This window comes from Streptomyces luteolus (assembly GCF_029968015.1).
Classification (GTDB): Bacteria; Actinomycetota; Actinomycetes; order Streptomycetales; family Streptomycetaceae; genus Streptomyces; species Streptomyces luteolus.
In genome coordinates this window covers 115,343-163,921 of sequence record NZ_JASCIS010000019.1, presented here as the reverse complement: position 1 = coordinate 163,921, position 48,579 = coordinate 115,343, and the positions used below count along the sequence as shown (strand labels likewise).

47 protein-coding genes, 1 pseudogene and 1 riboswitch (1 of these 49 running past the window's edge) are annotated in these 48,579 nt (G+C 71.3%); of the genes and pseudogenes, 34 read left to right on the top strand and 14 right to left on the bottom strand.

Translation table 11 applies throughout. From position 1 onward, the window contains the following. Positions 1–46 precede the first annotated feature (46 nt). A complete protein-coding gene (locus QIT00_RS20290; protein WP_282536733.1) occupies positions 47–718 on the bottom strand; it encodes a bifunctional DNA primase/polymerase in 672 nt (223 codons plus the stop codon). Positions 719–1,191: 473 nt separating this feature from the next. Between QIT00_RS20290 and nsdA the strand changes: the two genes are divergently transcribed. The 5 genes from nsdA to ffh all read left to right on the top strand — a co-directional run bounded on the left by nsdA (position 1,192) and on the right by ffh (position 9,048). Further along, positions 1,192–2,667 (top strand): transcriptional repressor NsdA, encoded by a 1,476-nt coding sequence (gene nsdA, locus QIT00_RS20285; protein WP_282536732.1) that lies wholly within the window; start codon positions 1,192–1,194, stop codon positions 2,665–2,667. 327 nt (positions 2,668–2,994) lie between these two features. After that, positions 2,995–4,350: an ammonium transporter gene (locus QIT00_RS20280; protein WP_282536731.1), complete on the top strand. Its 1,356-nt coding sequence runs from the start codon at positions 2,995–2,997 to the stop codon at positions 4,348–4,350. Beyond that, positions 4,347–4,685, top strand: coding sequence for a P-II family nitrogen regulator (locus QIT00_RS20275; protein WP_282514857.1), 339 nt, complete (start codon positions 4,347–4,349; stop codon positions 4,683–4,685). Before QIT00_RS20280 ends, QIT00_RS20275 begins: the two co-directional genes overlap by 4 nt. Positions 4,686–4,711: 26 nt before the next feature. Further along, positions 4,712–7,195, top strand: coding sequence for a [protein-PII] uridylyltransferase (locus tag QIT00_RS20270; RefSeq protein ID WP_282536730.1), 2,484 nt, complete (start codon positions 4,712–4,714; stop codon positions 7,193–7,195). 299 nt (positions 7,196–7,494) lie between these two features. Beyond that, on the top strand, positions 7,495–9,048 hold the full coding sequence (ffh, locus tag QIT00_RS20265) for a signal recognition particle protein (protein ID WP_282536729.1): 1,554 nt from the start codon (positions 7,495–7,497) through the stop codon (positions 9,046–9,048). A gap of 20 nt (positions 9,049–9,068) precedes the next feature. Here ffh and QIT00_RS20260 read toward each other — a convergent pair whose 3' ends face one another. The 6 genes from QIT00_RS20260 to QIT00_RS20235 all read right to left on the bottom strand — a co-directional run bounded on the left by QIT00_RS20260 (position 9,069) and on the right by QIT00_RS20235 (position 14,774). Continuing rightward, a complete protein-coding gene (locus QIT00_RS20260; protein WP_282536728.1) occupies positions 9,069–10,280 on the bottom strand; it encodes an alanine racemase in 1,212 nt (403 codons plus the stop codon). 271 nt (positions 10,281–10,551) lie between these two features. Next, entirely contained in the window at positions 10,552–11,685 is a 1,134-nt protein-coding gene (locus QIT00_RS20255; protein ID WP_282536727.1) for an aminotransferase class V-fold PLP-dependent enzyme, read from the bottom strand. Further along, on the bottom strand, positions 11,682–12,704 hold the full coding sequence (locus QIT00_RS20250) for a phosphotriesterase family protein (protein ID WP_282536726.1): 1,023 nt from the start codon (positions 12,702–12,704) through the stop codon (positions 11,682–11,684). The genes QIT00_RS20255 and QIT00_RS20250 overlap by 4 nt, the downstream gene beginning before the upstream one ends. Then, entirely contained in the window at positions 12,701–14,026 is a 1,326-nt protein-coding gene (locus QIT00_RS20245; RefSeq protein WP_282536725.1) for a YhfT family protein, read from the bottom strand. The genes QIT00_RS20250 and QIT00_RS20245 overlap by 4 nt, the downstream gene beginning before the upstream one ends. Then, positions 14,023–14,382, bottom strand: a complete 360-nt coding sequence (locus QIT00_RS20240; protein WP_282536724.1) for a DUF2620 domain-containing protein — start codon at positions 14,380–14,382, stop codon at positions 14,023–14,025. The genes QIT00_RS20245 and QIT00_RS20240 overlap by 4 nt, the downstream gene beginning before the upstream one ends. Positions 14,383–14,393: 11 nt before the next feature. Then, positions 14,394–14,774 (bottom strand): PRD domain-containing protein, encoded by a 381-nt coding sequence (locus tag QIT00_RS20235; RefSeq protein WP_282536723.1) that lies wholly within the window; start codon positions 14,772–14,774, stop codon positions 14,394–14,396. A gap of 116 nt (positions 14,775–14,890) precedes the next feature. On the opposite strand from QIT00_RS20235, the gene ftsH reads away from it, so the two are divergent. From ftsH to QIT00_RS20145, 18 genes are all read left to right on the top strand, one after another. Then, entirely contained in the window at positions 14,891–16,816 is a 1,926-nt protein-coding gene (gene ftsH / locus QIT00_RS20230) for an ATP-dependent zinc metalloprotease FtsH (RefSeq protein WP_282536722.1), read from the top strand. A gap of 232 nt (positions 16,817–17,048) precedes the next feature. Continuing rightward, positions 17,049–17,639, top strand: coding sequence for a hypothetical protein (locus QIT00_RS20225; RefSeq protein WP_282536721.1), 591 nt, complete (start codon positions 17,049–17,051; stop codon positions 17,637–17,639). A 297-nt stretch (positions 17,640–17,936) separates the two neighbouring features. Then, positions 17,937–18,362, top strand: a complete 426-nt coding sequence (rpsP, locus tag QIT00_RS20220; protein WP_282536720.1) for a 30S ribosomal protein S16 — start codon at positions 17,937–17,939, stop codon at positions 18,360–18,362. A 2-nt stretch (positions 18,363–18,364) separates the two neighbouring features. Further along, positions 18,365–18,604, top strand: a complete 240-nt coding sequence (locus QIT00_RS20215) for an RNA-binding protein (RefSeq protein WP_014176063.1) — start codon at positions 18,365–18,367, stop codon at positions 18,602–18,604. Between the two features lie 79 nt (positions 18,605–18,683). After that, positions 18,684–19,271, top strand: coding sequence for a ribosome maturation factor RimM (gene rimM, locus QIT00_RS20210; protein ID WP_282536719.1), 588 nt, complete (start codon positions 18,684–18,686; stop codon positions 19,269–19,271). Beyond that, positions 19,271–20,092 carry a tRNA (guanosine(37)-N1)-methyltransferase TrmD gene (gene trmD / locus QIT00_RS20205; RefSeq protein WP_282536718.1) on the top strand — a complete coding sequence of 274 codons (822 nt, stop codon included), beginning with the start codon at positions 19,271–19,273 and terminating at the stop codon, positions 20,090–20,092. The genes rimM and trmD overlap by 1 nt, the downstream gene beginning before the upstream one ends. Positions 20,093–20,256: 164 nt before the next feature. Then, positions 20,257–20,607: a 50S ribosomal protein L19 gene (rplS, locus tag QIT00_RS20200; protein WP_282536717.1), complete on the top strand. Its 351-nt coding sequence runs from the start codon at positions 20,257–20,259 to the stop codon at positions 20,605–20,607. 65 nt (positions 20,608–20,672) lie between these two features. Next, positions 20,673–21,395 carry a signal peptidase I gene (gene lepB / locus QIT00_RS20195; protein ID WP_282536716.1) on the top strand — a complete coding sequence of 241 codons (723 nt, stop codon included), beginning with the start codon at positions 20,673–20,675 and terminating at the stop codon, positions 21,393–21,395. Then, positions 21,388–22,575: a signal peptidase I gene (lepB, locus tag QIT00_RS20190; RefSeq protein ID WP_282536737.1), complete on the top strand. Its 1,188-nt coding sequence runs from the start codon at positions 21,388–21,390 to the stop codon at positions 22,573–22,575. Before lepB (QIT00_RS20195) ends, lepB (QIT00_RS20190) begins: the two co-directional genes overlap by 8 nt. Next, a complete protein-coding gene (gene lepB / locus QIT00_RS20185) occupies positions 22,523–23,554 on the top strand; it encodes a signal peptidase I (protein WP_282536715.1) in 1,032 nt (343 codons plus the stop codon). Before lepB (QIT00_RS20190) ends, lepB (QIT00_RS20185) begins: the two co-directional genes overlap by 53 nt. Positions 23,555–23,650: 96 nt before the next feature. Beyond that, the gene (gene lepB, locus QIT00_RS20180; protein WP_282536714.1) at positions 23,651–24,403 is read left to right on the top strand and encodes a signal peptidase I; all 753 of its coding nucleotides are present in this window, start codon (positions 23,651–23,653) and stop codon (positions 24,401–24,403) included. Next, entirely contained in the window at positions 24,393–24,929 is a 537-nt protein-coding gene (locus QIT00_RS20175; RefSeq protein ID WP_282536713.1) for an NUDIX hydrolase, read from the top strand. Before lepB (QIT00_RS20180) ends, QIT00_RS20175 begins: the two co-directional genes overlap by 11 nt. Positions 24,930–24,984: 55 nt before the next feature. Next, complete coding sequence (locus tag QIT00_RS20170) at positions 24,985–25,293, top strand: DUF2469 domain-containing protein (RefSeq protein WP_005311352.1); 309 nt, start codon at positions 24,985–24,987, stop codon at positions 25,291–25,293. Between the two features lie 129 nt (positions 25,294–25,422). Further along, entirely contained in the window at positions 25,423–25,809 is a 387-nt protein-coding gene (locus QIT00_RS20165; protein ID WP_282536712.1) for a YraN family protein, read from the top strand. Continuing rightward, positions 25,809–27,416, top strand: a complete 1,608-nt coding sequence (locus QIT00_RS20160) for a YifB family Mg chelatase-like AAA ATPase (protein ID WP_282536711.1) — start codon at positions 25,809–25,811, stop codon at positions 27,414–27,416. The genes QIT00_RS20165 and QIT00_RS20160 overlap by 1 nt, the downstream gene beginning before the upstream one ends. 64 nt (positions 27,417–27,480) lie before the next feature. Further along, the gene (gene dprA / locus QIT00_RS20155; RefSeq protein WP_282536710.1) at positions 27,481–28,686 is read left to right on the top strand and encodes a DNA-processing protein DprA; all 1,206 of its coding nucleotides are present in this window, start codon (positions 27,481–27,483) and stop codon (positions 28,684–28,686) included. Between the two features lie 242 nt (positions 28,687–28,928). Continuing rightward, positions 28,929–29,768: an RNA polymerase sigma factor WhiG gene (gene whiG / locus QIT00_RS20150; protein WP_282536709.1), complete on the top strand. Its 840-nt coding sequence runs from the start codon at positions 28,929–28,931 to the stop codon at positions 29,766–29,768. 206 nt (positions 29,769–29,974) lie between these two features. Beyond that, on the top strand, positions 29,975–30,532 hold the full coding sequence (locus QIT00_RS20145) for a TetR/AcrR family transcriptional regulator (protein ID WP_282536736.1): 558 nt from the start codon (positions 29,975–29,977) through the stop codon (positions 30,530–30,532). Positions 30,533–30,607: 75 nt separating this feature from the next. On the opposite strand, the gene QIT00_RS20140 is transcribed toward QIT00_RS20145, so the two are convergent. Beyond that, positions 30,608–31,063, bottom strand: a complete 456-nt coding sequence (locus QIT00_RS20140) for a murein hydrolase activator EnvC family protein (RefSeq protein ID WP_349017194.1) — start codon at positions 31,061–31,063, stop codon at positions 30,608–30,610. A 564-nt stretch (positions 31,064–31,627) separates the two neighbouring features. Here QIT00_RS20140 and rpsB point away from each other — a divergent pair. The 11 genes and pseudogenes from rpsB to QIT00_RS20085 all read left to right on the top strand — a co-directional run bounded on the left by rpsB (position 31,628) and on the right by QIT00_RS20085 (position 42,609). Beyond that, positions 31,628–32,548, top strand: coding sequence for a 30S ribosomal protein S2 (rpsB, locus tag QIT00_RS20135; RefSeq protein WP_282536708.1), 921 nt, complete (start codon positions 31,628–31,630; stop codon positions 32,546–32,548). Positions 32,549–32,709: 161 nt separating this feature from the next. Continuing rightward, the gene (gene tsf / locus QIT00_RS20130; protein WP_282536707.1) at positions 32,710–33,546 is read left to right on the top strand and encodes a translation elongation factor Ts; all 837 of its coding nucleotides are present in this window, start codon (positions 32,710–32,712) and stop codon (positions 33,544–33,546) included. A 191-nt stretch (positions 33,547–33,737) separates the two neighbouring features. Beyond that, a complete protein-coding gene (gene pyrH / locus QIT00_RS20125) occupies positions 33,738–34,493 on the top strand; it encodes a UMP kinase (RefSeq protein WP_282536706.1) in 756 nt (251 codons plus the stop codon). 154 nt (positions 34,494–34,647) lie between these two features. After that, positions 34,648–35,205 (top strand): ribosome recycling factor, encoded by a 558-nt coding sequence (frr, locus tag QIT00_RS20120; RefSeq protein WP_282536705.1) that lies wholly within the window; start codon positions 34,648–34,650, stop codon positions 35,203–35,205. Continuing rightward, positions 35,205–36,311: a phosphatidate cytidylyltransferase gene (locus tag QIT00_RS20115; protein WP_282536704.1), complete on the top strand. Its 1,107-nt coding sequence runs from the start codon at positions 35,205–35,207 to the stop codon at positions 36,309–36,311. Before frr ends, QIT00_RS20115 begins: the two co-directional genes overlap by 1 nt. Before the next feature lie 104 nt (positions 36,312–36,415). Then, positions 36,416–36,604 (top strand): annotated as a pseudogene (locus tag QIT00_RS20110) (dihydrofolate reductase family protein); the annotation flags it as partial. A 56-nt stretch (positions 36,605–36,660) separates the two neighbouring features. After that, complete coding sequence (rlmN, locus tag QIT00_RS20105) at positions 36,661–37,767, top strand: 23S rRNA (adenine(2503)-C(2))-methyltransferase RlmN (RefSeq protein ID WP_282536703.1); 1,107 nt, start codon at positions 36,661–36,663, stop codon at positions 37,765–37,767. Positions 37,768–37,823: 56 nt separating this feature from the next. After that, a riboswitch (TPP riboswitch) is annotated at positions 37,824–37,930 on the top strand. Beyond that, positions 37,927–39,018 carry a thiamine ABC transporter substrate-binding protein gene (locus QIT00_RS20100; protein WP_282536702.1) on the top strand — a complete coding sequence of 364 codons (1,092 nt, stop codon included), beginning with the start codon at positions 37,927–37,929 and terminating at the stop codon, positions 39,016–39,018. It overlaps the preceding riboswitch by 4 nt. Then, a complete protein-coding gene (locus QIT00_RS20095; RefSeq protein ID WP_282536701.1) occupies positions 38,994–40,700 on the top strand; it encodes an ABC transporter permease in 1,707 nt (568 codons plus the stop codon). The genes QIT00_RS20100 and QIT00_RS20095 overlap by 25 nt, the downstream gene beginning before the upstream one ends. Then, positions 40,700–41,731 carry an ABC transporter ATP-binding protein gene (locus tag QIT00_RS20090; RefSeq protein ID WP_408909806.1) on the top strand — a complete coding sequence of 344 codons (1,032 nt, stop codon included), beginning with the start codon at positions 40,700–40,702 and terminating at the stop codon, positions 41,729–41,731. The genes QIT00_RS20095 and QIT00_RS20090 overlap by 1 nt, the downstream gene beginning before the upstream one ends. Before the next feature lie 152 nt (positions 41,732–41,883). Beyond that, complete coding sequence (locus QIT00_RS20085) at positions 41,884–42,609, top strand: hypothetical protein (protein WP_282536700.1); 726 nt, start codon at positions 41,884–41,886, stop codon at positions 42,607–42,609. Between the two features lie 66 nt (positions 42,610–42,675). Here the strand turns inward: QIT00_RS20085 and QIT00_RS20080 are convergent, their stop codons facing one another. The 6 genes from QIT00_RS20080 to QIT00_RS20055 all read right to left on the bottom strand — a co-directional run. Then, complete coding sequence (locus QIT00_RS20080) at positions 42,676–43,782, bottom strand: LOG family protein (RefSeq protein WP_282536699.1); 1,107 nt, start codon at positions 43,780–43,782, stop codon at positions 42,676–42,678. A 150-nt stretch (positions 43,783–43,932) separates the two neighbouring features. Beyond that, entirely contained in the window at positions 43,933–44,352 is a 420-nt protein-coding gene (locus tag QIT00_RS20075) for a VOC family protein (protein WP_282536698.1), read from the bottom strand. A gap of 185 nt (positions 44,353–44,537) precedes the next feature. Further along, on the bottom strand, positions 44,538–45,761 hold the full coding sequence (locus QIT00_RS20070; RefSeq protein WP_282536697.1) for a hypothetical protein: 1,224 nt from the start codon (positions 45,759–45,761) through the stop codon (positions 44,538–44,540). Continuing rightward, positions 45,743–46,477 carry an ABC transporter ATP-binding protein gene (locus QIT00_RS20065; RefSeq protein WP_282536696.1) on the bottom strand — a complete coding sequence of 245 codons (735 nt, stop codon included), beginning with the start codon at positions 46,475–46,477 and terminating at the stop codon, positions 45,743–45,745. Before QIT00_RS20065 ends, QIT00_RS20070 begins: the two co-directional genes overlap by 19 nt. Positions 46,478–46,727: 250 nt before the next feature. Next, positions 46,728–48,107 (bottom strand): aspartate aminotransferase family protein, encoded by a 1,380-nt coding sequence (locus tag QIT00_RS20060; protein ID WP_282536695.1) that lies wholly within the window; start codon positions 48,105–48,107, stop codon positions 46,728–46,730. Further along, a protein-coding gene (locus QIT00_RS20055; protein ID WP_282536694.1) for an Lrp/AsnC family transcriptional regulator crosses the window boundary here: on the bottom strand, positions 48,092–48,579 show its 3' portion. Its footprint extends 4 nt past the window's final position; only the last 488 of its 492 coding nucleotides appear in the window; its start codon lies off the right edge, out of view — the gene reads right to left on this strand; it ends in the stop codon at positions 48,092–48,094. Before QIT00_RS20055 ends, QIT00_RS20060 begins: the two co-directional genes overlap by 16 nt.

The following is a 48,579-nucleotide window of genomic DNA, read 5'->3' as shown; positions in this document are numbered from 1 at the left end:
CCCGAAGCTCCGCAGGATTTCGGGAAGGGGCGGGGAGGGGAGAAGCTCAGAGGCCCGAGCGGTGGCTCACGTAAGCCAGCGTGCCCAGCAACAGCCGCGCCGCAGGCGGGTTCGTGGCTGAGTCAAAAGCCGGGGCGCGGAGCCAGTGGGCCGGGCCGAGGCCCGCGTGGTCGGACGGCGGGGCCGTGATGTGCTCGCCGGGCCCGAGCCCGCGCAGGTCCAGGTCGGCGTCGTCCCAGCCCATGCGGTAGAGCAACGCGGGGAGTTCGGCGGCCGCACCGGGGGCGACGAGGAACTGGGCGCGGCCGTCGGGCGTCGCGCTGACCGGGCCGAGCGGGATGCCCATGCGCTCCATGCGGACCAGGGCGCGGCGGCCGGCGGACTCCGCCACGTCCAGGACGTCGAAGGTGCGGCCGGTGGGCAGCAGCACCGCGGCGCCGGGGAACTCGCCCCAGGCGCGGGTGACCTGGCCGAGGGTCGCGCCGGCCGGGATGTGCGCGGCGAAGTCCAGGGGGTGAGCTCCGGGGGCCGGGCAGTCGGCCTTGCCGCAGGAGCACTGCCCGTCGGCGGCGCGGGCGCCGGGCGCCACGTCCCAGCCCCACAGGCCGGTGAACTCCGCCACCGCCGTGCAGTCGGAACTCTGCCCGCGGCGCCGTGAACCGGTGCGCACAGGCCGGATCTCGCGGATGCCCCGGCTGCTGCCGATCGTGAAGCCCATGCCCCCTCCAACGGGTCCGACGCGTCGCTGGTTACGAAGCGCAGTAGAACTGTGACTCTGTGTCGCCGCCGTGCTGTACGCCCCCTGAACTCGCGGGCTCCGCCTGGTCGTCCGGCGGTGGCGCGAGAGGTGGTACGGGGGTGGTGCGGGCGGAACGGCGCGCCCCGGCGCGCTCCGTTCCGCCCGCTCCCGGCTGTTCGATGTCAAGTCAATCGTGTGGAGCGGTCCCTGAGTTCATTCAAAGGGGTGGCGAATGGTGGCGTTTCTGAGAACGCCCTCGCCGGGAGGGTGATCGTAGGACTACTTTCAGTACACGAAACCCGGGGACGCTCGCGTTCATGGGTATGCCGGAGGCAACTCGGTTTCTTGTTCGATGGGTGAGGGTCCGCGGACCGGCAGCCCGAACTCGCGGCACTCTGTTAGGGCTTGGCGCAATGAGGCGCACAACTTGCTTGAGGGATGGGGGCGCTCCAGTGGGCGGCAACGGCGGCAGCGGCGCGAACGCTGACAAGCGCCCCAACGAACAGCTGACTTCGTGGTTCGTGCGCAGTGGTTGGTCCAAGGGCGAGCTCGCCCGCCAGGTGAACCGCAGAGCCCGGCAGCTCGGCGCCAACCACATCTCGACCGACACCTCCCGCGTCCGGCGCTGGCTCGACGGCGAACAGCCGCGGGAGCCGATCCCGCGGATCCTCTCCGAGCTGTTCTCCGAACGCTTCGGCGCCGTCGTCGCCATCGAGGACCTCGGCCTCCGCTCCGCCCACCAGTCGGCCTCGCTCTCCGGGGTCGACCTGCCGTGGACGGGCACCCAGACCGTCGAGATGATCAGCGAGTTCTCGCGCAGCGACCTGATGCTCGCCCGCCGCGGCTTCCTCGGCGCCTCGCTCGCCCTCGCCGCCGGGCCCTCCCTGATCGAGCCCATGCAGCGCTGGCTGGTGCCCAGCCCGGGCGCCGCCCCCGGGGCCGCCGAAGCGGCCGTCCCGATCCGCCGCGCCACCCGCCTCTCCAAGCCGGAGCTCGACCTCCTGGAGTCGACCACCGCGATGTTCCGGCAGTGGGACGCCCAGTGCGGCGGCGGGCTCCGCCGCAAGGCCGTCGTCGGCCAGCTCCACGAGGTCACCGACCTGCTCCAGGAGCCCCAGCCCCCCGCCACCGAGCGCCGCCTCTTCAAGATCGCCGCCGAGCTGGCCGAACTGGCCGGCTGGATGAGCTACGACGTCGGACTCCAGCCCACCGCCCAGAAGTACTTCGTGCTCGCCCTGCACGCCGCCAAGGAAGCGGGCGACAAAGCCCTCGGCTCGTACATCCTGTCCGGGATGAGCCGCCAGATGATCCACCTCGGGCGGCCCGACGACGCCCTGGAGCTCGTCCACCTCGCGCAGTACGGCAGTCGGGACTGCGCCACCCCCCGCACCCAGGCCATGCTGTATGCGATGGAGGCCCGCGCGTACGCCAACATGGGCCAGCCCAGCAAGACCAAGCGGGCCGTCCGCATGGCCGAGGACACCTTCGCCGACGTGGACGACATCGAGGAGCGCGAGCCCGACTGGATCCGCTTCTTCTCCGAGGCCGAGCTCAACGGCGAGAACGCCCACTCGTACCGCGACCTCGCCTACGTCGCAGGCCGCAGCCCCACCTACGCCTCGCTCTCCCACCCCGTGATGGAACGCGCCGTCGAACTCTTCGGCAAGGACCCCGAGCACCAGCGGTCGTACGCACTGAACCTCATCGGCATGGCCACCGTGCACCTGCTGCAGAAGGAGCCCGAGCAGAGCTGCGTGCTCGCCGGGCAGGCCCTCGGCATCGCCAAGAAGGTGCGCTCCGAGCGCGTCAACAACCGGCTCCGCAAGACCGTCGACACCGCGATGCGGTCCTTCGGCGAGGTCAGCGAGGTCGAGCGGCTCACCGACGAGCTCGCCGCGCAACTGCCCGAATCCGCGGAGGCGGTCTGACCAGAGCCGACCGCACCCCACCAGCCCCGGCCGCGGCCGGACCATCCACGACTGCCCGACTCGGCTCCCCCATGCCAGGTCAGCCGGATGGCCCGCCGCGGCCGGCTCCCGTACGGGGGTTCCTCCGCGCACAGGGGAGAAACCCCCACCCGTACGGTCCGGCAGTTCATGCACGCGTAACACGCACGACCTCTTCGTCACTGCGGTGAAACACCGAGGGGCATCGACGGAAACCGCGCTGCGCCAATCTCGTGGCGCATAACCGGCCCACCCCTCATGACCGCTCAGGCTCCGCCCGCACGGGCCGCACACGACGAGGAGACGCCGATGCCTCCAGGCATCACGATCGCCGCAGAAGCCCCGCAGCTCTCTGCCGCCAACACCGGATTCATGCTCATCTGCTCCGCCCTGGTGATGCTGATGACTCCGGCACTGGCCTTCTTCTACGGAGGCATGGTCCGAGTCAAGTCCACCCTGAACATGCTGATGATGAGCTTCATCAGCCTCGGGATCGTCACGATCCTCTGGGTGCTCTACGGCTTCAGCGTCGCCTTCGGCACCGACAAGGGCTCGCTCATCGGCTGGGAGCCCGACTTCCTCGGCCTCAGCGGCATCGGACTGACCGAACTGTGGGGCACGTACGACATCCCCGTCTATGTCTTCGCGGTCTTCCAGCTGATGTTCGCCGTCCTCACGCCCGCCCTCATCAGCGGTGCCCTCGCCGACCGGGTGAAGTTCACCGCCTGGGCGCTGTTCGTCGCGCTGTGGGCGACCCTCGTGTACTTCCCCGTCGCGCACTGGGTGTGGGGCGAGGGCGGCTGGGCCTTCGAGCTCGGCGTCATCGACTTCGCCGGCGGTACCGCCGTGCACATCAACGCGGGTGCCGCGGCACTCGGTGTGATCCTCGTGATCGGCAAGCGCGTCGGCTTCAAGAAGGACCCGATGCGGCCGCACTCGCTGCCGCTCGTCATGCTCGGCGCCGGCCTCCTGTGGTTCGGGTGGTTCGGCTTCAACGCCGGCTCCTGGCTCGGCAACAACGACGGCGTCGGCGCCGTGATGTTCGTCAACACCCAGGTCGCCACCGCCGCCGCGATGCTCGCCTGGCTCGCCTACGAGAAGATCCGGCACGGCGCGTTCACCACCCTCGGCGCGGCCTCCGGCGCCGTCGCGGGACTCGTCGCCATCACCCCGGCCGGCGGCTCCGTCTCCCCGCTCGGCGCGATCGCCGTCGGCGCCGTCGCCGGTGTCCTGTGCGCCATGGCCGTCGGCCTGAAGTTCAAGTTCGGCTACGACGACTCCCTGGACGTGATCGGCGTCCACCTCGTCGGCGGCGTCATCGGCTCGCTGCTCGTCGGCTTCTTCGCCACCGGCGGCGTCCAGTCCGACGCCAAGGGCCTCTTCTACGGCGGCGGCCTCGACCAGCTCGGCAAGCAGGCCCTCGGAGTCCTCGTGACCTTCGCGTACTCCCTGATCGTCTCTGCCATCCTCGCCTGGGTCATCCACAAGACCATCGGCATGCGCGTCAGTGAGGACGACGAGGTCTCCGGCATCGACCAGGTCGAACACGCCGAGACGGCCTACGACTTCAGCGGCGCGGGCGGCGGCACCGCCCCCCGTACCGCCCAGGGCGCACCCCTCGTCAGGACCGCAGAGGCGGCGCAGAACAAGAAGGTGGACGCATGAAGCTCATCACCGCGGTCGTCAAGCCGCACCGGCTCGACGAGATCAAGGAGGCCCTCCAGGCCTTCGGGGTGCACGGACTCACCGTGACCGAGGCCAGCGGATACGGCCGGCAGCGCGGGCACACCGAGGTGTACCGGGGCGCCGAGTACACCGTCGACCTCGTCCCCAAGATCCGGATCGAGGTCCTGGTCGAGGACGACGACGCCGAACAGCTCGTCGAGGTCGTCGTGAAGGCCGCCCGCACCGGAAAGATCGGCGACGGCAAGGTCTGGAGCATCCCGGTCGACACGGCCGTACGGGTGCGCACCGGTGAGCGCGGACCCGACGCGCTCTGAACTGCCTTTGAACGAGGAGCTGTTGGGTGACCAGTGTGGATGTTGCGGCAGAAGCGGAAGACTCCGGACCCAGCAGCTATGCGGCGGCCCGGCTGCGCCTCCTCCAGGACGGGGAGGCGCGGTCCGGGCCGCCGCGCCGTGCGGCCCTCGCCGAGCTGACCGACCGGTGGCTGGCCGGACTCTTCGGGGACGCGGGCGCCCAGCGCGGCGTCTCGCTCGTCGCCGTCGGCGGGTACGGGCGCGGCGAGCTCTCCCCGCGCAGCGACCTCGACCTGCTCCTGCTGCACGACGGCAGCGCAGAGCCGGGCGCCGTCGCCGCCCTCGCCGACCGCCTCTGGTACCCGGTCTGGGACCTCGGTCTCGACCTCGACCACTCGGTACGCACCCCCGCCGAGGCCCGCAAGACCGCCGCCGAGGACCTCAAGGTCCAGCTCGGCCTCCTCGACGCCCGGCACGTCGCCGGGGACCTCGGCCTCACCGCGTCCCTGCGCACCACCGTCCTCGCCGACTGGCGCAACCAGGCGCCGCGGCGCCTCCCGCAGCTCCGCGAACTCTGCGAGGAACGGGCCGTCCGCCAGGGCGAGTTGCAGTTCCTCCTCGAACCCGACCTCAAGGAGGCCCGCGGCGGCCTCCGCGACGCCACCGCGCTGCGCGCCGTCGCCGCCTCCTGGCTCGCCGACGCCCCGCGCGCCGGACTCGCCGAGGCCCGCCGCCGGCTCCTCGACGTACGCGACGCCCTGCACCTCACCACCGGCCGCGCCACCGACCGGCTCGCCCTCCAGGAACAGTCCCAAGTCGCCGGAGAACTCGGCCTCCTTGACTCCGACGCACTGCTCCGGCAGGTGTACGAGGCGGCCCGCACCCTCTCGTACGCGAGCGACGTGACCTGGCGCGAGGTCGGGCGGGTGCTGCGTGCCCGCTCCGCCCGGCCCCGGCTCCGCTCCCTCCTCGGCGGACGAGGCGGACGAGGCGGGCGCGGCTCGGGGAGGCCTGAACCCGAGCGCACGCCGCTCGCCGAGGGCGTCGTCGAGCAGGACGGCGAGGTCGTCCTCGCCCGCGCCGCACGGCCCGACCGCGACCCCGTGCTGCCGCTGCGCGCCGCCGCTGCCGCCGCCCAGGCCGGACTCCCGCTCTCCCCGCACGCCGTCCGACGCCTCGCCACCGCCGGGAAACCCCTGCCCACGCCCTGGCCCGCCGAGGCGCGCGAACAGCTCGTCACATTGCTCGGCGCGGGCCCCGCGACCGTCGACGTGTGGGCGGCCCTGGAAGCCGAAGGCCTGGTCAGCCGGCTCCTGCCCGACTGGGAACGCGTCCGCTGCCGGCCGCAGCGCAACCCCGTGCACACCTGGACCGTCGACCGCCACCTGGTCGAGACCGCCGTACGGGCCGCCGCCCTCACCCGCCGCGTCGGCCGCCCCGACCTGCTGCTCGTCGCCGCGCTCCTGCACGACATCGGCAAGGGCTGGCCCGGCGACCACTCCGTGGCGGGCGAGGTGATCGCCAAGGACGTGGCCGCCCGGATCGGCTTCGACGCGGACGACGTGGCGGTACTGGCCCGGCTCGTACGGCACCATCTGCTGCTTGTCGAGACGGCGACCCGGCGCGATCTCGACGACCCGGCGACCGTCGAGTCCGTCGCGGAGTCCGTCGGCTCGGCCTCGGCCCTCGAACTGCTGCACGCCCTGACCGAGGCCGACGCGCTCGCCACCGGGCCCGCCGCCTGGTCCGCGTGGCGGGCCTCGCTCGTCGCCGACCTCGTCGCCCGCGTCGGCGCCGTCCTCGCGGGCGATCCGCCGCCGCAGCCCGCCGCCGCGCCCACCACCGCCGAGCAGGAACGCCTCGTCGTGGAGGCACACCGCGCGGGCGGGCCCGTACTCGCGCTGCGCGCGCAGACGGAGCGGGCCGATGAGGGGGCGGACGCGGACGGCGAGGAGCCGCTGGGCGTCGAACTGCAGATCGCCGTGCCCGACCAGCCGGGCGTGCTGCCCGCCGTGGCCGGTGTGCTCGCCATGCACCGGCTCACCGTCCGTACGGCCGAGGTCAGCGTCCTCGACCTGCCCGACGAGGTGCCGGCCGACGGCTCCGTCCTCTTCCTGGACTGGCGGGTCGCCACCGAGTTCGGCTCCCTGCCGCAGGCCGCCCGGCTCCGCGCCGACCTGGTCCGGGCCCTCGACGGCACGCTCGACATCCCGGCCCGCCTCGCCGAGCGGGACGCGGCGTATCCGCGGCGTCGTGGTGCGCCCGCCCCGCCTGCGCGGGTCACGGTCGCTGCGTCGGGCTCCCGCCGCGCGACGGTGATCGAGGTCCGGGCCCAGGATGTGCCGGGCCTTCTCCATCGCATCGGGCGTGCGCTGGACGCCGCCGATGTACGGGTGCGGAGTGCGCATGCGTCGACGCTCGGGGCGAATGCGGTGGACGCGTTTTACGTGACGGGTGTGGACGGGGAGCCGTTGCCCGCGCGGGCGGCGCTGGAGGTGGCTCGGGGGGTGGAGGAGGCACTGCGGGGCTGAGGCGGCGCTTCGGGGGCCAGCCCCCGGACCCCCGCTCCTCAAACGCCGGAGGGGCTGGCTTTTTAGGGGCGCGGGGCTGTGTCATTTGCGGCTCCGCCGCGGGGCGCGACCAGCCACGACGGCGCGGCAGTCGAAGGACGGCCGTGAAGCGGGGCCCGGGGCGCGGCCCCGAAGCTGCTGCAAGCTTGCGGGAAGGGGCGGGGAGGGGAAAATCCCATCGGCCGCCGGAGCAGTTTGCCGGGCCCGATACCCTGGAGGGCGACTGTCTTCGCCCCCGACCCTGAGGATCTGCGACCGCCGTGTTCGACACTCTCTCCGATCGCCTCGCAGCGACTTTCAAGAACCTCCGCGGCAAGGGGCGTCTCTCCGAGGCGGACATCGACGCCACGGCACGCGAAATCCGCATCGCCCTCCTCGAGGCGGATGTCGCGCTGCCCGTCGTGCGCGCGTTCATCAAGCAGATCAAGGAGCGGGCCCTCGGCTCCGAGGTCTCGCAGGCCCTGAACCCGGCCCAGCAGGTCATCAAGATCGTCAACGAGGAGCTCGTCGGCATCCTCGGCGGCGAGACCCGCCGCCTCCGCTTCGCCAAGAACCCGCCGACCGTGATCATGCTCGCGGGTCTGCAGGGTGCCGGTAAGACCACGCTCGCCGGAAAGCTCGGCCTCTGGCTGAAGAGCCAGGGCCACTCGCCGCTGCTCGTCGCCTGTGACCTGCAGCGCCCCAACGCCGTGAACCAGCTGGGCGTCGTCGCCGAGCGCGCCGGTGTCGGGTGCTACGCCCCGGAGCCGGGCAACGGCGTCGGCGACCCGGTCAAGGTCGCGCAGGACTCCGTCGAGTACGCCAAGCAGAAGGTGCACGACGTCGTCATCGTCGACACCGCCGGCCGCCTCGGCATCGACCAGGAGCTGATGCAGCAGGCCGCGGACATCCGGGACGCGGTCAAGCCCGACGAGGTCCTCTTCGTCGTCGACGCGATGATCGGTCAGGACGCGGTGAACACCGCGGAGGCCTTCCGTGACGGCGTCGGCTTCGACGGCGTCGTCCTCGCCAAGCTCGACGGCGACGCACGCGGTGGTGCCGCGCTCTCCATCGCGCACGTCACCGGCAAGCAGATCATGTTCGCCTCCAACGGCGAGAAGCTGGACGACTTCGACGCGTTCCACCCGGACCGCATGGCGTCCCGCATCCTCGGCATGGGCGACATGCTCACGCTGATCGAGAAGGCCGAGCAGACCTTCAGCCAGGCCGAGGCCGAGAAGATGGCGGCCAAGCTCCAGAAGGGCCCGAAGGAGTTCACGCTCGACGACTTCCTGGCCCAGATGGAGCAGGTCAGGAAGATGGGCTCCATCTCCAAGCTGCTCGGCATGATGCCCGGCATGGGCCAGATCAAGGACCAGATCAACAACCTCGACGAGCGGGACGTCGACCGTACGGCGGCCATCATCAAGTCGATGACCCCCGTCGAGCGCGCCGAGCCGACGATCATCAACGGCTCGCGCCGGGCCCGTATCGCCCGTGGTTCGGGTGTCGACGTCAGCGCCGTGAAGAACCTCGTGGAGCGGTTCTTCGAGGCCCGCAAGATGATGTCGAAGATGGCCCAGGGCGGCGGCATGCCGGGGATGCCGGGCGTGCCGGGCATGGGCGGCGGCCCCGGCCGGCAGAAGAAGAAGCAGAAGCAGGCCAAGGGCAAGCGGCGCTCGGGCAACCCGATGAAGCGCAAGCAGGAGGAGCAGGAGGCCGCCGCGCGGCGCGAGCAGGCGCAGCAGGGCGGCGGCGCGTTCGGCCTGCCGGCCGGCGGCCAGGACGGTCAGGACTTCGAACTGCCCGACGAGTTCAAGAAGTTCATGGGCTGAGCCCACCGAACGGTTCAGTCCTACGGGTCCGGGTCGCCTGCACGGCGGCCCGGACTCGGTCGTCCGTACGGGACCGGGCGCCCGTAGGAGTCGTAGAGCCCGACCAGGCGGGGCGCGGCGCGGGACAGGTCCGCGACGACCGCGACCGTGCTGCGGGTGACGAACATCTGGGTGCGGAACGCGAGGACCGCCGTATCGCCGAGGCGGGGGCGGGACGTGGAGCGGCCAGGGGCGAGCAGGCGGTAGTAGTCGATGTGCCCGGGCGGCGCCTCCAGGACCGGGAGGCGTTCCCCGGTGCGCGGGAGCAGGGCCGACTCGACACCGCCGCGCGGGTAGAAGCCGCCGCCGAACAGGGCGGGACGGCCGTCGGCGAGCGTGTGCGCGACCTCGGTGACGTACACGTACGCGGGCCGTTCCGGCTGATGAAGGCCGACGGCGTGCAGCGGGGTCGTGCCGGTCAGGGCGTGGCCGGGCTCGCCGTGGGTGGCGCCGTGTGCGGCGAGCAGGGGGAGCGTGGCCGCGCAGGTCGCGCCGGGGGCGCTCAGCTTGAGTGGGCCATGGCCTCGGGCGGACAGGAACGTCCGTGCTTCCAGGGCGAGTTGGAGGTTCGGAGTCGGTACGGGGGTGCCGGTCGAGAGGTCGCAGCGTACGCACGGGAAGGCCGTGACGCCCGCGATCCGCAGCCCGTCCAGCTGCTCCACGGCCGCCGCGAACGCCTCCAGGCCCGCGAGCGGAACGCCGCCCTCCTGGCCGGGGAACGTGGCGTCCGCCGTGCCCGCGACGCGTATCAACACGTCCTGTACGAAGCCGAGTTCGCGGGCCGCGTCCGCGACCGCGCGGGCGTTGTCCAGGTCGTACACCGTGACCGCCTCGGGCCGCCGGGCCAGGAGCGCGGGCAGGGCGCGGCGCGGGATCTGCACGAGATGGCCGAGGTTGCCCGCGCGGGCGCCCGCCGTGTGCAGGGCGTCGGCCTCGGGAGCGTCGATGGCCGCGTACCGGGGGATGTGCCGGGCGATCGCCCTGATCAGCTCGGGGTTGCGGCCGATCTGCTTGACCACGAACCACAGGCCGAGCCGCAGGCGCCCGGCCTCGGCGGCGAGCAGCGCGGCGTTCGCCTCGACCGCGTCCAGGTCGATGACGTACGTGTCCGGCGGGATCGCACCCCGGCCGTGCAGCTCCACGGCGGCGTCCACGAGGGCGGAGTTGCGGGCGACCACGGAGTTCAGGAACACGGGCGGCCTCCTGCGCGGCTAGGTCCTGTCTTCAGTCTCCCGTCGTCGCCCGAAGGGCGGCCCGGCGGCTCCCCCAGCCTTCGGCCGGGGGTGCCCCCAGTGCGTGCTCTCGGCGTGCCGGGCAGGCGCCCTCGTACTGGACGTACTTGGGCGCTTGCCCGGTGCGGCGAGTGGGGGTCCCCCCGGCCGGAGGCTGGGGGAGCGTGCATGGCGTCGCCGGGCTGGGGGCACCTCCCAGCGGTAGCTGGGGGAGGGAGATTGAAGACAGGGCCTAGCGGATGAGTTCGGCCAGGGCGCGGCGCAGGATGTCCACGACCAGGTCCGCGCCCGCGCGCATCGGGTTGACGCGGACCGTCCAGTCGGCGAGTTCCGGGGCGTCGGCCAGGGACGAGCCGGACAGGCGGTAGAACAACGGGGCGATCTCGTAACGGGAGTCGGCGCCCACCGGATGCGGCGCCGCGCCGTGCCGGGCGGCGGTCTCCGGCAGCGCGCGGGCCACCGGAGCCGTCAGCCGCACAAGCAGGCAGCGGTCCTGCGCGTTGGCGATCCGCACCCCCGCGACCCCCTCGACCTCGCCCGCCGCGAGCCGCGCGGCCACCTCCGCGCCGACCTGCGACTGCAGCGCCCACATCACCGGTACGTGCGTGAGGGCCCGCAGCGCGTCGAGCGCCTGGTGGCCCTGGACCTGGCCGCCGCCCGAGTAGTTGTCGCGCCGCACCTTCCCGACCAGGTCGCGCGCCCCCGCCACGAGCCCCACACCCTCCGGCCCGTGCAGCTTGAACAGCGAGAAGCAGGAGGCGTCCGCACCGAGCTCGACCCCGCAGCGCGGCACCCGGAGCACGGCGTAGTTGTCGTCCACCACGGTCCGCACCCCGGCCGCCCGGCACGCCGCGAGCACCGCTCCCGGATCGTACGAGTCGGCAAGCCGCTGCCGGGTGTGCTGGACGTACGCCCAGGCGAACCGGGACGGGCCGGACTCGGACAGGGCGAGCCGGAGCGCGTCGGGGTCGTTGAGGTCGACCCGTACCGTCTCGGTGCCCAGGACGCGCAGGGTCACCTCGGTGGTGCGGTACGGCGGCGCGTCATGGATCAGGAGCGGGCCGGTGACCTGGGAGAGGGCCGCGCGGATCGCGCCCGTACCGGCGCCCTGCACCAGGGCCGCGTCCTCGGCGCCGAAGAAGTCCGCGAGCACCGCCTCCACGCGCGCGGTGGTACGCGGACGCCCCAGCTCCGGTACGACCCCGACGTCGGACGCGAACAGGTCCCGGCCGTCGAAGTGCGCGGCCGTGCACTCCAGAAGCCGGAACTGGCGGGCGATCGCGTCGTCCAGGGGGATCGTGGGGAGGGGGTGCGTGGCGGGGAGCCGGGGGCCCTCGGGATACGTGATGTCACTGTGTGTCGTCATGGGGTCGGGTCACCCGTCCCTCCGGTCAGGAACCGCAGCGGATTGCGCCGGGTCATCAGATCGATCAGCTCCTCGCCCACGCCCGCCGCCCGCACCCGGCCGAGGAAGCACCGGAACAGGTGCCCGTAACCGTGCCCGCCCGCCGACTCCAGATACGCGTGCCGGGAGATGTCGCAGCTGAGCAGGGCCCGGTCGGCGTGCCCGGCGTCGAGCAGGGCGAGCAGCAGCCGCAGCCGGTCGCTGTCGCTGCGGTAGCGCTCCTTGCCGACGGTGTCGAACGCGACGTACGCACCCGCCGCCGCCAACTCCCGGTGCACGGACGGCTCGTCGAGCAGATCCTGGTGGCCGATCGCGACGCGGTGCGGGTCGAGGCCCGCGCCGGTGAGCAGCTCCAGCTGGGCGAGGCCGCCGCGCCCCAGCCGGGCGTGGGTCGCCACGGACAGGCCCCGCGCACGGGCGGCCGCGGCGGCGGCGCGCAGACAGCGGGCCTCGGCCGGGCTCGGGGAGTCGCCGTGGCTGCCCACCTCGCCGATGACGCCGGGGCGGACGCGGGTGCCGCGGCGCGGGGTGGGGTCGGGCCCGGGGCGGGTTTCGTCGGCGCGGGTTCCGTCGGGGCCGGTGCCGATCTCCTCGTCGATCTCCTGGAGCAGAACCCGGGTGAGCTCTTCGACGTCGCGGCCGCCGACCTCGGGTGGGTGGAACGGCTCGTAGTACCAGCCGGTGGCCGCCACGACCGGCACCCGCGCGGCGATCGAGATCCGGGCGAGGGCGCGCGGGTCCCGGCCCATCCCGCGGCAGCTCAGCTCCACGACCAGACCGAGCCCGAACTCGGCGCGCAGCGCGGCCAGTTCGGCGGCGACGTACGGGCCGTGCGTGGCCGGGTCGAGGACGGCGGCGCGGTCACCGGCGCGGTCCAGGTCGACGGCGAGATGCTCGTGCGGCAGGACGGGGCCGCGTACGTCGGCGGGGGAGAGGGGGCCGAGGACGGTCCGCAGCAAGGGCCGCACGGCGCCGGTCACCCCTTCACCCGGGCGAGGGGCGTGAACAGATCCAGCCAGTACAGGAGATTGAGCAGCACACCGCCCACGATCACCGCCGTCGGCGCCGCCGCCATCCGTACGACCGGGCGGCCCATCGCCTCGTTCAGGAGATAGAGGCCGCCGCAGATGAGGATGCCGAGCCCGCCGCCCATCGCGTGCGCGGCCATCAGCGAGCCGAAGAGGATCGCGAGCCCCAGCGCCTCCCCGATCGCGGCCCGCAGCTGCTCCGAGGAGTCCCGCACGCTCGGCAGCCGCCCGAGCACCCGCCCGATCGACGCCAGGGCCAGCACCTCCACGGCGAACACCGCTGCTCCCGCCACCGCCGCGAGCAGCGGGTTCGGCATCAGATAGCCGATCGGGTACGCGAGCGTGAACCCGGCGATGCCGTACGCGCCCGAGGCGAGCGCGGTCGTCGCGATCAGCGGGACGAAACCGAACGCCCGGTAGAAGTCGACCTGCGCGGCCTCCGCGTACTGCCCTTTCGCGATCAGGAAACTCGTGGCCTCGCCGCCGCCGAACACCTTCAGCTGGGCGAGCACGCAGATCCCGGCGCCGAGCAGCATGAACAGCGGCAGATGGCGGCGGAGCCGGGCCGCACCGGCGCTGAACAGCGAGGCCATGGGGTCGTCGGCGGCAGCCGTGGGCGCCTCCCGCGTCCCCTTCCGCCGTACGTCCTTGGCGACGGCGAAGCCGATCAGCAGCAGCACCCCCACCGCCATCGCCAGGGCACCGGGGAACATGCCCGGCCACAGCTTCGAGGTCAGGACGACGAGGGCGAGTTCGACCACGCCGACCACCGCGCCGCGCCACCGCCCGAACTGCCGGGTCACGGCGAGCACCGGGAACAGCGTGAACAGGTACAGGATCGGCGTCGACATCTCCCGCATCGCGGTCAGGAAGTCGACGGGCAGATCGTGCGCCAGCTCGTTCGCGCCGCCCAGACCGAACACGACCACCGCGCCCCAGCCCGCCCCGAGCAGCGGCCCCAGCCACTTCTTCGGCGCGAGGATGCCGAGGACGTCGGTGGGCAGGAACAGCAGCCACGGGTTGAGCACCCCGGACGCCAGCGCCATCGGCGCCCCGAGCCCGAACACAAACCCCGCCGACAGGCCGAACGCCACCGCCGTGGTCGCGGCGCGGGTGCTGCGGCCCTGGACGAAGTCGAGCAGGAACGGCCGTACGCCGTCGTTGAACACGGCGAGCGCCAGATGCGCGACGAACGCGGTCAGCGCACAGAGCGCGACGACCGTGAGCTGCTGCGGCAGCGAGAGGGCGAGCCCGGCCGCGGCGCTCACGGTCACTCGGCCCGTACGGAGATCGCGCGGGCCACGAGCGGGGCGACCGCCTCGGCCCGGTCGAGCGCGAACCCGAAGACCCGCTTGCCCTCGGCGAGCAGCGCCTCCACCTCGTCCGCGCTCGGCACGCCACGGCCGAACGTGTGACAGGCGGGCTGTCCCAGCAGGCCGACAAGGACGCCGAGGGAGGCGCCGGCGCCGGTGTGGCAGGTGCCGAGGTAGTAGTCGGCGCGGCCGTCGCGCAGCAGGAGCGCGGCGTCCATGTCGCCGGAGACGGTCACCTCCACGCCGTCCAGGCCGAGCCGCCGTACCGCCTCGGCCACCTCGGTCTTGCCGACGCCGCCGGTGAGGATCTTCGCCATGGGGAGCCCCTTCACGATCGGTGGATGGAGTGCCGGGCGAGCACGGCCAGGTGCAGCCCCAGGAAGTTGACCTCCGACTCGGGCAGGCGGGCCCCGAGTTCCCGCCGCGCGCGGGCGGCGACGGCACGGGCGCGGGCGACCGCCTCGGGGTGCGCGGCCAGCTCCGCCGCGACCTGCTCGTCCGTGGGGAACTCCGCGATCGGCTCGCCGTCGAGAAGCCGGGTCAGGGCGAGCAGCAGATGGCTGGTGAGCAGCCCCGCGCTCTCCTCGCTGACGGTGTGGCCCTCGGCCGCGAGCCCGGCCAGCTCGGCCGTCACGAACTCCGCCACCTGGGGGCGGACCTGGCCGGTGTCACGGAACAACCGGATGCGGAGCGCGAGCGGTTCGTCCATGAAGCCCTCAGTGATTCGGCGGAAGCGCGACGGCAGCCAGGATCCCGGAAACCCAGGCACCCGCGGATGGAAAGCTCGACATGCCTGGTATGTCCGCTCCGCCAATAATGGCCAGCGTGACCAGCCCTGTGCCTCCCCGCGACCGGACCGACCAGCCGTGGCGCTCGGAGGGCGCACCGCCGCCCCCGCCACCGAAGAAGAAGGTGAGCTGGCGCGGCCTGATCTGGACCGCGCTGCTCGTCTTCCTCCTCACCAACCTGCTGCTGTCGCTCTTCGGGGACGCGCCGCCCACCAAGATCTCGTACACCGAGTTCAGTAAGCAGGTCACGGCCGGCAACGTCTCGAAGATCTACGCCAAGGGCGACCAGATCCAGGGCGACCTGAAGAAGGCCGTGGACGCACCCGAGGGCGAGAAGGGCACGTACGACAAGTTCGCCACGCAGCGGCCCAGCTTCGCCGACGACCAGCTCTGGGACGAGCTCACCAAGGCGAAGGTCACCGTCACCGCCGAGCCCGTCTACAAGGAGCCCAGCCTCCTTACCAACCTGCTGATCTCCCTCCTGCCGATCCTGCTGCTCGTCGCCCTGTGGGTGTTCATGGCCCGGCGGATGGCGGCGGGCGGCCTGGGCGGCGGCGCGGGCGGCATGCTCGGGCGCAAGCAGCCGCCGAAACCGGTCGAGTTGGAGGCAGGCAAGCGCACCACGTTCGCGGACGTCGCGGGCATCGACGAGGTCGAGGGCGAGCTCAACGACGTCGTCGACTTCCTCAAGAACCCCGACAGCTACCGGAAGATGGGCGCCCGCATGCCCGGCGGCGTCCTCCTCGCGGGCCCGCCCGGCACCGGCAAGACACTGCTCGCGCGGGCCGTCGCGGGCGAGGCCGGCGTGCCGTTCTTCTCGGCCTCCGCCTCGGAGTTCATCGAGATGATCGTCGGCGTCGGCGCCTCCCGCGTACGGGAACTCTTCGCCGAGGCCCGCAAGGTGGCCCCCGCGATCATCTTCATCGACGAGATCGACACCATCGGGCGGGCCCGCGGCGGCGGCTCCGGCATGGGCGGCCACGACGAGCGCGAGCAGACCCTCAACCAGATCCTCACCGAGATGGACGGCTTCACCGGCTCCGAGGGCGTCGTCGTCATCGCCGCCACCAACCGCGCCGACGTCCTCGACCCCGCCCTCACCCGGCCGGGCCGCTTCGACCGCACGGTCATGGTCAGCCCGCCCGACCGCAAGGGCCGCGAGGCCATCCTGAAGATCCACACCCGGGACATCCCGCTCGCACGCGACGTCGACCTCGCCCAGGTCGCCCGTACCACCCCCGGAATGACCGGAGCCGACCTCGCCAACCTCGCCAACGAGGCCGCCCTCCTCGCCGTCAAACGCCAGCAGCCCCAGGTCACCGGATCCGACCTCTCCGACGCCCTGGAAAAGGTCCAACTCGGCGCCGAGCGGCCCCTGGTGATGCCCGACGAGGAGCGCCGCCGCACCGCATACCACGAGTCCGGGCACGCCCTGCTCGGCATGCTGCAGCCCGGCGCCGACCCGGTCCGCAAGATCACCATCGTGCCCCGCGGCCGCGCCCTCGGCGTCACCCTCTCCACCCCGGAGGCCGACAGGTACGCGTACACCGAGGAGTATCTGCGCGGCCGCATCATCGGCGCGCTCGGCGGCATGGCGGCCGAGCAGGTCGTCTTCGGCGTCGTCACCACCGGCGCCGAGAACGACCTCGAACAGGTCACCAGCATCGTCCGCGGCATGGTCGGCCGCTGGGGCATGAGCGAACGCGTCGGCCGCCTCTCCGCCCTCCCGGGCGACGCCCAGCAGGCCTACGGCCTCTCCGCCGCCCCCGAGACCCTCGACACCATCGACGGCGAGATGCGCCGCATCGTCGACGAGTGCTACGAGAGCGCCTGCCGCCAACTCCGCGACCACCGCGACCAGTTGGACGCCCTCGCCGAGGCCCTCCTGGCCAACGAGACCCTGGAGGAGGCGGACGCCTACCGCGCGGCCGGCATCACCCGCCTCGCCAAGCACACAGACTGACGCGGTACGGTCGCCTCCGCCGAGTGGACCCGCCTACGCATCGGGGCGGACCCGGCCGTCCCGCGACATACGTGCCGCTGTGTATCACCTTGGCGTGAGCTGTGCGTGTTCCGCCGCAGATCAGCGCACCCGCCCTCGTCGGGACGTATCAGCGGCAACTGACTGGTACGTGCAAATTATTTGGGATGCCCCGTAATAGGAACACCGAGGGCCCCCGGCTCGTTGTCACGACGTGAGCACGACACCACCTGTACTCGCCGCAGAGCTGGCGCAGGCGTGGGCCGACATTCAGCGGTACCACCCCGAGCTGCCCAGCCTTGCCGCGCCCGAGTCCCTGATCGGAGAGTCCTCGTCCGCCTGCGGCGCCGAGCTCTCCTTCGAGCGCCTGCTGCACGAGGCAGTCCACGGAATCGCCGCCGCCCGCGGCATCCGCGACACCTCCCGCGCCGGCCGCTACCACAACCGCCGCTTCCTCGCGATCGCCGAGGAACTGGGCCTGGACCACCCCGAGGAGCCGCACCCCAGCAGCGGCTTCTCGCTGGTCACACTCAACCCGGAGGCGAGAAAGCGGTACCGCGCGACAATCGAACGCCTCAAGGGCGCCCTCAAGGCCCACACGGCGGCCACCGCGCACGACACGGCCCGCAGCTTCCGCGGCCCGGCCGCCCGGCACGGATCGTCCGGCGGCGGCGTCCGCGTCAAGGCGGTCTGCGACTGCGGCCGCAACGTCCGCGTGGTCCCCTCGGTCCTCGCCCAGGCCCCCATCATGTGCGGCGGCTGCGGCAAACCGTTCCGCATCCCGGAGGCCATCGCGGTGGGCTGAATCAGCCTCGCCGCAAACTCAGCCCCACAAAAATCAGCCCCTCCGGCGTTTGAGGAGCGGGGGTCCGGGGGCTGGCCCCCGTGGCCTCGGCGACGGCCGACGCCCACCTGTAAGCGCGGGGCCAGGACCGAGGAACCCCGCCCCAGCGAGGTATGGCACAATGGCTAGCTGTACTCGACAGCCGCACAGGACCCCTCTCTCCTCCGGCTGACGCGTCCATCGGGCACTCGAGTACCGCAACCCCACGCGGCATCTTCGTTGTGCCCACCCACGTCAAGACCAGGAGACACCACTCCCGTGGCAGTCAAGATCAAGCTGAAGCGTCTGGGCAAGATCCGTTCGCCTCACTACCGCATCATCGTCGCCGACTCCCGTACCCGCCGTGACGGCCGGGCCATCGAGGAGATCGGCCTGTACCACCCGGTGCAGAACCCCTCCCGCATGGAGGTCGACGCCGAGCGTGTCGCGTACTGGCTGGGTGTCGGCGCGCAGCCGACCGAGCCCGTGCTCGCCATCCTGAAGAAGACCGGCGACTGGCAGAAGTTCAAGGGCGAGCCCGCCCCGGCCCCGCTGCTGCAGCCGGAGCCGAAGGCCGCGCGCCCGACCTTCGAGGCCGTCGGCGCCGAGGACGAGCCCAAGGGCGAGGCCATCACGCAGAAGAAGAAGGCCGAGAAGAAGGACGACGCTCCGGCTGAGTCCGCGGCCGAGTCGACCGAGGCCTGAGCATGCTCGAGGAGGCTCTCGAGCACCTCGTGAAGGGCATCGTCGACAACCCCGACGACGTGCAGGTCGCCTCCCGCAACCTGCGCCGAGGGCGCGTCCTCGAGGTCCGGGTCCACCCCGACGACCTCGGCAAGGTGATCGGCCGCAACGGCCGCACCGCTCGTGCCCTGCGCACCGTCGTAGGGGCCATCGGCGGCCGTGGAGTCCGCGTCGACCTCGTCGACGTCGACCAGGTTCGCTGAACCGCAAGGCAACACCGGCACGGGCCGGGGAGGGCTTCAGGCCCGCCCCGGCCCGTCGTCGTACGAAGGAGAACGCAACGTGCAGTTGGTAGTGGGACGCATCGGCCGCGCCCACGGCATCAAGGGCGAGGTCACCGTCGAGGTCCGCACCGACGAACCCGAGCTGCGCCTCGCCCCCGGTGCCGTGCTCGCCACCGACCCGGCCGCCACCGGGCCCCTCACCATCGCCACCGGCCGGGTGCACAGCGGACGCCTGCTGCTGCGCTTCGAGGGCGTACGCGACCGCACCGCCGCCGAGGCCCTCCGCAACACCCTGCTCATCGCCGACGTCGACCCCGAGGAACTCCCCGAGGGCGACGACGAGTACTACGACCACCAGCTCATGGACCTGGACGTGGTCACCGTCGACGGCCAGGAGGTCGGCCGGATCACCGAGATCTCCCACCTCGCCTCGCAGGACCTGTTCATCGTGGAGCGGCCCGACGGCACCGAGGTCATGATCCCCTTCGTAGAGGAGATCGTCACCGAGATCGACCTCGAAGAACAGCGCGCGACCATCGACCCGCCGCCCGGACTCATCGACGACCGCGCCGAGGTCGCCTCCTCGCGCGACGAAGTCGCTGATGGACACAGCGCCTCCTCGCGCGACGACCGCGAGGACTCGTAATGCGCCTCGACGTCGTCACGATCTTCCCCGAGTACCTCGAACCGCTGAACGTCTCCCTCGTCGGCAAGGCCCGCGCCCGCGGCCGACTCGACGTCCACGTACGCGACTTGAGGCAGTGGACGTACGACCGGCACAACACCGTCGACGACACCCCGTACGGCGGCGGACCCGGCATGGTCATGAAGACCGAGCCCTGGGGCGACGCCCTCGACGAGGCGCTCGCCGACGGCTACGAGAACGGCGCGCACGACCCCGTCCTCGTCGTCCCCACGCCCAGCGGCCGCCCCTTCACCCAGGAACTCGCCGTCGAACTCTCCGAGCGGCCCTGGCTGATCTTCACGCCCGCCCGCTACGAGGGCATCGACCGCCGCGTCGTAGACGAGTACGCGACCCGCCTGCCCGTCCACGAGGTCTCCATCGGCGACTACGTCCTCGCCGGCGGAGAAGCCGCCGTACTGGTCATGACGGAGGCGGTCGCGCGCCTCCTGCCCGGCGTCCTCGGCAACGCGGCCTCGCACCAGGACGACTCCTTCGCCCCCGGCACCATGGCCGACCTCCTCGAAGGGCCCGTCTACACCAAGCCCCCCGAGTGGCGCGGCCGGGACATCCCCGACGTCCTGCTCAGCGGCCACCACGGCAAGATCGCCCGCTGGCGCCGCGACGAGGCCCTGCGCCGCACCGTGCGCAACCGCCCCGACCTCATCGCGCGCACCGACCCCGCCGCCTTCGACAAGAAGGACCGCGAAATGCTCTCGATCCTGGGCTGGCGGCCCGGCCCCGACGGGCGATTTGGGCCGACGCCCGAGGCCGTGGAACAATAGGCCGCTGCTGTACGTCCAGCCTGCGCCCCTGCCACAGGGGGAGGACTACTCTGCTCCCCGTGCACGCGGGGATGGTCCCGCTAGGCCCGACGCGATCAGCTACCGAAACTCATCGCATACCTCCCGCCGATGACCTGTGGCATCGGCGAAGAAAGCAGACGATCATGAGCAACCTGCTCGCCTCCGTCGACTCCGCCTCGCTGCGCAGCGACGTCCCGGCCTTCCGCCCGGGTGACACCGTCAACGTCCACGTGCGCGTCATCGAGGGCAACCGCTCCCGTGTGCAGCAGTTCAAGGGCGTAGTCATCCGCCGCCAGGGCGCGGGCATCAGCGAGACCTTCACGGTCCGCAAGGTCTCGTTCTCCGTCGGCGTCGAGCGCACCTTCCCGGTGCACACCCCGATCGTCGAGAAGATCGAGCTCGTCACCAAGGGCGACGTGCGCCGCGCCAAGCTGTACTACCTCCGTGAGCTGCGCGGCAAGGCCGCCAAGATCAAGGAGAAGCGCGAGAACTGATCTCGCGCCCCGGATCCCCACGCGGATCCGGCGCCTCGGGGCGGGCCGGATAGGCTCTGACCCCGATGGACACCGAAGCAGCACAGAACGCGGAGCGCGATCGCTCCTCCCACCCCGCCGACACCGAGCGGGAGGAGGAAGGGTCGCGCTCCGCGGCTGTTTCCGGGTCTGTTTCCGGGTCTGTTTCCGGGCGGCGTTGGCGCCGCGGTGGAGTGCTCCTCGCGCTGTGCCTGGTGTTCCTGCTCCTCGTCAGCACCTTCGTACTCCAGCCGTTCCTCATCCCCAGCGGCTCCATGGAGCCGACCTTGAGCACCGGGGATCGTGTCCTGGTGAACAAGTTGGCGTACCGTTTCGGCAACGAGCCGCAACGCGGTGATGTCGTCGTCTTCGACGGCAGTGGCTACTTCGGCGACTCCGACTACATCAAGCGCGTGGTCGGCGTCGGCGGTGACCGGGTGGCCGGCCGCGGCGGGCGAGGCGGCGAGCAGGGGCGGATTCAGGTGAACGGGGAGCCGGTGGACGAGCCTTATCTGTATCCGGGGGACGCACCGTCGACGGTGCCGTTCGACGTGGTCGTGCCCGAGGGCACCCTGTTCGTCCTCGGCGACCACCGCAGCGACTCCAGTGACTCCCGCGACCACCTCGGCTCACCCGGCGGCGGCATGATCCCCGTCGAGGCCGTGATCGGCCGCGCCGACTGGATAGGGCTGCCACTCGACCGGTCCGGCTCCCTCGGACGGCCCGACGTCTTCGCGAAGGTGCCGGAGCCGGGCGGTGCCCATGGGTAGGCGCGGCATACCGAAGGGCAGCCACGGCCTGCCGAAAGGCGGCCCCCGCGCGGACACCGGCCTGCCCACCGGAACCCGCCCCACCACCGACACCGGCCTGACCACAGGCACCCACCCCACCACCGACACCGGCCTGACCACAGGCACCCGCCCCACCACCGGAACCCGCTCCACCACCGGAACCCGCCCCACCACCGGGACTCCGGGCCCGCCCAGCCCCGGCCGGGCGGAACGCCGCAAGCTGGCCCGTAAGGTCAAACGCCGCAGGCGGCGCTCGGCGATCAAGGAGATTCCTCTCCTCATCGGCGTCGCCGTGCTGATCGCCCTCGTCCTGAAGACGTTCCTCGTCCAGGCCTTCGTCATCCCGTCCGGCTCCATGGAGCAGACGATCAAGATCGGCGACCGTGTCCTCGTCGACAAGCTCACCCCCTGGTTCGGCGCCGAACCCCAGCGCGGTGACGTCGTCGTCTTCAAGGACCCCGGCGGCTGGCTGCGCGCCGAACAGCAGCCCAAGACGCAGGACGACCCCATCGGCGTCAAACAGCTCAAGCAGGGCCTCACCTTCATCGGCCTGCTGCCCTCCGCCGACGAGCAGGACCTCATCAAACGCGTCGTCGCCGTCGGCGGGGACCGCGTCAAATGCTGCGGCGAGGACGGCCGGGTCACCGTCAACGGCGTCGCCCTCAACGAGCCCTACCTGCACCCCGACGACATCAACAAACCCTCCCGGCGGAGCTTCGACGTCAAGGTCCCCGAAGGCCGCCTCTTCGTGATGGGCGACCACCGCTCCGACTCCGCCGACTCCCGCTACCACCTCGACAGCCCCCACCAGGGCACCGTCTCCCAGGACGAGGTCGTCGGCACCGCCAAGGTGATCGCCTGGCCCGTCGACCACTGGAGCGAGCTGGAGCAGCGCGAGACCTACGCCTCCGTCCCCGACGCGGGGGCCGCGCAAGGCGGTTCGGATGCCGCGGACAGCAGGTCGCATAGGGTGGCCCCCGACAATCTGAACGCGAACGTCCCCCTCCCGAGCCCTGCGGAACTCCCGCTCGTTATGGGAGTGGTAGGCCTGCATCGCGTACGACATCTCGTACGGAACAGGCGGCGGCACGGAACGAGGAGTGGATGTGGGGGATTTGGCCGTCGGCGCACGATCCGGACACGACGAACCCGAGGATGAACGCGACGTGATCAACGGCGGCTCCGGAGGCACCGACCCAGGCGCGACGGACCCCGAGGACAGCTCCGAGGACAGCTCGGAGGGGAGTTCCGGCGCGGGCCGCTCGGGCCGCTCGGGCCAGAGCAACCACCGCTCGTTCTGGAAGGAACTCCCGCTCCTCATCGGCATCGCGCTGCTCCTCGCCCTGCTGATCAAGACGTTCCTGGTGCAGGCGTTCTCCATCCCCTCGGACTCCATGCAGGACACCCTGCAGCAGGGCGACCGGGTGCTCGTGGACAAGCTGACCCCCTGGTTCGGCTCCGAGCCCGAGCGCGGCGAAGTCGTCGTCTTCCACGACCCGGGCAACTGGCTGCAGGGCGAGCCCACCCCCCAGCCGAACTTCCTGCAGCAGGCCCTCAGCTTCATCGGCCTCATGCCGTCCGCCGAGGAGAAGGACCTGATCAAGCGCGTCGTCGGCGTCGCCGGTGACACGGTCGAGTGCAACGGCACCGGCCCGCTGAAGGTCAACGGCAAGGCGCTCGACGAGCGGAGCTACGTCAGCCACAGCTTCGGCGAGATCAAGGCCACGCCCTGCAGCGACGACGACCAGGGCGGCCAGTTCAAGGTCACCGTGCCCAACGGCAAGATCTGGGTCATGGGCGACAACCGCCAGAACTCCCTCGACTCCCGCTACCACCAGCAGGACCCCGGCGGCGGCTTCGTGCCCGTCGACAACGTCGTGGGGCGCGCCTTCGTCAAGGCCTGGCCCATCAACCGCTGGGGCACGCTGCCCGTCCCGGACACCTTCGACCAGCCGGGCCTCAACTCCGCGGCCGCGGCGGTTCCGGGTGCGCTCGGTGTGGCCGGGGCCGTGCCTCTGGTGCTGTGGCGCCGGCGGAGGGTTGCCGGGGGCGGCAGCTCGGAGGTTGCCGGTGGAGGCAACTCCACGGTTTCCGGCGGCGGCAACTCCACGGTTTCCGGCGGCAGTACCGCCCGGTAGGGTGCCGTCCCAGATCACCGATCTTCCGTGTGTGAGACCGGTCACGCCCACGCGTGACCGGTCGGCGCCGGATCGATTCACCGAGGTGGGGCTGGGATGAGCAGAACACGACGTACGGACGAGGGCCGCGGCGGGCTCGGCAGCAGACTGTCGAACCTGGCCGTGGCCCTCGGCTGTGTGCTCTTCCTCGGCGGCTTCGCCTGGGGCGCGCTGCTGTACCAGCCGTACACCGTGCCGACCCAGTCGATGACCCCGACCATCGGCGCCGGTGACCGCGTCCTCGCCGAACGCATCGACGGCAGCGAGGTGCACCGCGGCGACGTCGTCGTCTTCAACGAGAAGTCCTGGGGCGACCTGCCCATGGTCAAGCGCGTCGTGGCCGTCGGCGGCGACAAGATCGCCTGCTGCGACGACCAGGGCCGCCTCACCGTCAACGGCAAGGCCATCGACGAGCCGTACCTCCCCGAGGGTGTCAAGGCCTCCGACACCGGCATCCCGCCGACGACCGTGCCCCAGGGCCGCCTCTTCCTCCTCGGCGACGAACGCAGCACCTCGCTCGACTCCAGCGTCCACCTCGACGAGGCCGGCAAGGGCTCCGTACCGCGCGACGCCGTCGCCGCCCGCGTCGACGCCGTCGCCTGGCCCATGGACGGCATGCTGCAGCGGCCCAGCGGCTTCGCGGACCTGCCCGGCGGGCTCTCCGAACCCGGACCGCTGCGGCTCGTCGTCGGCGCGATCGGCCTCGGAGCGGTCCTCATCCTCGGCGGCGCGGCGTCCGGCTCGTTCGCCAAGCGCGGCACCTCCCGCAAGCAGCAGGGACGGCGCAGGGAGCCCGCCGGTGTCCACTGACGCCGTTCCCGCGGCGGACGAGGTGCGGAAGGTCGCCCGCGTCGTACTCCTCGACCCCGAGGACCGCATCCTGCTCCTGTACGGGCACGAGCCCGACGACCCGGACGCCTCCGGCGACACCTGGTGGTTCACGCCGGGTGGGGGCCTGGAGGGCGACGAGACCCGCGAAGAGGCCGCGCTGCGCGAACTCGCCGAGGAGACCGGCATCACCGACGCCGAACTCGGCCCGGTGCTGTGGCGCCGCACCTGCTCGTTCCCGTTCGCCGGCCGCCGCTGGAACCAGGACGAGTGGTACTTCCTCGCTCGTACGGGACAACTCGCCCCCACCGCGCGGACCGCTGCGGACATGCCGGGCCTCACCGAGCTTGAACAGCGGAGCGTGTCCGGAATGCGGTGGTGGACCTGTGAAGAACTCTCCGCCACCCATGAGACGGTGTATCCGACCAAGCTCGCCGGGCTGCTGAAGACGCTGCTCGACGAAGGACCTCCGGCCAGTCCCGCAGTCCTCGACACAGAAATCGTCTAGCGACGGCCCGGACTGGCGCACAATAGGGGGACGCACGGCTGAAGGGGAACATGCCATGAGCGCCGAGGACCTCGAGAAGTACGAGACCGAGATGGAGCTGAAGCTCTACCGGGAGTACCGCGACGTCGTCGGGCTGTTCAAATACGTGATCGAGACCGAGCGGCGCTTCTACCTCACCAACGACTACGAGATGCAGGTGCACTCCGTCCAGGGCGAGGTCTTCTTCGAGGTGTCCATGGCCGACGCCTGGGTCTGGGACATGTACCGGCCCGCCCGCTTCGTCAAGCAGGTCCGCGTCCTCACCTTCAAGGACGTGAACATCGAGGAGCTCAACAAGAGCGACCTCGAACTGCCCGGAAGCTAGACCGGAGCCCTGCTGTGGTGGGGGTGTGACCCCTGTGGGTGACGGAGTTATCCACAACCAGCCGGTTATCCACCAAGATCCACAACCGCGACGCTGATACGCCACCTTCGAACCCGGAGGTGGTGCCCCATGAACGCACGCGGAGCACTCGGCAAGTACGGCGAAAACCTCGCCGCCCGACAACTCGTCGCCGCAGGAATGACCATCCTGGACCGCAACTGGCGATCCGGACCCGGCGGCGAGATCGACATCGTCGCCCTCGACCACGACACCCTCGTCCTCTGCGAAGTCAAAACCCGCCGAGGACACCCCGACCCCACCCGCGCCGACCGGCCCTTCCAACACCCCATGGCGGGCATCACCCCCGCCAAGGCCGACCGCCTGCGCACCCTCGCCGAACGCTGGCTCCACCAACACGGAGGCCCACCACCGGGCGGCGTCCGCATCGACCTCGTCGGCGTCCTCCTGCCCAGCCGCGGCGCCCCCGTCGTCGAACACGCACAGGGGGTGGCCTGATGGCCTTCGCCCGCACCTGCTCCGTCGCGCTCGTCGGCGTCGAAGGCGTCGTCGTCGAAGTCCAGGCCGACCTCGAACCCGGCGTCGCCGCGTTCACCCTCGTCGGCCTCCCCGACAAGAGCCTCACCGAAAGCCGCGACCGCGTCCGCGCCGCCGTCGTCAACTCCGGCAACGCCTGGCCCCAGAAAAAGCTCACCGTCGGCCTCAGCCCCGCCTCCGTACCCAAGGGCGGCAGCGGCTTCGACCTCGCCGTCGCCTGCGCCGTCCTCGGCGCCGCCGAACGCATCGACCCCCGCACCCTCGCCGACGTCGTCATGATCGGCGAACTCGGCCTCGACGGACGCGTCCTCCCCGTACGAGGCGTCCTGCCCGCCGTCCTCGCCGCCGCCGACGCCGGCTACGACCAGGTCGTCGTCCCCGAACACGCGGCCGCCGAAGCCGCACTCGTCCCCGGCATCTCCGTCCTCGGCGTCCGCAGCCTGCGCCAGCTCATCGCCGTACTCACCGACGAACCCGTACCCGAAGAAGACCCCGACACCGACACCAGCCGGACCACACCCACCACCCCCGGCGGCTTCGCCGGAACCCTCGCCACCATCGGCGCACCCGACACCACAGCCGCCCACCACGACCTCTCCGAAGTCGTCGGCCAGATCGCCGCCCGCACCGCCCTCGAAGTCGCCGCAGCAGGCGGCCACCACCTCTTCCTCCAAGGCCCACCAGGCGCAGGCAAAACCATGCTCGCCGAACGCCTGCCCTCGATCATGCCGCCCCTCACCCAGAAGGAATCCCTCGAAGTCACCGCCGTCCACTCCGTCGCCGGAACCCTCCCACCAGGCCGCCCCCTCGTCGAAACCCCGCCCTACTGCGCACCCCACCACTCCGCCACCATGCAATCCCTCGTCGGCGGCGGCCCAGGCCTCCCACGCCCCGGCGCCGTCTCCCTCGCCCACCGAGGCGTGCTCTTCCTCGACGAGGCCCCCGAGTTCAGCGCCAAAGCCCTCGACGCCCTGCGCCAACCCCTCGAATCCGGGCACGTCGTCGTCGCCCGCGCGGCCGGAGTCGTCCAACTCCCCGCCCGATTCCAGCTGATCCTCGCCGCCAACCCCTGCCCCTGCGGCCGCTGCACCCTCCTCGGCGAGACCAGCAGCTGCACACCCGGAGCCATCCGGCGCTACCAAGGCCGACTCTCCGGACCACTCCTCGACCGCGTCGACCTCAAGGTCGAAGTCGAACCCGTCACCCGCGCCGACCTCACCGCCACCGTCCACCGCGGCGAATCCACCCGCCAGGTCGCCGACCGCGTACGCCAAGCCCGAGAACGCGCCGCCGCACGCCTCACCGGCACACCCTGGACCACCAACAGCCACATCCCCGGACACGAACTGCGCACCCGCTGGTACCCCGCCCCCGGCGCCCTCCACGAAGCCGAACACGACCTGGAACGCGGACTGCTCACCGCCCGCGGCCTCGACCGCGTACTCCGCATCGCCTGGACCGTCGCCGACCTCAGCGGCCGCGACCGCCCCGACGCCAACGACGTCAACCTCGCCCTGCACCTCCGCACCGGCATCCCCCGCGGCACACCCATGGCCATCGCGCCCTGACCGCACGCCGCCCCCCTCCCAACTCCCCACAGCCACCAACTCTTGGCAGAAGGCCCTCCAACCCATGCCCAACACCAATCCGCCCCCTACCCCGTCCCCGTCCCCGCCCTCGCCCTCGCAAGACGAGCGCCGAGCCCGCATCGCCCTCACCCGCATCCTCGAACCGGGCGACGACAACACCGGACGCTGGCTCCGCACCTACGGCGCCACCGGCCTCTTCCACCACCTCACCCACGAAGACAGCGCCCTCCCCGGCGTCACCCCCCAACGCCTCGCAGGACTCCGCAACCGCGCCACCACCACCCACCCCGACACCGACCTCCAGGCGGCAGACACCGCCGGAGCCCGCTTCCTCATCCCCGGCGACCCCGAATGGCCCGGCCAACTCCGCGACCTCGGCGACACCCAACCCGTCGGCCTCTGGGTCCGCGGCAACGCCGACCTGCGCATATGGGCCCTGCGCTCCGTCGCCCTCGTCGGCGCACGCGCCTGCACCGAGTACGGCGCGCACATGGCCGCCAAGATCGCCACCGGCCTCGCCGAACACGGCTGGGTCGTCGTCTCGGGCGGCGCCTACGGCATCGACGGAGCAGCCCACCGCGCCGCCCTCGCAGCAGGAGGCGCCACCGCCGCCATCCTCGCCAACGGAGTCGACACCGCCTACCCCCGCGGCCACACCGGACTACTCCAACGCATCGCCGAACAAGGCCTGCTCCTCGCCGAGTTACCCCCGGGAGCCCACCCCACCGCCTACCGCTTCATCCAACGCAACCGCATCATCGCCGCCCTCACCCGCGGCACCCTCGTCATCGAAGCCGCCCACCGCAGCGGCGCCCTCGTCACCGCACGCAACGCCACCCGCCTCGGCCGCCACACCATGGGCGTCCCCGGCCCCGCCACCAGCAGCCAGTCAGCGGGCGTCCACCAACTCCTGCGCGGCGAAGCCACCCTCGTCACCGACGCGGCCGAAGTCATCGAGCTCATCGGAGAGATGGGACAGCTCGCCCCCGAACACCGCGGCCCCGTCATCCCCAGAGACCTCCTCAACCCCCTCGCCGCCCGCGTACTCGCCGCACTCCCCGCAGGCCGCCCCGTACCCGTGGCCGGCATCGCCACCGACGCTGCCACCACCACCGACGACACCGTCGCCGGCCTGTACGAACTTCAATCCCTCGGATTCGTCGAACGACACGGCGACAACTGGAAGTTGACACGCCAGAGCACCCGAACCGACTTTCCGCGACGCGAAGTCAAACCCGAAGACACCTGAACCGTCACGTTGCGCCGTCCGGACGATCCCCGATGACCTTGGCAGATTCTGTGATTTCGACCCCTGAACCCGCACTCGCACACCCGACGAGAACGAGGTACGGCAACCCCGACTGAACATCCAGCGGCCACGAGATCCCCTACTCTTCGCACACTGCGACACTCCAGTCACGCTACGCTCACAAAGCTTCCGACTCCGATGCGCACGTACTCGATCCACAGCAGAACGGCTCAAGGCAACGAATGCCCCAGCACACCTCCGGGTCCGACCGGGCAGCGGCCATCCCCCCCGCCGCACGTGACGGCGCGCGGCCACCCGCACCCTCGTCGCTCGACGAACTCTGGAGGTCGTACAAGGCAACGAGCGACGGACGACTGCGCGAACAACTGATCCTCCACTACTCGCCCCTCGTCAAATACGTCGCCGGACGCGTCAGCGTCGGCCTGCCACCCAACGTCGAACAAGCGGACTTCGTCTCCTCCGGTGTATTCGGACTCATCGACGCCATCGAAAAGTTCGACATCGACCGCGAAATCAAATTCGAGACGTACGCCATCACCCGCATCCGCGGCGCCATGATCGACGAACTCCGCGCCCTCGACTGGATCCCACGCTCCGTACGCCAAAAGGCCCGCAACGTCGAACGCGCCTACGCGACCCTCGAAGCCCAACTCCGCCGAACCCCCTCCGAAAGCGAAGTCGCCGCGGAGATGGGCATCGCACTCGAAGAACTCCACGCGGTCTTCAGTCAGTTGTCCCTCGCCAACGTCGTGGCCCTCGAAGAACTCCTCCATGTCGGCGGCGAGAGCGGCGACCGGCTCAGCCTCATGGACACCCTCGAGGACACCGCCGCCGAGAACCCCGTGGAGATCGCCGAGGACCGCGAACTCCGCCGACTCCTCGCCCGCGCCATCAACACGCTGCCCGAACGCGAGAAGACCGTCGTCACCCTCTACTACTACGAGGGCCTCACCCTCGCCGAGATCGGCAACGTCCTCGGCGTCACCGAGAGCCGCGTCAGCCAGATCCACACCAAGTCGGTCCTCCAGCTCCGCGCCAAGCTCGCCGGCTTCGGACGCTGAATCGGTCCTGCCTCCACGACCACGCCAAACGGCGCTCATCCGGACGACCGGACCGCGGCAGCGGCGAACGCGACGTACGAACGCCGCACACACGGACAACGCGCCCACGACCACCCCACCCCCGGCGGACAGCCCCCCGAGCCGACTCCCGTACGGGACGTCCGCTCCGTACAGTGGGGTACGTGCCAAGGATTCGAGCGGCCTCAGTGGCCGAGCACCGGTCGATGCAGCGCGGCGCCCTCCTTGACGCCGCCCGGTCCCTGCTGTCCGAGGGCGGAACGGAGGCGCTGACCTTCCCCGCGCTCGCCGAACGCACAGGGCTGGCCAGGTCCTCCGTCTACGAGTACTTCCGCTCCCGCGCCGCCGTCGTCGAGGAGCTCTGCGAAGTCGACTTTCCCGTCTGGGCCGCCGAGGTCGAATCGGCGATGCAGGCCGCGGAAGGACCCGAGGACAAGGTCGAGGCGTACGTACGGGCCCAACTCGCCCTCGTCGGCGACCGCCGCCACCGTGCCGTCGTCGCCATCTCGTCCAGCGAACTCGACGCGGGCGCCCGCGAGAAGATCCGCGCCGCACACGGCGGCCTCGTCGCCATGATCGGCGAAGCACTCGAAGCGCTCGGCCACGAACAGCCCCGCATGGCGGCGATGCTCCTCCAAGGCATCGTCGACGCCGCCGCACGCCGCATCGAACTCGGCGCGGCCGAGGACCCGGAGGCGATCACGGAGGCTGCGGTGGGGATGGCGCTCCGAGGCGTAAACGGCTGACCCCCGCCCCCGCCCCCTCCCCCCCCCGCCCCCTCCCCACCTCCCTCCCCTCCCCACCCTCACCCACCCACAGCCTCACTCCCCCCAAACCGGCAGCAACCGCGAAGGCCCCCGTTCTGTGAGGGACGCCGACAGCAGTGTGAGCGGGTCGAGGTAGGTCGTTCCGCGGCGTAGGCCCCAGTGCAGGCAGGATCGCGGGCAGTGGGCGTCGGCGGCGGACGCTCGGCGTTCCACGGTTGCGATGACGTCTCCCGCGGCTACTTCGTCGCCCTTGTCGACGAGGGCGTGTACGGGTTCGTACGTCGTGCGCAGGGGTGGGGCGCCGGTTCCGGGGTGGTCGATGGTGAGGACTCCTCTGTCCGCGACGCGTCCGGCGTAGCTGATGCGGCCGGGTGCGGCCGCGCGTACGCCGGTGCCGGGTGCGGCGGCGAGGTCGACGCCGCGGTGGCCGGGGCCGTAGGGCGTGGCCGGTGGGTCCCAGCCGCGGAGGATCGGGGCGCGGACGGGCCAGGCCCGCTCGCCGGAAGGCACGGCCGGGACCGCGTCCGTAGCAGTGTCCGTAGCCGTCTCCGTATCCGTACTGGTACCCGTACCCGTACCCGTACCCGGATCCGAAGCCGAAGCCGAAGCCGAAGCCGAAGCCGTGGACCGGCCCGTCGAGCCGCCGGCTGCGGCCGTCCGTATCGGGGTGCCGTTCACGTGGCCTCCCGCGAACGCCGAGATCACAGCCGGAGCCGCGAGTGCCAGCGCCAGGCAGGGCGTCAGAGTCCGTGGTCGTGTCTCGGGCCGGGATTTCCGGGGTGCGAAGTGCATGGGTGGAGCTTGCCGTGGACGGGCCCGGCGGCGCTGATCTTGGTGTGGATCTGTGGATAACTGGTCGGTTGTGGATAACGGCGTCACCCGGTACGTCACCCGGTACGTCGCGGGTCCCGTACACTTCTTGTGGCGATCCGGGTCACCGGGTCGACTTCGCACGCCCCGACACCTGGCTGAAGAGCCTGAAGGTGTCAGCGCCCCTCGGTCCCGTACGCAGGTACGTGGCATGGCGCGCGCCGGGGTGTCAGGACACAACCGAGAAAAACAAGGAGTACGGCCATGGCCGTCGTCACGATGCGGGAGCTGCTGGAAAGCGGCGTCCACTTCGGTCACCAGACCCGTCGTTGGAACCCGAAGATGAAGCGTTTCATCTTCACGGAGCGCAACGGCATCTACATCATCGACCTGCTCCAGTCGCTGTCGTACATCGACCGCGCCTACGAGTTCGTCAAGGAGACCGTCGCCCACGGCGGCACGGTCATGTTCGTCGGCACGAAGAAGCAGGCGCAGGAGGCCATCGCCGAGCAGGCCACCCGCGTCGGCATGCCCTTCGTCAACCAGCGCTGGCTGGGCGGCATGCTCACCAACTTCTCGACCGTCTACAAGCGCCTGCAGCGCCTGAAGGAGCTCGAGCAGATCGACTTCGAGGATGTGGCCGCGTCCGGCCTCACCAAGAAGGAGCTCCTGGTCCTCTCGCGTGAGAAGGCCAAGCTGGAGAAGACCCTCGGTGGTATCCGCGAGATGCAGAAGGTGCCCAGCGCCGTCTGGATCGTGGACACCAAGAAGGAGCACATCGCCGTTGGTGAGGCCCGGAAGCTGAACATTCCGGTCGTCGCGATCCTCGACACCAACTGCGACCCCGACGAGGTCGACTACAAGATCCCCGGCAACGACGACGCGATCCGCTCCGTCACGCTGCTCACCCGCGTCATCGCCGACGCCGTCGCCGAGGGCCTCATCGCCCGCTCCGGTGGTGCCGGTGAGGGCAAGGGCGAGAAGGCCGCGGGCGAGCCGCTCGCCGAGTGGGAGCGCGACCTGCTCGAGGGTGAGAAGAAGGCCGAGGCCGACAAGCCGGCCGACGCCGAGAAGCCCGCCGAGGCGGAGAAGCCCGCCGAGGCCGAGAAGCCGGCCGAGGCCGCTGCCGAGGCTCCGGCTGCCGACGCCCCGGCTGCCGACGCCCCGGCCGCCGAGCAGGCCTGACCTTCACAGGTCACAGGGTCAGAGCTTTGACAGGTGACGGCGGGGGCCGATGCGCCCCCGCCGTCGACCCGTCACCGTAGAGCCCGTTGACCCGCAGATCTCTGGTCGCAGGTGTTCGAGCCCGGCGGCCGTCACAGACTTCGAGAAAGATTCACTGAATCATGGCGAACTACACCGCCGCCGACGTCAAGAAGCTCCGGGAGCTCACCGGCGCCGGCATGATGGACTGCAAGAAGGCGCTCGACGAGGCCGAGGGCAACGTCGACAAGGCCGTCGAGGCGCTTCGTATCAAGGGCCAGAAGGGCGTCGCCAAGCGCGAGGGCCGTTCCGCCGAGAACGGTGCCGTGGTCTCCCTCATCGCCGACGACAACACCTCGGGTGTCATCGTCGAGCTGAAGTGCGAGACGGACTTCGTCGCCAAGGGTGACAAGTTCCAGGCCGTGGCCAACGCGCTCGCCGCGCACATCGCCGCCACCAAGCCCGCCGACATCGCGGCGCTGCTCGCGTCCGAGATCGAGCCCGGCAAGACCGTGCAGGCGTACGTCGACGAGGCCAACGCCAACCTGGGCGAGAAGATCGTCCTGGACCGCTTCGCGCAGTTCTCCGGCGCCTACGTCTCGGCGTACATGCACCGCACCATGCCCGACCTGCCCCCGCAGATCGGTGTTCTGGTCGAGCTGGACAAGGAGAACGCCGAGGTCGCGAAGGGCGTCGCCCAGCACATCGCCGCGTTCGCGCCGAAGTACCTGACCCGCGAGGACGTCCCGGCCGAGGTCGTGGAGTCCGAGCGTCGTGTCGCCGAGGAGACCACGCGCGCCGAGGGCAAGCCGGAGGCCGCGCTCCCGAAGATCGTCGAGGGTCGCGTCAACGCGTTCTTCAAGGACGCGACGCTGCTCGGCCAGCCGTACGCGCTTGACAACAAGAAGTCCGTCGAGCAGGTCCTCAAGGAGGCCGGTGTCAGCCTGAAGCGCTTCGCGCGCATCAAGGTCGGCATCTGAGTCCGTACCGCGCTCGACTCAAGACCCCGCTAGGGTCGACAGCAGTCGTCCGGGACAGGATGCGCCCGCGGAATGCCGTGGGCGGCGGACGACCGCAGATCTGACGAGGAGGCCATTGCCGCAGTGGGACGCAAGTACCCCCGGCAATGGCCTTCTTGTATGTGTGCCACGCAAGAGAGCGAGATCTCCCCATGACCAAGGCCGACCACAGCGGTGACGGTAAAACCACCGGCCGATTTCTGCTGAAGCTCTCCGGTGAGGCGTTCGCCGGCGGCGGCGGCCTGGGCGTCGACCCCGACGTGGTGCACGCCATCGCCCGCGAGATCGCGGCCGTGGTGCGGGACGGCGCGCAGATCGCCATCGTCATCGGCGGTGGCAACTTCTTCCGCGGTGCGGAGCTGCAGCAGCGCGGCATGGACCGGGCCCGCTCCGACTACATGGGCATGCTCGGCACGGTCATGAACTGCCTCGCGCTGCAGGACTTCCTGGAGAAGGAAGGCATCGACAGCCGGGTGCAGACCGCCATCACGATGGGCCAGGTCGCCGAGCCGTACATCCCGCTGCGGGCCGTGCGGCACCTGGAGAAGGGCCGCGTCGTGATCTTCGGCGCCGGTATGGGCATGCCGTACTTCTCCACCGACACCACCGCCGCGCAGCGCGCCCTGGAGATCGACGCCGAGGCGATGCTGATGGGCAAGAACGGCGTCGACGGTGTGTACGACTCGGACCCGAAGAAGAACCCCGACGCGGTGAAGTTCGACGCGCTCGAGTACGGCGAGGTCATCACCCGTGACCTGAAGGTGGCCGACATGACCGCCATCACGCTGTGCCGGGACAACAGCCTTCCCATCCTGGTCTTCGAGTTGCTGGCGGAGGGCAATATCGCCCGCGCCGTCAAGGGTGAGAAGATCGGCACTCTCGTGAGCGACCAGGGCACCCGGTCCTGACCCTCATCTCCCGGGCGTGGCCCGGGGGATGGACAATGTCCTGCCGGTCGGACACCGTGCAGGAAGAGACGCGACGCAGCCGGTGCCCTTGCCGTACCCGCAGAGGGGACGCGCGGGGCGCCCCCAGCCCACTCAAGACACGCAGGAGCAAGTGGTGATCGAAGAGACCCTCCTCGAGGCCGAGGAGAAGATGGAGAAGGCCGTCGTGGTCGCCAAGGAGGACTTCGCCGCGATCCGTACGGGGCGTGCCCACCCGGCGATGTTCAACAAGATCGTGGCCGACTACTACGGCGCGCTGACGCCGATCAACCAGCTGGCCTCGTTCTCCGTGCCGGAGCCGCGTATGGCCGTGGTGACGCCGTTCGACAAGAGCGCCCTGCGCAACATCGAGCAGGCCATCCGCGACTCGGACCTGGGCGTCAACCCGAGCAACGACGGCCACATCATCCGGGTGACGTTCCCTGAGCTCACCGAGGAGCGCCGCCGGGAGTACATCAAGGTCGCCAAGGGCAAGGCCGAGGACTCCAAGGTCTCGATCCGCTCGGTGCGCCGCAAGGCCAAGGACACCATCGACAAGGCCGTCAAGGACGGCGAGGTCGGCGAGGACGAGGGCCGTCGCGCGGAGAAGGAGCTCGACGACACCACCGCGAAGTACGTCGCGCAGGTGGACGAGCTGCTCAAGCACAAGGAAGCCGAGCTGCTCGAGGTCTGATGAACGACTCTTCGTGGGGGGCTCCGCCGCAGGCCGGTCACTGGGGCCCGCCCGAGATGGGCCCCGTCCAGGGGCGCCCCCCGGCGGGTCCTGCCTACGATGAGGCCGACGCGCAGCAGACTCGGCCCATGCCGATCGTGCCCGAGATGCCCCACACCGGCACGGACGCTGCAGACCGGTTCGACAGCGAGGCGGGGGCCGCTCTGGCGGGCGGCCCCTTGTTCCGCGACGAGATGCCGCAGGAGCCCATGCCCAGCCCCACACCTCAGGTCCCGCAGCCGCCGCAGAAGAAGCGTGCGGGACGCGATCTGCGGGCGGCCATAGGGGTCGGTGTCGGGCTCGGCGCGGTGATCGTGGCGTCGTTGTTCGTCGTCAAGGCCGTGTTCGTCGGCGTGATAGCGGTCGCCGTCGTCGTCGGACTGTGGGAGCTGACGTCGCGCCTGCAGGAGCGCAAGGAGATCAGGGCTCCGCTCGTGCCGCTCGCGGTGGGCGGCGCGGCCATGGTCGTCGCCGGGTACGCACGAGGTGCCGAGGGCGCCTGGGTGGCGATGGCGCTGACCGCGCTCGCGGTGCTCGTGTGGCGGATGACCGAACCGCCCGAGGGCTATCTGCGGGACGTCACGGCCGGGGTGTTCGCCGCGTTCTACGTGCCGTTCCTCGCGACGTTCGTGTCGATGATGCTGACCGCCGACGACGGTGCGCAGCGGGTGCTCACGTTCCTGCTCCTGACGGTCGTCAGCGACACCGGTGCGTACGCGGTGGGCTGGCGGTTCGGCAAGCACAAGCTGGCGCCGCGGATCAGCCCCGGCAAGACCCGTGAGGGCCTGCTCGGCGCGGTGTCGTTCGCGATGGCGGCGGGCGCGCTGTGCATGGAGTTCCTGATCGACGGGGGCTCCTGGTGGCAGGGGCTGCTGCTCGGCCTCGCGGTGGCGGCGAGTGCGACGCTCGGTGACCTCGGCGAATCGATGATCAAGCGGGATCTCGGCATCAAGGACATGGGCACGCTCCTGCCCGGCCACGGCGGGATCATGGACCGGCTCGACTCGCTGCTGCCCACGGCTCCCGTGGTCTGGCTGCTGCTCGTGCTGTTCGTCGGCTCGGGCTGATCCGACGCGCTGCCGACCTGCGTTCCACACGTCGCGGGCCCGTCGTCCCCAGGGGCGGCGGGCCCGTTTCGATGAGTTCGGGCGCCGGATCGGGTCTTCGCCGTATGACCCGAATCATCGCCGGCATCTCGGTCTCCCTCGACGGCTTCGTCACCGGGCCCGACCCCGGCCCGGACAACGGTCTGGGCACCGGCGGCGAGCCTCTGCACACCGGGGCGTTCTCCGACGACCCCGACGACCGCCGGGTCCTGCGTCACGCCGACGTCGACCGCGCCGCATCCGGTCTACGACGTCCGGTCGTAGCCGAGCCCCAGGTCACCCCAAGTCGATCTGCGACACTGGTGAGGTCATGCCTAAGCCTGGAGAACTCACTTTCGTCGCGCCCCGCGGAGCCAAGAAGCCGCCGCGGCACCTCGCCGACCTCACGCCCGCCGAGCGCAAGGAAGCGGTGGCCGAGATCGGCGAGAAGCCGTTCCGCGCCAAACAGCTGTCCCAGCACTACTTCGCGCGGTACGCGCACGACCCCGAGCAGTGGACGGACATCCCCGCCGCCGCCCGCGGCAAGCTGCGGGAGACGCTGCTGCCCGACCTGATGTCGGTCGTGCGGCACATCAGCTGCGACGACGACACCACCCGTAAAACGCTGTGGAAGCTGCACGACGGGACGCTCGTCGAGTCCGTCCTGATGCGGTACCCGGACCGGGTCACCATGTGCATCTCCTCACAGGCCGGCTGCGGCATGAACTGCCCGTTCTGCGCGACCGGGCAGGCCGGCCTCGACCGGAACCTGTCCACCGCCGAGATCGTGCACCAGATCGTGGACGGCATGCGGGCGCTGCGGGACGGCGAGGTCCCCGGCGGTCCCGCACGCCTGTCGAACATCGTGTTCATGGGCATGGGCGAGCCGCTCGCCAACTACAACCGCGTCGTCGGCGCCATCCGCCGCCTCACCGACCCCGAGCCGGACGGCCTCGGCATCTCGCAGCGCGGCATCACCGTGTCCACGGTCGGCCTCGTGCCCGCGATGCTGCGCTTCGCCGACGAGGGCTTCAAGTGCCGGCTCGCGGTCTCCCTGCACGCCCCGGACGACGAGCTGCGCGACACCCTTGTGCCGGTCAACACCCGCTGGCAGGTCCGCGAAGTCCTCGACGCCGCCTGGGAGTACGCGGACAAGTCGGGCCGCCGCATCTCCATCGAGTACGCCCTCATCCGGGACATCAACGACCAGGCGTGGCGCGGTGACCGGCTCGGTCGGCTCCTCAAGGGCAAGCGGGTACACGTCAACCTGATCCCGCTCAACCCCACCCCCGGCTCGAAGTGGACGGCCTCGCGGCCCGAGGACGAGAAGGCGTTCGTCGAGGCCATCGCGGCGCACGGCGTGCCCGTCACCATCCGGGACACCCGCGGCCAGGAGATCGACGGGGCCTGCGGGCAGCTCGCCGCCAGCGAGCGCTGAACCCCGGGCCCCACAGGGCGCCCGGCACGGGTGCAGTACTGTGCATTCGTACAAATGAATTCCGACAGGGGAGCGCCGTCCCGGCGCTGAGAGTGCGGCAGTGCCGCAGACCCTCGGACCTGATCCGGGTCATACCGGCGTAGGGAGTCAGCACCAGTCATGAAGATCAGTTTTCGGCGTGCCGGCACGGTCGTGCTCTGCGGGGCCCTCGGCGTCTCCACCCTCGCCGCCTGCGGCGGCTCCGACGGATCGAGTGCCTCCGGCGAGGACTCCAAGACCGTCACGCTCGTCACCCACTCGTCCTTCAACGTCTCGCCGGACGTGCTGAAGGACTTCGAGAAGCAGTCCGGGTACAAGGTCGACATCCTCAAGGGCGGCGACGCCGGCGAGGTCGTCAACAAGGCCGTCCTGTCCAAGGGCAACCCGCAGGGCGACGTCCTCTTCGGCGTCGACAACACCCTGCTGTCCCGCGCCGTCGACAACGGCCTGTTCACGCCGTACAAGGCGAAGGGGCTCGACCGGATCCCCGAGGACGTGCGGCTCGACGGGGACAAGCACCGCGTCACGCCCGTCGACACCGGCGACATCTGCGTCAACTACGACCGCGCGTACTTCGCCGACAAGAAGATCGAGCCGCCGAAGACCCTCGACGACCTGATCAAGCCCGAGTACAAGAACCTCCTCGTCACCGAGAACGCCGCCACCTCCTCGCCCGGACTCGGCTTCCTCCTCGCCACCGCGGCCGAGTACGGCGACCAGGGCTGGCCGGACTACTGGAAGAAGCTCAAGGCCAACGGCGTGAAGGTCGTCGACGGCTGGGAGCAGGCGTACAACGAGGAGTTCTCCGGCTCCGCGGGCGGCAAGAAGGCGGGCGCCGACCGGCCGCTCGTCGTGTCGTACGCGTCCAGCCCGCCCGTCGAGGTCCTCGGCGTGAAGCCGGAGCCGAAGGAGGCGCCCACCGGGGTCGCCACCGGGACCTGCTTCCGGCAGATCGAGTTCGCCGGGCTGCTCGACGGCGCGAAGAACGAGAAGGGCGGCAAGGCCCTCATCGACTTCCTGATCTCCAAGCGGTTCCAGAACGACCTGCCGCTGCAGATGTTCGTGAACCCCGTCGCGGACGACGCCGAACTGCCCGAGCTGTTCACGAAGTTCGGTGAGCAGGTCGACAAGCCGCTGACCGTCGACCCGAAGAAGATCGCGGAGAACCGTGAGGACTGGGTCAAGTCATGGCAGTCGCTGGTCCTGAAGTAGCGGAGGGGGCCCGCCTCCGTAAGGACGTCCGCGGGAGCGCGCTGCGGCTCGGCCTGCTTGTCGTGCCCGTCGCGTTCTTCGCGGTGTTCTTCGCCTACCCGGTCGCGGCGATCGTCGCCCGCGGCCTCAAGGTCGGCGACACGTGGCGGCTCGGACGGCTCGCGGACGTCCTCGCCGACCCCGACCTGCAGCACGTGCTGTGGTTCACCACGTGGCAGGCCCTCGCCTCCACCGGCCTGACGCTGCTCGTGGCGCTGCCCGGCGCGTATGTGTTCGCGCGCTTCGACTTCCCCGGCAAACAGCTCCTGCGGGCCGTCGTCACCGTGCCGTTCGTGCTGCCCACCGTCGTCGTCGGCACCGCGTTCCTCGCGCTCCTCGGCCGCGGCGGCGTCCTCGACGCGCTGTGGGGTCTGCGGCTCGACACCACCGTGTGGGCGATCCTCCTCGCGCATGTCTTCTTCAACTACGCCGTCGTCGTCCGCACCGTCGGCGGACTCTGGGCCCAGCTCGACCCGCGGCAGGAGGAGGCCGCGCGGATGCTCGGAGCGTCCCGGTTCGCCGCCTGGCGGAAGGTGACGCTGCCCGCGCTCGGGCCCGCCGTCGCCGGGGCCGCGCTGATGGTGTTCCTGTTCACGTTCACGTCCTTCGGTGTCGTGCAGATCCTCGGCGGGCCCACGTTCACCACCCTCGAAGCGGAGATCTACCGGCAGACGGCGCAGCTCCTCGCGCTCGACACCGCCGCCGCGCTCACCCTCGTGCAGTTCGCCGCCGTCGGCGCGATCCTCGCCGTGCACGCCTGGACCGTGCGCCGCCGCGAGTCCGCCCTGAAGCTGGTCGACGCCGCGCAGACCGCGCGCCGCCCACAGGGAACGGTCCAATGGGCACTGCTCGGCGGCGTGCTGCTGACCGTGCTGCTGCTGATCCTCGTCCCGCTCGGCGTGCTCGTGGAACGCTCCCTGCACCCCTCCGCCGGCTACGGCCTCGACTACTTCCGCGCCCTCACCTCCGTCGACAGCGGCGCCTTCCTCGTACCGCCCATCGAGGCCATCGCCAACTCCCTGGAGTACGCGCTGGCCGCCACCGCGATCGCCGTGACCGTCGGCGGGCTCGCCGCCGTGGCGCTCACCCGGTCGCGCCGCGGCGGCGGCGCGGTCGGTCGGATCGTGCGCGGCTTCGACGCGCTGTTGATGCTGCCGCTCGGGGTGTCCGCCGTGACCGTCGGCTTCGGCTTCCTCATCACCCTCGACGAACCGCCGCTCGACCTGCGCTCCTCCTGGATCCTCGTGCCGCTCGCCCAGGCCCTCGTCGGCGTGCCCTTCGTCGTACGCACCATGCTGCCGGTGCTGCGTGCCGTGGACGAACGGCTCCGCGAGGCCGCCACCGTGCTCGGCGCGTCCCCGTGGCGGGTGTGGCGCGAGGTGGACCTGCCGCTCGTGCGGCGCGCGCTGCTCGTCGCCGCCGGGTTCGCGTTCGCCGTGTCCCTCGGCGAGTTCGGGGCGACCGTGTTCATCGCGCGGCCCGACCAGCCGACCCTGCCCGTCGCCGTCGCCACCCTCCTCGGCCGCGCGGGCGAGCTCAACTACGGGCAGGCGATGGCCCTTTCGACCCTGCTGATGCTGGTGTGCGCGGTGTCGCTGCTGCTCCTCGAACGCATCCGCACCGACCGGACCGGAGAGTTCTGATGCTGCGCCTCGACGGCGTGTCCGTACGCTTCGGCGGCCCCGCGGGCCAGACCGCGCTCGACGCCGTCGACCTCGACGTCGCCGAGCACGAGACCGTGTGCGTGCTCGGCCCCAGTGGCAGCGGCAAGTCCACGCTCCTCCGCGTCGTCGCCGGACTCCAGGCCACCGACCGCGGCCGCGTCCTGCTCGGCGACCGCGACCTGGCCGGTGTGCCCGCGCACAGGCGCGGCGTCGGCCTGATGTTCCAGGACCACCAGCTGTTCCCGCAGCGCGACGTCGGCGCCAACGTCGCCTTCGGCCTGCGCATGCACCACGTACCACGCGCCGAACAGGACGCCCGCGTACGGGAGTTGCTCGAACTCGTCGGGCTGCCCGGGGCGGCGCGCCGCGCCGTGGCCTCGCTGTCCGGCGGCGAGCAGCAGCGCGTCGCCCTCGCCCGCGCGCTCGCCCCGCGGCCCCGGCTGCTGATGCTGGACGAGCCGCTCGGTCAGCTCGACCGGTCCCTGCGCGAACGCCTCGTCGTCGAACTGCGCGAACTCTTCGGGGAGTTGGGCACCACCGTGCTCGCCGTCACCCACGACCAGGGCGAGGCCTTCGCGCTCGCCGACCGGGTCGTCGTCATGCGCGACGGGCGGATCGCGCAGAGCGGCACGCCCCTCGACGTGTGGCAGCGGCCCGCCGACGCCTTCGTCGCCCGCTTCCTCGGCTTCGACAACGTCGTACCCGGCACCGTCAGCGGCGAGGCCGCGGACACCGTGTGGGGCAAGCTGCCCGTGCCGCCCGGCTCCGCCCAGGGCCACCACGATCTGCTCGTACGCCCCGCCGGGGTTCGGCTCGTCCCCGCCACCGACGGGCTGACCTGCACGGTCACGGCCCGCACCTTCCGCGGCACGCACGTCGCCGTCCACCTTCAGCCGGAGGACACCTCGGCACCCCGCCTCGAAGCGGCCTGCGCGCTGCGGGACGCGCCGGAGACCGGGGACCGCGTGGGCGTCGCGTTCGACGGGGCGGACGTGGTCGTGCTCGGCTGAGGCGGCCAGGGCCAGGGCCAGGGCCAGGGCCAGGGTCGGGGTCGTGCTCGGCTGGGGCGGGTGTGCGGGCCCGGCGGGTCCTGCCTGTTCAGCCCTGTTGACCGCGTTGATAGCTTGGACCCTCAGTCTTCGCTCCGCTTCCCGGGGGACCAATGAGCCAGCCCTGGCAACCCGCCTCTCAGCCGCAGCCGCCCCAGCCGGACAGCGGCAACCCGTACGCGCAGCCGTCCGGGCCCGGCGCGCCCCCGCCGATGCCCCCGCAGCCGCCCGTGGGCCCGCCGCCCGGTGGCCCCGCCGGTCCGCCGCCCGGCCCGCCGCAGGGTGTGCCGCAGCAGGGCTTTCCCGGGCAGCCGCCCGTCCCGCCGCAGTTCGCGGGCCAGCCGGGACCGATGCAGGGCGGCATGCCGCAGCACTACCCGCCGCAGCGCGGTGGCGGCAGCCCGGTCGGCGCGTTCTTCCTCGGGCTGCTCGTCTCGATCGTGGTGTCGCTGATCTACGTGGGCATCATCTTCGCCTCGTACGAGAACCTGACCGACGAAGCCACCGGCCGGGCCCTGTACTTCGGACACGCGGTGCTCAACGGCGCCGCTGTCGGCGCCGTCGCCGGACTCGTCGGGAGGCGCAGCAGCGGTGCGCATATCTCGGCGGGGATCATCGCGATGCTCGGCGCGTTCTTCGCCCAGACCAACGCCATCGTGTTCGTACAACTGGACGTCTCGAACGGCGACTTCCTCTACATCCTGAAGGAGGCGCCGTTCTTCCCCGCCGAGGCCTGGTGGGGCCCGGACGCCGGCTCCGGGATGCTCTCCCTCCTCGGCCTCGTCCTCGCCGCCGCCGCGGGCTGGGGCATCGCCCGGCTCGCCGGTTCGCGCCGCTGACGCCGTAGCCGTACCGCCGTAGCCGTACGTACGAAGGGCCCGCGCCGCCTCGACGGTGCGGGCCCTTCAGCGTGCCGAGGCCGGTCGGCTCAGCGTCTCCGCGGCCTCCTCGACGGTCTCCACCAGCGCGATCCGCGTGTCCATCGCGCGGTCGCGGGCGAGCGAGCGCAGCAGCGGCCAGACGGGGAGGTGCTCGGTCCAGTGCGCGCGGCCGACCAGGACCATCGGGGTGGGCGCGCCGCGCGACTCGTAGTAGTTGGGCGTCGCGTTGTCGAAGACCTCCTGGACCGTGCCCGCGGCGCCCGGCAGGAAGATCACGCCGGCGGTGGAGCGGGCGAGCAGGCCGTCCTCGCGGGTGGCATTGGCGAAGTACTTGCCGATGTGCCCGGCGAACGCGTTCGGCGGCTCGTGCCCGTAGAACCAGGTGGGGATGCCCACCGAGTCGCCGCCCGCGGGCCAGTGCTCGCGGACCGTGAACGCGGCCCGCGCCCAGTCGGTGACGGACGGCGTGAACGACGGTGCCTTCGCGAGGAGTTCGAGGGACTCGTCGAGCATCGCGTCCTCGTACGGCGCCGCGTACGCGCCGAGGTTCGCGGCCTCCATCGCGCCGGGGCCGCCGCCGGTCGCGACGGTCAGGCCCGCGCGGGCCAGGGTGCGGCCCAGGCGCGCGGCGCCCGCGTACGCGTCCGTGCCGCGGCCCATCGCGTGCCCGCCCATCACGCCCACGACCCGCTGCCCGGCGAGGAGTTCGTCCAGGGCGTCCGAGATGGAGTCGTCGTGCACGGCGCGCAGCATCGACGCGAACACGTCGCCGCCCGCCTTCGTCTCCTGGAACCAGGTGTACGCGCGGGCGTCCGGCGTCGCCTCGTAGCCGTGCGCGAGGCCCGCGAAGAGCTCGTCGGGGGAGTACAGGGAGCCGCGGTACGGGTCGAAGGGCAGGCCGGGCACCGGCGGGAAGACGAGGGCGCCCGCCGCGCGTACCTTCGCGGCCGCGTCGGGGTGCATCGGGCAGCCGAGGAAGACGGCGCCTTCGGTGTCGACGGAGAGCAGCGCGTGGCTCCGCTCGGTCAGGTCGACGGCCTGGACGCGGTGGTCGGCGAGGGTGCCGTGCGCGGCGACGGCGGTGTCGAACTCGGCGAGGGAGGCGATCTCGAGGTCGGGATGGTCGGACACGCGGTCATCGTAGAGGCGGTGCGGCCGGCGGGCCTGCCGTACCGCCTCTGTCCGGGCCACGGTCGGTCACCGGGGTCGGGCCACGGTCGGTCACCGGGGTCGGGCCACGGTCGGTCACCGGGGTCGGGCCCCGGTCGGGGCCTCGGTCGGTCAGCCCTGCACCGCGCTCTGGTCCATCCAGAGGACCTCGAAGTGGTGGCCGTCGGGGTCCAGGAAGGAGCGGCCGTACATGAAGCCCATCTCGCTGGGCTCGGCGGCGGGGGAGCCGCCCGCGGCGAGGGCGCGGTCGACGAGCTCGTCGACCTGGCGGCGGCTCTCGGCGCTCAGGCAGATCAGGGCCTCCGTGGAACGGGTGGCGTCCGCGACCGGCTTCACGGTGAAGCGGGCGAACTTCTTCTCCTGGAGGAGCATCAGGACGATGGTGTCGCTGATGGTCACGCAGGCGGTCTCGTCGTCGCAGAACAGCGGGTTGAGGTCGTAGCCGATCTCGGTGAAGAACTTCTTCGACAGCTCGACGTCCTGGACGGCGAGGTTGATGAAGACCATCTGCTGGTGCGGGCGCGCGGCCATGTGGGGCTCCGTGGAGTCGTGAGGGGTCCATCTCCGGTCCGGCCTGCCGTACTTGACGTGCCGTTATGGGGGTAGACCGGGGGGACGCGCGGAACTCATCGGTGGGCGCCGGGAATTGGCGAAGTTTTTTTCCGAGGTGCGCGGCGGCCGACTGCCGGGGTGGCCGGCCCGCCGCGCAGGGTGGTTCAGCCCGTCAGCGGGGCCGCCGCGAGCGTGCCGACCAGCCAGGTGAGCGGGCCGAACACGGCGAGCAGGGCGAGGGCCCGCAGTCCCGCGGCGCCGCGCAGCATCGACGCGGGAGCGCCGAGCTTCAGCAGGGCGGCGGTGGTGTCGGAGCGGGACTGGCGGGCCTCGATCGCGGCGGTGGCGAGGGTGAGGACCGCGCACCCGGCGACCAGAGTGCCGCCGAGCACCGTCAGCGGGCCGACGCGCGGCGCGGCGCCGCTGTACAGGTGCAGCCCGGCGAGCCCGGCGGACGCGACCGCGCACAGGACGCCGAGCGGGCGGCCGATGCGGCGGGCCTCCTCCTGCAGGGCGCGGCCCGCGAGCAGCCGGGCGGCGCCGGGCCTGGCCGACTGAAGCAGCTGCCCGCACAGGTACGTGAGCGCGGGACCGGCGAGGGCGAGGCCGAACGCGGTGATCGCCCAGCCGCCGAGCACCGCCGCCGAGGACGAGGCGAGCCGGCCGGGCAGCGGGAAGCCGGAGGCGCCGGACGCGTCACGTGCCGCGTACGTCTCCACCGCGAGGCCGATCGCCATCAGGGCCACACCCCAGGGGAGCCCGGCGGGCTGGGGCAGGGGCGGCGCGGGCTCGCCGTCCGCGACCCCGGGGCCGACGGCCGCTTCGGTGTTCTCCGCGCTCTCCTCGCCCGAACTGCCCTTGCGCGTACCGGACTTGGCGGTACGGGGCCGCAGGGCGAGGGCGCCCGCGACGGTTCCGGCGACCGGGACGATCAGCAGCAGCGTGCAGACCGCGGCGACCGGCAACGGCTGCCCCGCGCCGAGGAGTTCGGCGGCGGCGCCGTCCAGCGGGAGGCCGCTGATGTCGCCGCGCAGATGCAGGAAGAACAGCAGGGCCACCATCGAGCCGAGCGTGCAGGCGATCGCCGTGGAGATCGCGGAGAGCAGCATCAGGCGGGCCGGTCCGAGGCCGGCGGTGAACAGCGCGGCGCGCGGCCGGGTCGCCGGGTCGGTACGGGCGACGGCCACCGCGAACTGGACGGTGGCGGCGAGCGGTACGAGGCACCAGACGAGCCGTAGCGCGGACGAGCCGGCGGCCTGCGGGTGGCCGAGCGCGTACCCCAGGGCGCACAGCAGCAGGAAGCCGGTGCCGGCGGAGGCGGCGGCGACCGCGAGCCGGCGGAGCAGGACGAGGGGGTGGGCGCCGCGGGCTAGACGGAGAGCGAGCACGCCGCGCCTTCCGACTGCGCGTCCGCGGGCAGCGGGACGGTGTTGACGAGGCGGCCGTCCAGGAGGCCGACCCCGCGGTCGGCGAAGGCCGCGACGTCGGCGTCATGGGTGGCGAGGACGACGGTGATGCCGTGCGAGCGGGCCGCCGTGGTGAGGGTGCGCAGGATGTGCGCGCGGTCGGCGCGGTGCAGCGGCGCGGTGGGCTCGTCGGCGAAGAGGACCGTCGGCTGGTTGACCAACGCCCGCGCCACGGCGACACGTTGACGTTCGGCCTGACTGAGGGCGTGCGGTCGCTTGCGGGCGAGGTTGCCGATGTCGAGGCGGTCCAGCCACTCCAGGGCGGCCTTGCGGGCGGCGCGGTTGCCGGTGCCGTGCAGCAGCAGCGGCAGGGCGGCGTTCTCCCACGCGGTGAGTTCGGCGACGAGGCGGGGCCGCGGGTCGATCCAGCCGAACTTGTCGCGGCGCAGCCGTTCGCGGAGGGCTCGGCCCATGGTGTGCACGGGCGTGGAGTTGAACCAGACCTCGCCCCGCTGTGCGACGAGCTGACCGGAGAGGCACTGCAGGAGGGTCGTCTTGCCGCTGCCGCGCGGGCCGACCACGGCGAGGATCTCCTGCTCGCGCACGCCGACGGAGATGCCGGTGAGGGCGGGGGTGCCGCCGCGCGAGAAGTGCAGGGTGCGTGCCCACAGCACGTCGTTGTCCGGTGGGGCCACCATGGCGATACACCTCGGTTCGGTTACGAAGGGCGTGGAAGGCGCACGTTTGATCAGTGCGGTGCCGTCCCCCGTACGGGGGAACGAGTCACTGGGCCGATCGGTCACAGGAACCGTAGGAAATTACCCCGGGCAAATGGTGACAATAAGGACAGCACACGGCCCGGGGGCACGCGTTCTCACTCGAACGGGGCACCCGGGCCGTGGTGATACGTAGGACTTCTGGCTGCTTACAGCTTGGTCCGCGCCTCTCTTACAGCTTGGTCCACGCCTCCGTGAGGACGTTCCGCAGGATCTGCTCGATCTCGTCGAACGTCGACTGGTCGGCGATCAGCGGCGGCGCCAGCTGGATGACCGGGTCGCCGCGGTCGTCGGCACGGCAGTAGAGGCCGGCGTCGTACAGCGCCTTGGAGAGGAAGCCGTACAGGACGCGCTCGGTCTCCTCGTCGTTGAAGGACTCCTTGGTGGCCTTGTCCTTCACGAGCTCGATGCCGTAGAAGAAGCCGTTGCCGCGGACGTCGCCGACGATCGGCAGGTCGTGCAGCTTGCCGAGGGTGTTGAAGAAGTTCGCCTCGTTGTCGAGGACGTGCTTGTTCAGGCCCTCGCGCTCGAAGATGTCGAAGTTGGAGAGCGCCACGGCCGAGGAGACCGGGTGGCCGCCGAAGGTGTAGCCGTGCAGGAAGGTGTTGTCGCCCTTGTAGAACGGCTCCGCGAGGCGGTCCGAGATGATGCAGGCGCCGATCGGGGAGTAGCCCGAGGTCATGCCCTTGGCGCAGGTGATCATGTCCGGGACGTAGCCGAACTTGTCACAGGCGAACATCGTGCCCAGGCGGCCGAAGGCGCAGATCGTCTCGTCCGAGACGAGCAGCACGTCGTACTGGTCGCAGATCTCGCGCACGCGCTGGAAGTAGCCGGGCGGCGGCGGGAAGCAGCCACCGGCGTTCTGCACGGGCTCGAGGAAGACGGCCGCGACGGTCTCGGGGCCCTCGAAGAGGATCTGCTGCTCGATCTGGTCGGCGGCCCAGCGGCCGAAGGCCTCGGGGTCGTCGCCGTGAATCGGGGCGCGGTAGATGTTGGTGTTCGGCACCTTGTGCGCGCCCGGGACGAGCGGCTCGAAGGGGGCCTTCAGGCCGGGCAGGCCGGTGATGGACAGGGCGCCCTGCGGGGTGCCGTGGTAGGCCACCGCGCGGGAGATCACCTTGTACTTGGTGTGCTTGCCCTGCAGCTTGAAGTACTGCTTGGCGAGCTTCCAGGCGGTCTCGACGGCCTCGCCGCCACCGGTGGTGAAGAAGACCTTGTTGAGGTCGCCCGGCGCGTAGTCCGCGAGGCGCTCGGCCAGCTCCACGGCCTTGGGGTGGGCGTACGACCAGACCGGGAAGAAGGCGAGCTCCTGCGCCTGCTTGTACGCGGTCTCGGCGAGCTCGACGCGGCCGTGGCCTGCGTTGACCACGAAGAGGCCGGCGAGGCCGTCGATGTAGCGCTTGCCCTTGTCGTCGTAGATGTTCGTGCCCTCACCGCGGACGATGGTCGGCACGGGCGCGTTCTCGTACGAGGACATGCGGGTGAAGTGCATCCACAGGTGGTCGTACGCGGTTCGGCTGAGGTCCTGGCTCACGGCTATCGGGTTCCCCACATATAGGTCTGCTTCTTGAGCTTGAGGTAGACGAAGCTCTCGGTGGAGCGCACGCCGGGGAGGGTCCGGATGCGTTTCTGGATCACGTCGAGCAGCTGGTCGTCGTCCTCGCAGACGACCTCGACCATCAGGTCGAAGGAGCCGGCGGTGATCACGATGTACTCGACTTCGGGCATCGCCGACAGCGCTTCCGCCACCGGGTCCGTATCGCCCTCGACGTTGATGCCGACCATCGCCTGCCGCCGGAAGCCCACGGTGAGCGGGTCCGTGACGGCGACGATCTGCATCACGCCCTGGTCGAGCAGCTTCTGGACGCGCTGGCGTACGGCCGCTTCGGACAGGCCCACGGCCTTGCCGATCGCGGCGTACGGGCGGCGCCCGTCCTCCTGCAACTGCTCGATGATGGCGAGGGAGACGGCGTCCACGGAGGGAGAGCCGTTTCCGGTCCTGGGGGAGTCTGCGCTTCGACTGG

Coding starts and splice junctions, on each gene's coding strand:
- trmD (WP_282536718.1), top strand. CDS start 19,271: ATGCGCCTCGACGTCGTCACGATCTTCCCCGAGTACCTCGAACCGCTG.
- rplS (WP_282536717.1), top strand. CDS start 20,257: ATGAGCAACCTGCTCGCCTCCGTCGACTCCGCCTCGCTGCGCAGCGAC.
- tsf (WP_282536707.1), top strand. CDS start 32,710: ATGGCGAACTACACCGCCGCCGACGTCAAGAAGCTCCGGGAGCTCACC.
- QIT00_RS20065 (WP_282536696.1), bottom strand. CDS start 46,477: ATGGTGGCCCCACCGGACAACGACGTGCTGTGGGCACGCACCCTGCAC.
- QIT00_RS20235 (WP_282536723.1), bottom strand. CDS start 14,774: ATGGACGAACCGCTCGCGCTCCGCATCCGGTTGTTCCGTGACACCGGC.
- QIT00_RS20170 (WP_005311352.1), top strand. CDS start 24,985: ATGAGCGCCGAGGACCTCGAGAAGTACGAGACCGAGATGGAGCTGAAG.
- QIT00_RS20075 (WP_282536698.1), bottom strand. CDS start 44,352: ATGGCCGCGCGCCCGCACCAGCAGATGGTCTTCATCAACCTCGCCGTC.
- QIT00_RS20290 (WP_282536733.1), bottom strand. CDS start 718: ATGGGCTTCACGATCGGCAGCAGCCGGGGCATCCGCGAGATCCGGCCT.
- rpsB (WP_282536708.1), top strand. CDS start 31,628: ATGGCCGTCGTCACGATGCGGGAGCTGCTGGAAAGCGGCGTCCACTTC.
- lepB (WP_282536714.1), top strand. CDS start 23,651: ATGAGCAGAACACGACGTACGGACGAGGGCCGCGGCGGGCTCGGCAGC.
- QIT00_RS20085 (WP_282536700.1), top strand. CDS start 41,884: ATGAGCCAGCCCTGGCAACCCGCCTCTCAGCCGCAGCCGCCCCAGCCG.
- QIT00_RS20115 (WP_282536704.1), top strand. CDS start 35,205: ATGAACGACTCTTCGTGGGGGGCTCCGCCGCAGGCCGGTCACTGGGGC.
- QIT00_RS20255 (WP_282536727.1), bottom strand. CDS start 11,685: ATGACGACACACAGTGACATCACGTATCCCGAGGGCCCCCGGCTCCCC.
- pyrH (WP_282536706.1), top strand. CDS start 33,738: ATGACCAAGGCCGACCACAGCGGTGACGGTAAAACCACCGGCCGATTT.
- dprA (WP_282536710.1), top strand. CDS start 27,481: ATGCCCAACACCAATCCGCCCCCTACCCCGTCCCCGTCCCCGCCCTCG.
- QIT00_RS20160 (WP_282536711.1), top strand. CDS start 25,809: ATGGCCTTCGCCCGCACCTGCTCCGTCGCGCTCGTCGGCGTCGAAGGC.
- lepB (WP_282536737.1), top strand. CDS start 21,388: ATGGGTAGGCGCGGCATACCGAAGGGCAGCCACGGCCTGCCGAAAGGC.
- QIT00_RS20275 (WP_282514857.1), top strand. CDS start 4,347: ATGAAGCTCATCACCGCGGTCGTCAAGCCGCACCGGCTCGACGAGATC.
- QIT00_RS20090 (WP_408909806.1), top strand. CDS start 40,700: ATGCTGCGCCTCGACGGCGTGTCCGTACGCTTCGGCGGCCCCGCGGGC.
- QIT00_RS20240 (WP_282536724.1), bottom strand. CDS start 14,382: ATGGCGAAGATCCTCACCGGCGGCGTCGGCAAGACCGAGGTGGCCGAG.
- QIT00_RS20095 (WP_282536701.1), top strand. CDS start 38,994: ATGGCAGTCGCTGGTCCTGAAGTAGCGGAGGGGGCCCGCCTCCGTAAG.
- rlmN (WP_282536703.1), top strand. CDS start 36,661: ATGCCTAAGCCTGGAGAACTCACTTTCGTCGCGCCCCGCGGAGCCAAG.
- QIT00_RS20280 (WP_282536731.1), top strand. CDS start 2,995: ATGCCTCCAGGCATCACGATCGCCGCAGAAGCCCCGCAGCTCTCTGCC.
- QIT00_RS20165 (WP_282536712.1), top strand. CDS start 25,423: ATGAACGCACGCGGAGCACTCGGCAAGTACGGCGAAAACCTCGCCGCC.
- whiG (WP_282536709.1), top strand. CDS start 28,929: ATGCCCCAGCACACCTCCGGGTCCGACCGGGCAGCGGCCATCCCCCCC.
- QIT00_RS20100 (WP_282536702.1), top strand. CDS start 37,927: ATGAAGATCAGTTTTCGGCGTGCCGGCACGGTCGTGCTCTGCGGGGCC.
- lepB (WP_282536716.1), top strand. CDS start 20,673: ATGGACACCGAAGCAGCACAGAACGCGGAGCGCGATCGCTCCTCCCAC.
- QIT00_RS20215 (WP_014176063.1), top strand. CDS start 18,365: ATGCTCGAGGAGGCTCTCGAGCACCTCGTGAAGGGCATCGTCGACAAC.